The organism is Ornithinicoccus halotolerans (genome assembly GCF_009602535.1).
GTDB lineage: Bacteria > Actinomycetota > Actinomycetes > Actinomycetales > Dermatophilaceae > Ornithinicoccus > Ornithinicoccus halotolerans.
The window spans coordinates 1-40547 of the sequence record NZ_WIQI01000017.1; the positions used below are offsets into that span (position 1 = coordinate 1).

Annotated in this window: 36 protein-coding genes, 1 tRNA gene and 1 pseudogene; 22 read left to right on the forward strand and 16 right to left on the reverse strand. The window is 72.0% G+C overall.

Annotated elements, in window-relative coordinates; all coding sequences use genetic code 11:
- Positions 1-231: pseudogene (locus tag GFJ45_RS16280) on the forward strand (type II secretion system F family protein); the annotation flags it as partial.
- A 1-nt stretch (position 232) separates the two neighbouring features.
- On the opposite strand, the gene GFJ45_RS05405 reads toward GFJ45_RS16280, so the two are convergent.
- Positions 233-670, reverse strand: a complete 438-nt coding sequence (locus GFJ45_RS05405) for a MarR family winged helix-turn-helix transcriptional regulator (protein ID WP_228386545.1) — start codon at positions 668-670, stop codon at positions 233-235.
- A gap of 50 nt (positions 671-720) precedes the next feature.
- Here GFJ45_RS05405 and GFJ45_RS05410 point away from each other — a divergent pair, with 50 nt between their 5' ends.
- The 4 genes from GFJ45_RS05410 to GFJ45_RS16290 all read left to right on the forward strand — a co-directional run bounded on the left by GFJ45_RS05410 (position 721) and on the right by GFJ45_RS16290 (position 2122).
- A complete protein-coding gene (locus GFJ45_RS05410) occupies positions 721-1044 on the forward strand; it encodes an antibiotic biosynthesis monooxygenase (RefSeq protein ID WP_153394967.1) in 324 nt (107 codons plus the stop codon).
- A gap of 135 nt (positions 1045-1179) precedes the next feature.
- Positions 1180-1380, forward strand: coding sequence for a DUF4244 domain-containing protein (locus GFJ45_RS05415; RefSeq protein WP_153394969.1), 201 nt, complete (start codon positions 1180-1182; stop codon positions 1378-1380).
- The gene (locus tag GFJ45_RS16285; protein WP_323368712.1) at positions 1377-1745 is read left to right on the forward strand and encodes a TadE family type IV pilus minor pilin; all 369 of its coding nucleotides are present in this window, start codon (positions 1377-1379) and stop codon (positions 1743-1745) included. The genes GFJ45_RS05415 and GFJ45_RS16285 overlap by 4 nt, the downstream gene beginning before the upstream one ends.
- Entirely contained in the window at positions 1742-2122 is a 381-nt protein-coding gene (locus GFJ45_RS16290; RefSeq protein WP_194288527.1) for an Rv3654c family TadE-like protein, read from the forward strand. The genes GFJ45_RS16285 and GFJ45_RS16290 overlap by 4 nt, the downstream gene beginning before the upstream one ends.
- A gap of 84 nt (positions 2123-2206) precedes the next feature.
- Here the strand turns inward: GFJ45_RS16290 and GFJ45_RS05425 are convergent, their stop codons facing one another.
- The 9 genes from GFJ45_RS05425 to GFJ45_RS05465 form a co-directional block, all read right to left on the reverse strand.
- On the reverse strand, positions 2207-2560 hold the full coding sequence (locus GFJ45_RS05425) for a histone-like nucleoid-structuring protein Lsr2 (protein ID WP_456093922.1): 354 nt from the start codon (positions 2558-2560) through the stop codon (positions 2207-2209).
- 304 nt (positions 2561-2864) lie between these two features.
- Positions 2865-4100: an NAD(P)/FAD-dependent oxidoreductase gene (locus tag GFJ45_RS05430; protein WP_153394973.1), complete on the reverse strand. Its 1236-nt coding sequence runs from the start codon at positions 4098-4100 to the stop codon at positions 2865-2867.
- Entirely contained in the window at positions 4100-4657 is a 558-nt protein-coding gene (gene folE, locus GFJ45_RS05435; RefSeq protein ID WP_228386547.1) for a GTP cyclohydrolase I, read from the reverse strand. Before folE ends, GFJ45_RS05430 begins: the two co-directional genes overlap by 1 nt.
- A gap of 226 nt (positions 4658-4883) precedes the next feature.
- Positions 4884-6542 (reverse strand): FAD-dependent oxidoreductase, encoded by a 1659-nt coding sequence (locus GFJ45_RS05440; RefSeq protein ID WP_153394978.1) that lies wholly within the window; start codon positions 6540-6542, stop codon positions 4884-4886.
- Entirely contained in the window at positions 6539-7972 is a 1434-nt protein-coding gene (locus GFJ45_RS05445) for a sensor histidine kinase (RefSeq protein ID WP_153394980.1), read from the reverse strand. Before GFJ45_RS05445 ends, GFJ45_RS05440 begins: the two co-directional genes overlap by 4 nt.
- On the reverse strand, positions 7969-10482 hold the full coding sequence (locus GFJ45_RS05450; protein WP_153394982.1) for a response regulator: 2514 nt from the start codon (positions 10480-10482) through the stop codon (positions 7969-7971). The genes GFJ45_RS05445 and GFJ45_RS05450 overlap by 4 nt, the downstream gene beginning before the upstream one ends.
- Positions 10475-11191, reverse strand: coding sequence for a response regulator (locus tag GFJ45_RS16295; protein ID WP_194288528.1), 717 nt, complete (start codon positions 11189-11191; stop codon positions 10475-10477). Before GFJ45_RS16295 ends, GFJ45_RS05450 begins: the two co-directional genes overlap by 8 nt.
- A complete protein-coding gene (locus GFJ45_RS05460) occupies positions 11188-13368 on the reverse strand; it encodes an aromatic amino acid transport family protein (RefSeq protein ID WP_153394986.1) in 2181 nt (726 codons plus the stop codon). Before GFJ45_RS05460 ends, GFJ45_RS16295 begins: the two co-directional genes overlap by 4 nt.
- Positions 13365-14123: a MinD/ParA family ATP-binding protein gene (locus GFJ45_RS05465; RefSeq protein WP_153394988.1), complete on the reverse strand. Its 759-nt coding sequence runs from the start codon at positions 14121-14123 to the stop codon at positions 13365-13367. Before GFJ45_RS05465 ends, GFJ45_RS05460 begins: the two co-directional genes overlap by 4 nt.
- 399 nt (positions 14124-14522) lie before the next feature.
- Between GFJ45_RS05465 and GFJ45_RS16905 the strand changes: the two genes are divergently transcribed.
- From GFJ45_RS16905 to GFJ45_RS05475, 3 genes are all read left to right on the forward strand, one after another.
- Entirely contained in the window at positions 14523-14651 is a 129-nt protein-coding gene (locus tag GFJ45_RS16905; RefSeq protein ID WP_267128846.1) for a hypothetical protein, read from the forward strand.
- Between the two features lie 121 nt (positions 14652-14772).
- Entirely contained in the window at positions 14773-15651 is an 879-nt protein-coding gene (locus GFJ45_RS05470; protein WP_153394990.1) for an amidohydrolase family protein, read from the forward strand.
- Position 15652: 1 nt separating this feature from the next.
- Positions 15653-17191, forward strand: coding sequence for an AMP-binding protein (locus tag GFJ45_RS05475; protein ID WP_153394992.1), 1539 nt, complete (start codon positions 15653-15655; stop codon positions 17189-17191).
- Between the two features lie 54 nt (positions 17192-17245).
- Here GFJ45_RS05475 and GFJ45_RS05480 read toward each other — a convergent pair whose 3' ends face one another.
- Entirely contained in the window at positions 17246-18385 is a 1140-nt protein-coding gene (locus GFJ45_RS05480; RefSeq protein ID WP_153394994.1) for a mandelate racemase/muconate lactonizing enzyme family protein, read from the reverse strand.
- 619 nt (positions 18386-19004) lie between these two features.
- Here GFJ45_RS05480 and GFJ45_RS17050 point away from each other — a divergent pair.
- The 3 genes from GFJ45_RS17050 (at position 19005) to GFJ45_RS05495 (ending at position 20641) form a co-directional block, all read left to right on the forward strand.
- Positions 19005-19298, forward strand: a complete 294-nt coding sequence (locus GFJ45_RS17050) for a phosphotriesterase family protein (RefSeq protein ID WP_153394996.1) — start codon at positions 19005-19007, stop codon at positions 19296-19298.
- A gap of 129 nt (positions 19299-19427) precedes the next feature.
- Entirely contained in the window at positions 19428-19868 is a 441-nt protein-coding gene (locus GFJ45_RS17055) for an NAD(P)-dependent oxidoreductase (RefSeq protein WP_407670379.1), read from the forward strand.
- Positions 19869-19879: 11 nt separating this feature from the next.
- Positions 19880-20641, forward strand: coding sequence for a GntR family transcriptional regulator (locus GFJ45_RS05495; protein ID WP_153395000.1), 762 nt, complete (start codon positions 19880-19882; stop codon positions 20639-20641).
- A 27-nt stretch (positions 20642-20668) separates the two neighbouring features.
- Here the strand turns inward: GFJ45_RS05495 and GFJ45_RS05500 are convergent, their stop codons facing one another.
- The 3 genes from GFJ45_RS05500 to GFJ45_RS05510 are packed head-to-tail and all read right to left on the reverse strand — an operon-like array spanning position 20669 to position 24079.
- Positions 20669-21361 carry an HAD hydrolase-like protein gene (locus GFJ45_RS05500; RefSeq protein ID WP_153395002.1) on the reverse strand — a complete coding sequence of 231 codons (693 nt, stop codon included), beginning with the start codon at positions 21359-21361 and terminating at the stop codon, positions 20669-20671.
- Positions 21358-21810 (reverse strand): hypothetical protein, encoded by a 453-nt coding sequence (locus GFJ45_RS05505; RefSeq protein ID WP_153395004.1) that lies wholly within the window; start codon positions 21808-21810, stop codon positions 21358-21360. The genes GFJ45_RS05500 and GFJ45_RS05505 overlap by 4 nt, the downstream gene beginning before the upstream one ends.
- A 10-nt stretch (positions 21811-21820) precedes the next feature.
- Positions 21821-24079: a DEAD/DEAH box helicase gene (locus GFJ45_RS05510; protein WP_153395006.1), complete on the reverse strand. Its 2259-nt coding sequence runs from the start codon at positions 24077-24079 to the stop codon at positions 21821-21823.
- Positions 24080-24191: 112 nt separating this feature from the next.
- Here GFJ45_RS05510 and GFJ45_RS05515 point away from each other — a divergent pair, with 112 nt between their 5' ends.
- The 3 genes from GFJ45_RS05515 (at position 24192) to topA (ending at position 30738) form a co-directional block, all read left to right on the forward strand.
- Complete coding sequence (locus GFJ45_RS05515; RefSeq protein ID WP_153395008.1) at positions 24192-26507, forward strand: sodium-translocating pyrophosphatase; 2316 nt, start codon at positions 24192-24194, stop codon at positions 26505-26507.
- On the forward strand, positions 26504-27988 hold the full coding sequence (locus GFJ45_RS05520) for a N5-glutamine methyltransferase family protein (RefSeq protein WP_153395010.1): 1485 nt from the start codon (positions 26504-26506) through the stop codon (positions 27986-27988). Before GFJ45_RS05515 ends, GFJ45_RS05520 begins: the two co-directional genes overlap by 4 nt.
- Positions 27989-28062: 74 nt before the next feature.
- Entirely contained in the window at positions 28063-30738 is a 2676-nt protein-coding gene (gene topA, locus GFJ45_RS05525; RefSeq protein ID WP_153395012.1) for a type I DNA topoisomerase, read from the forward strand.
- Here topA and GFJ45_RS05530 read toward each other — a convergent pair.
- Entirely contained in the window at positions 30735-31937 is a 1203-nt protein-coding gene (locus tag GFJ45_RS05530; protein WP_153395014.1) for a trans-sulfuration enzyme family protein, read from the reverse strand. The genes topA and GFJ45_RS05530 overlap by 4 nt on opposite strands.
- A 162-nt stretch (positions 31938-32099) precedes the next feature.
- Here GFJ45_RS05530 and GFJ45_RS05535 point away from each other — a divergent pair, with 162 nt between their 5' ends.
- From GFJ45_RS05535 to GFJ45_RS05570, 8 genes are all read left to right on the forward strand, one after another.
- Entirely contained in the window at positions 32100-32588 is a 489-nt protein-coding gene (locus GFJ45_RS05535) for an Lrp/AsnC family transcriptional regulator (RefSeq protein WP_153395016.1), read from the forward strand.
- A 4-nt stretch (positions 32589-32592) separates the two neighbouring features.
- Positions 32593-34128: a hypothetical protein gene (locus GFJ45_RS05540; protein ID WP_153395018.1), complete on the forward strand. Its 1536-nt coding sequence runs from the start codon at positions 32593-32595 to the stop codon at positions 34126-34128.
- A 9-nt stretch (positions 34129-34137) separates the two neighbouring features.
- Positions 34138-34809 carry a dTMP kinase gene (tmk, locus tag GFJ45_RS05545; protein WP_228386549.1) on the forward strand — a complete coding sequence of 224 codons (672 nt, stop codon included), beginning with the start codon at positions 34138-34140 and terminating at the stop codon, positions 34807-34809.
- Positions 34806-36005 (forward strand): DNA polymerase III subunit delta', encoded by a 1200-nt coding sequence (locus tag GFJ45_RS05550; protein ID WP_228386551.1) that lies wholly within the window; start codon positions 34806-34808, stop codon positions 36003-36005. Before tmk ends, GFJ45_RS05550 begins: the two co-directional genes overlap by 4 nt.
- Positions 36002-37582, forward strand: a complete 1581-nt coding sequence (locus tag GFJ45_RS05555) for an alpha/beta hydrolase (RefSeq protein ID WP_153395020.1) — start codon at positions 36002-36004, stop codon at positions 37580-37582. Before GFJ45_RS05550 ends, GFJ45_RS05555 begins: the two co-directional genes overlap by 4 nt.
- Before the next feature lie 56 nt (positions 37583-37638).
- Positions 37639-37714: transfer RNA gene (locus GFJ45_RS05560), tRNA-Thr, on the forward strand.
- Positions 37715-37778: 64 nt separating this feature from the next.
- Positions 37779-38213 (forward strand): hypothetical protein, encoded by a 435-nt coding sequence (locus tag GFJ45_RS05565; protein WP_228386552.1) that lies wholly within the window; start codon positions 37779-37781, stop codon positions 38211-38213.
- A 127-nt stretch (positions 38214-38340) separates the two neighbouring features.
- Positions 38341-39888 (forward strand): L-lactate MFS transporter, encoded by a 1548-nt coding sequence (locus tag GFJ45_RS05570; protein ID WP_153395022.1) that lies wholly within the window; start codon positions 38341-38343, stop codon positions 39886-39888.
- On the opposite strand, the gene GFJ45_RS05575 is transcribed toward GFJ45_RS05570, so the two are convergent.
- Positions 39889-40467, reverse strand: a complete 579-nt coding sequence (locus tag GFJ45_RS05575) for a SelB domain-containing protein (protein ID WP_153395024.1) — start codon at positions 40465-40467, stop codon at positions 39889-39891. It lies immediately after the preceding gene.
- Positions 40468-40547: the final 80 nt, after the last annotated feature.

The following is a 40547-nucleotide window of genomic DNA, read 5'->3' on the forward strand; positions in this document are numbered from 1 at the left end:
CTGGCGCTCGCGGCCCGCGCGGGCGTCCCGCCGGCTGAGCTGGTGGAGCAGGCCGCGGCCGACCGGCGGCGCGACCAGCTCGCCGATGCCGAGCGCACCGCCGAACGTCTGGGGGTGCGCCTGGTGCTGCCGACCGGCCTCATGCTGCTCCCGGCGTTCCTGCTGACCACCGTCGTGCCCGTCGTGATGGCGCTGGCCGGAGACATCCTGGGTGCAGCGCTGGGCAGCTGAGTCAGCGCCGCAGGGCACAGATGAGGGACCGCAGCGTCTCGCGCGCCGCCAGCAGGTCCTCCGCCGCGAGCCCGCTCGCGCGGAGCTCACCGGCGCGGCGGACCTCGGAGGCGGCCACGAGCGCGGCCAGGGCCTGCCGTCCCCCGGCGGTCGGCGAGACCAGCGGCGCGCGCCGGTCCCGCGGGTTCGGCGCCACCGTCACGAGCCCCTCCTCCTGCAGCTGGTCCACCACCCGCTGCACGCTCTGCCGAGCCAACCCGAGCCGGCGTGCCGCGGCGGCCGCGCTGCAGGGCTCCTCGGCCACGGCGCTGAGCACGTGCCAGCGCGCCACGGTCTGCCCGCGCTGCCGGGCGATCTCCTCGGCTGTCCGCCGGGACACGCCCGCCAGCTCGTAGACGTCCGCCACCAGCAGCCGGTAGGCCTCCATCGGGCTTGTCACGGAGTCCATGCTAGGGCACGATTGACAGCATCCTGTCGAATGGAGGAGTCATGTCGATCCTGCGGATCTGGCGGGGATGGACCCGCCCCGAGGACGCCGACGCCTACGACCGAGTGCTCGACCAGGACGTGGCACCCGGGATCGTGGCCCGGGGCCTGCCGGGACTGCAGTCGTTCGAGGTCTGGCGGCGGCTGTCCGGCGACGAGCAGGCCGAGGAGTTCCTGACCGCGATGCGGTTCCGCGACATGGCCGCGGTCGGGGAGTTCACCGGCGGGGAGCCGCATGCCTCGGTCGTCCCGCCCCAGGCCCGTGCGGTGCTGTGGCGGTTCGATGACCGTTCGCAGCACTACCAGCTGCGGCGCCGTCACGTCTGAGCGCTCGCTGTCCACACGGACAGCGGGTCCGGTCAGCTGTCCACGGATGCGACGACGACTCTCCTCTCGCGGTGCGGCGCGGCCCAGATTGGGGCCACGGGCCGACCGGCCCGTTTGCCGAGAAGGGAGAGGGACATGAGGATCCGCATCTTCGTCCGGGGGCTGCGCCGGCAGCTGGACGCTCGCCAGGAGGCGGGCATGTCGACGGCCGAGTACGCGGTCTGCACGCTCGCGGCGTGCGCGTTCGCGGCGGTGCTGCTGACCGTGGTGAAGTCGAACCCGATCATGGAGCTGATCACCTCGGTGATCCGCGCGGGTCTCGACGCGGTCCTGTGAGCCGGCGCGGGCACCGTGCTGCAGAGCGCGGCACGGTCACGGCTGAGGCGGCCATGGTCCTGCCGGCCCTGCTCGTGGTGCTCGCGCTCTGCCTGTCGGGGCTCAGCCTGGCGGTAGACCAGGTCCGCTGCGTGGACGCGGCACGCGTGGCTGCGCGTGCCGCGTCCCGCGGCGAGGAGCCCGCGCAGGTGCGCGAGGCGGCGCTGCGGCTGGCGCCACCAGAGTCGACGGTACGGCTGGAGCACGCGGGGTCAGATGTGGTGGTGCACGTGACGGCGCCGGGGCCGCGGCTGCTACCGGGGCTGGAAGGGGCGCGGGCGCGGGCGGTCACGCCGGTGGAGCCGGGCGTGAGGCAAGGCTGGTGAGCGGCCGCCGAGACCAGGGCGCTGCCACCGCCTTCGCGGCCGTGAGTGTGGCGGTGGTGCTGCTGGTCACCGGGATGTTCGTGACCGTCAGCACCGCCCACCTGGCCAGCAACCGGGCCCGAGCGGCGGCCGACCTCGCTGCGGTGGCTGCGGCTGGGCGGATAGCGCCGGGTGGGGACGGGCGCCCGTGTCAGACCGCGCGGCGGGTCGTCGAGGACAACGGGGGCCGTCTGGCCTCCTGCGTGGTCGCAGCACGGGAGGTCGTGGTGCGGGTTGAGGTGGACGTGGCGCTGCCCGGGGTGTCAGCCGCCGGGGCCACCGCGCGGGCAGGGCTGGTGCCGACGGCGGGATCCGTGGGCACCGAGCGACTTCCGTAGCTGCGTGACGGCGAGACCACAAGGACGTTCTCTGCCCCGAAACCCCTGGCGACTGTCCTCGTCGCCAGGGGCTGGGGCGTGAGATCAGTGCGCCGCGTGGTAAGCCTCGATGATCTCCTTCTTGATACGGCCGCGGTCGCTCACCTCGTAGCCGTTGTCTCGCGCCCACTGCCGGATCGCGTTGAGCTGCTCCTTGTCGGCACGGCTGCTGCGGCCACCGCTGGACTGGCGCCGACCACCGACACGTCGGCCGTGATCGGTGTAAAACTTGAGCGTCTCGCGCATCTTCTGGGCGTTCTTGTCGCTCAGGTCAATCTCGTAGGACACGCCGTCAACCGCGAACTGCACCGTCTCGCCGCCGTTTTTGATCTCAGTGCCCTCGATGTCATCCACCAGGATGGTTTGCACACGCTGCGCCACTTCGTACTCCTTCGTCATGAGATGAGGCTGTCGTGCTGCACGATACGCCCTGTCATTAAGTTTCGAGCAAATGCCACCCTCACTGACGCCGGGGTGGCTCGGCTGACGCCTTCCTGGGTGCCGACTCACAGCGGGAAGGACGTTCATTCATCCACGAAGATTGAACCTGGCCGTGGTGACGCCATCGTGCCGCGGAAACCTCCGGACAGTGTCACCAACAACGCCGAGACCTACCAAGCTGTGCCTGAGTGACAAGGTGCGACTATTCGGGGACGCCACCGACGTGGAGTCGCGGCAGGACGGCGAAGTGTTGTTACCAGATTCAACCGCCAGGCGGCGAAGTGGTGTCGACGAGCGTGTCCAGTGGTGTGTCGGCATCGCGCAGCCGGGACAGGTCGACCCGGCCCGTCGCCACAATGCGGCGGATCGGTTCGATCTCGGCCCAGTCGTTGGCATGCATCGCGGCGAGGACTATTCCGTCCTTGAGCCAGAACGAGGTGAAGCGCCGCGCGGGCACGTCCCCGCGGAGGATGACGTCGTCGTATCCGGCAGGCTCGACGTGTCCGACGTACTCGACGCCGAGGTCGTACTGGTCGGTGAAGAAGTACGGCAGCCGGTCGTAGGTCTCTCCGGCGTCCAGCATGTTCCGGGCGGCGGTCAGTCCCTGCTCGACCGCGTTGTCCCAGTGCTCGACACGAAGGTGGCGTCGCAGCACGGGGTGGAAGGCGTTGGCGACGTCGCCCGCGGCGAACACGTCCGGGTGGGATGCGCGCAGGTGCTCGTCCACGAGGATCCCGTTGTCCGTCGCCAGCCCGGCACGCTCCGCGAGCCCGGTGCTGGGCAGGGCGCCCACGCCGACGACGAGCAGGTCCGCCGACACCGCGCGTCCATCGGCGAGCGCGATGACCGCCCGCCCTTCCTGCGCCGTCACTGAGGTGATGTCAACGTTGGTGCGGACAGTCACGCCGTGCTCCTCGTGCAGGGAACGGAAGACCTGGGCGACCTCGCTGCCGAGCACCCGCAGCAGGGGCAGGTCGAGCGCTTCGAGCACGACAACGTCACACCCCGCGCCGCGTGCCGCGGCCGCCACCTCCAGCCCGATCCAGCCCCCGCCGATGATAGCGACGCGACGGCCCGGCCGCAGGTCCGCCTTGAGGCGCTGGCTGTCCTCGATCGTGCGCAGGTATGCCACCGGTGCTCCGCTGTCGTCCGCCATCCCGAGCCGGCGTGGCTCGGAGCCGGTGGCGATCAACAGTCGGTCGTAGGTGATGCGATCCGTGGCGGTGGTGACGGTGTGGGTGTCCAGGTCCATCTCGGTGGCGACCGTGCCGAGCCGCAGGTCGATCTCGTGCTCGCCGTACCACTTCCGTGAATGTGGGAAGGCCGTCTCGAGCTCGTCGGTGCCCAGCAGGAGCCCCTTGGACAGCGGCGGTCGCTCGTAGGGCAGGTGATGCTCGGCGGCGACGAGCAGGACATGCCCCTGGAAGCCATGGGCGCGCAGGCCCTCGGCCGCCTTGGCGGCGGCCAGGCCTCCGCCGACGATCACGAGCCTGTCCATCAGGACTCCTGGCGTGCGCGAGCGAGGGTGAGGAACTCAGCTCGGGAGGAAGGGCTCTCCCGCAGTGCACCGAACAACGCCGAGGTGACGGTGCGCGCGCCGGTCGCGCGGGCGCCGCGCAGGCTCATGCAGCTGTGTGAGGCCTCGACCAGGACCCCGATGCCGCGTGGCGACAGCTGCTGCTGAAGGTGCTCGGCGATCTGCGTGGTCAGCCGCTCCTGGGTCTGCGGCCGGTGACTGAAGAAGGACACCACCCGGGCGAACTTGGACAGGCCCAGGATCCGGTCACCTGGCAGGTAGCCGATGTGCGCGACGCCGACGAAGGGCAGCATGTGGTGCTCGCACACCGAGTGGACCGGTAGGTCCTCGACGAGCACGAGCTCGTCGTAGCGCTCGGTGTTGGGGAAGGTCGTGAAGTCGAAGGAGCCGACGCTCAGCATCTCCGCGTAGGCCTGCGCCATGCGCCGGGGGGTACCGGCCAGCTGGGTGCTGGCGACGGGCACGCCCAGGGCGCTGAGCATGTCGGCCGCGCCCTGCTCGGCAGCGGCCAGATCCACCGGTGCCGCCTCATGGACCACCCGAGGTCGCCGCTCGAACGGGGTCGGTGTTGTCCCGACACTGGCCTCCATGCGCATGGCCCGCCTCCGATTCTAACGAAGTAGATATTGTACGTTAGAGGTCTACCCTCGCTGCGTCAAGGCCGTTCTCCTGGTCGACCCCACGGGGACGCGACGGGCTGCAGTGCGCAGACGCCCATGCGGAGGGGCCGGCCCCGGCGGCGGGCTAGAGGCCGGCGAGCACCTGGTGCACGAACTGCACAGCGACCGACCCTTCGCCGACCGCCGAGGCGACTCGCTTGACCGAGGCAGCGCGGACGTCACCGACGGCGAACACCCCGGGCAGGCTGGTCTCCAGCAGGAACGGGTCCCGTTCCAGGCCCCACCGGTCCGGCCGCAGCCGAGCTCCGGTGAGGACGAAGCCGTCCCGGTCGGTGGCGACCGACTGGCCGAGCCAGGAGGTCAGCGGCCGGCCGCCGATGAAGATGAACATGCCGTGGGCGGACAGTGGTTCCGTCCGGTCCGGCCCCTCGACGAGGACGGTCTCCAGCCGGTGAGTCCCGGTCACCTCCGCCACCCGCGCGCCGGTGCGCACCGTGATGTTGTCGCTGGCCTCGATCCGGTCACACAGGTAGCTCGACATCCGCTCGCGCAGACCAGCGCCCCGGATCACCACCACCACCTCCTCGGCAAACCGCGCGAGGTTCAGCGCCGCCTGCCCGGCAGAGTTGGCCCCGCCCACGATGACCACCCGGCCGCCGGCCATGGCGGCGGCCTCCGTGGAGGCGGCACCGTAGTAGACCCCCCGGCCGGTCAGGTCGGCGACGCCGGGGGCCTCCAGCTGCCGGTACTGCACTCCGGTGGCGATGATGGCACTGGTGCAGTGCAGCTCGTTGCCGTCGTCGAGCCGTACCACCCGGTAGGGGTCCTCGGCTCGCAGCGTGACCACGCGGTGCGGGCTAATGACGCCGGCCCCGAAGCGTCGGGCCTGCGCCAGCGCGCGGCGGGACAGCTCGGAGCCGGACACTCCCGCGGGAAAACCGAGGTAGTTCTCGATCCGGCTGCTGGCACCGGCCTGGCCGCCCGGCGCCTCTGCCTCGACGACCACCGTGCTCAGCCCCTCGGAGGCCGCGTAGACCGCCGCTGCCAGGCCGGCGGGGCCGGCGCCGATGACCACCAGGTCGCAGAAGTCGACCTCCGGCCGGGACGACAGCCCCAGGACCTCGCTCACCTGGGCGGGCTCCGGGTCGGTGAGCACGCGGCCGTCCTCGAGCAGCAGCAGGGGCAGCCGGGCGCCCTTCCCGGCGGCAGTCACCAACGGGGCCGCATCGGGGTGGTCGACGTCGATCCACCGGAACGGCACCTGGTTGCGGGCGAGGAAGTCCCGCATCCGGTGCGAGGAGGCCGACCACCGCTCACCCACCGCTCGTAGTCCAGCCTCCCGCCGTGGTCGGGTCGCGGTCCACTCCTCCAGCAGTTCGTCGAGCACCGGGAACAGGTGCTCCTCGGGTGGGTCCCACGGCTTCATGACGTACTGGTCCAGCGACACGTCGTTGATCGCAGCGATGGCCGCGTCGGTGTCCGCGTAGGCGGTGAGCAGCACGGACTTCAGGTGTGGCTGGAGGCTCTTCAGCTGGACGAGCAGCTCGGTCCCGGTCATCCCGGGCATCCGCTGATCGGTGACCACCAGCGCCACCGGGGCTCCCCGCCGGGTGAGCCGCTCGGCCTGGGCCAGGGCATGGGCAGCGGAGGAGGACGCGAGGACGCGGTAGGTCGCGCCGTACCGGCGGCGCACGTCGCTCACCACGGCATCCAGCACCTGCTCGTCGTCATCGACGACGAGGATCGCGGCGGGCTGGGCGCGCTCGGCGGTGTGGTGGCTCATGGTGTTCCTCCCCGGGGGTCGGGGTCGTCGGCGGTGCCGGAGGGGGCGGCCACGGGCGGCAGCTCCACCCGGAAGACCGTCCGGCCCGGAGCTGACTCGACGGAGATCCGGCCGCCGTGGGCGGTGGTCACGATCTGGTGGGCAATGTTGAGCCCCAAGCCGGTGCCCTCGCCGGGCGGCTTGGTGGTCACGAACGCGTCGAAGACCTCCCCGGCCAGATCCTCCGGAACCCCCGGGCCGTCGTCCTCCACCTCGACGACCACCCCACCGTCCGCCCCGGGCCGGGCGCGAAGAACCACCCGCCCCTGCTTGCCGACCGCGTCGACCGCGTTGTCGACCAGGTTCGTCCAGACCTGGTTGAGCTCGGCGCCGAACGCCTGGATTGGGGGTACCTGGGCGAAGTCCCGCACCACCTCCACTCCGTCGGGGATCTTGTGGCCCAGGATGGTCAGCGTCTCGTCCAGTCCCTGACGGACGTCGACGCCCAACCGCGGGGCACGATCGAGGTTGCTGTACCCCCGCAGTGCCCCGATGAGCTCGGACATCCGCATGGTGCTGCGGGTGATGTGCTCGACCAGGCGCCGCACCCGGATCCGGGCGTGCAGCCACCCCACCGCGGGCGCCGTGGCATCGCCCAGGGCGGTGAGCCGGGGCTCCAGCTCGGTGGAGGTGATGCCGTATGCCGCCAGCTCGGGGGCGATGTTCCACGCGCCCTCGACGCCCGCCGCCTCGAGCAGCCGTTCGATCGCCTCGGCGGGGTCGGGGTCGGGGTCGACCGGGTCGGTGCCGGAGGCGCTGACGGCGATCAGGTCGTCCACCGCCGCCACGGCGGCTGGCCCCTCTGGCATCCGGACGAGCCGGGGCAACAGTCCTTCCACTTCGGCCAGCTGCTCGCGCAGCTGACGCGCGGCGCTGAGGGCCGCACCGGCCGGGTTGTTCAGTTCGTGGCCCAAGCCGGCGCTGAGCCGCCCGAGCGTGGCCAGCCGCTCCTGCTGGCGCAGCGCCAGCTCCTGGCGCAGGTACTCCTGCTCCATCCGGCGGAGTCGGGCCTGCTCGAGGGCGACCCGCAGCCGGACCCGCAACAGCACGGGGTCGAACGGCTTGGGCAGCACGTCGATCGCGCCCAGCTCGATGGCCCGGGCGATGTCCTCGGTCTCCTCGATCGCCGAGATCACCAGTACCGGGGTCCCGCGCAGCTCGGGGTCGGCCCCCACCTGCCGCAGGACTTCGAAGCCGTCGACGCCTGGCATGAGCAGGTCGAGGAGCACCATGTCGACGCGCTCGGCGCCCAACGTCTCCAGCGCCTCCGCGCCGTCCGCGGCTTGCAGCACGTGGTGCCCGAGGTGCTCCACGCCTTTCACCAGGGCGACCCTGTTGAGCAGGGTGTCGTCCACGACGAGCACCGTCGCCCCTTCCTGCGGCCTGGTCACCCGGTTCCCTCCCGGGTCAGCTCCGCCACGCCGCGCCGGGTCGCCTCGGCCAGCCGGTCCAGCTCGGTGAGCTCCACCTCCAGGCTGGCGGTGCGTCGCGCTCGGGCGAGCTGCTCGAGGCGGGCCGCCGCGGCCGACAGGTCGACCGCGCCTACGGTCGCCGCACTGGACTTGAGGCTGTGCGCGTGACGACGCAGGGCGTCGTCGTCGGTGCCGGCGGTCTGCCGGATGGCCGCCAGCAGCCGGGACATCTCCGCGCTGAACTCAGCCAGCAGACTGGCAGTGAAGGACTCGTCCCCGGTGAGCTCGCTGAGGCGGCGAAGCGCCGCACGGTCGATCGCGCCGGCGGGGGGGTCGGCGGCGACGTGGTCACTGGCACTGGGTGCCGTCGCGGCCCGCCCTACCTGGGCAGGCCCGTCATGCAACCACGCCCACGCCTGGTCCAGCGCCGCGGTCAGCTCCTCGACCCGGATCGGCTTGGTGACGTAGCCCTGCATTCCCGCCTCGGCCGCCGCCTGCTGGTCCTCCGTCGTGGCGTTGGCGGTGACGGCGGCGATCCAGGGCTGGTGGCCGACGCGGGACCGGATCATCCGGGCCGCCTCCAGCCCATGCATCCGAGGCATCTGCACGTCCATCAGGATGACGTCGAACTCCGTCCGGGCGACCACCTCCATCACTGCGACGCCGTCGCTCGCGAGCTCGGCGGCATACCCGAGACGCTCCAGTAGGCGCAGCATGAGCCGCTGGTTGGTGGCGTTGTCCTCGGCGACGAGGATCCGTAGCGGCTGCCGCTGGCCCATCGTGGTGTCCAGCTGGCCCGCGGTGTGCCGGGAGACGTGCCGGCTGCGGTGTGTCAGCCGGCTCATCAGCACGTCATGGACCGAGGACTGCTTGAGGGGCCGGGTGAGCAGGTCGCCGAACGGTGTGCCCTCGATCAACGTGCGGCTCGCCACCGACGAGATCAGCACCAGGGGCGTGTCCTTGGTGCGACGGCCGGAGGACAGCCGCTGCGCCAGCCCCGTGGCGTCACCGCGCATGCGCTGGTGGTCGATGAGCACGATGTCGATCCGATGGTGTTCGACCGCTTCCAGCGCCTCCCGCATCGACTCGACGCAGACGACGTCCATCGACCAGCCTCGCCCGAAGTTCTCGAGCAGGTGCTGGTCGGTGGGGTTGTCCAGCACGACGAGCATGACGCGTCCCGCCAGGTGCGCGCCCGGGTCGAGCTCGGCGGACGCGGGCGCCACCGCGTCGCGGGACGGGATGCACACCGTGAAGCACGAACCCTCTCCTGGGGTGCTCGTCACCGAGATGGAGCCGCCGAGGAGCTCAGTGAGGTTCCGGCTGATCGCCAGACCCAGCCCGGTGCCGCCGTACCGCCGGCTGGTCGAGGGGTCGACCTGCTGAAAGGACTCGAACAGGCTGTCCAGCGCGCGGGCCGGGATCCCGATGCCGGTGTCACGTACCTGGAAGGCGATCGCGCCGGTGCCGTCGTCCAGAGTGTCGCACCTCACCGTGAGCGCCACCTCTCCGGTCTCGGTGAACTTGACGGCGTTGGTGAGCAGATTGACCAGGACCTGGCGGAGCCGGTGCCCGTCGGTGGTGATCGAGCGCGGGACGTCCTGGGCGACGTCGTAGACGAGATCGATCCGCTTCTGGGAGGCAAGCGGGGTGATGACGTCCAGGGTCGACTCGACCAGTGCGCGGAGGTCAGTGGTCCTCGGGTCGATCTCGAACCGCCCGGCCTCCATCTTGGAGAAGTCCAGGACGTCGTTGATCGTCGTCAACAGGACCTCCGCGCTGGTGCGGATCGCGGTGACGTACTCCTCCTGCTCGGGGTCGAGCTCGGTGGACGCAAGCAGCCCGTTCATCCCGATGACGGCGTTCATCGGCGTGCGCAGCTCGTGGCTCATGTTGGCCAGGAACTCGCTCTTGGCGCGGGTAGCGTCCTCGGCGAGCAGCCGAGCCTGTCGCTCGGTCTCCACCAGGCGTGCGCGCTGGACGGTGTCCCGCGCGATGACCAGCCACGCCGCCAGGGTCACCCCGAGCAGGTTGCCGAACCAGAAGCCCGTTACCCAGCCCGCCGACAGCGGCTCGCCCCACGGCTCGAGCCTGTTCTCGGCGAGGACACCGACGAGGAGCAGCCCGGCATACCCGGCGAACCACCACCGGGCCGCCCGAACTCCGTAGGTGAGCAGCGCGGCGATCGAGGGCATCAGCGCCCACAGGACCACGCCGCCCGAGCTCTGCAGACCGCCAAGGTGCAGCATGACCAGGAAGGGGGCCACCACGCTGATCACCAGCTGCGCGTCCAAGGCCCTGGTGAGGCCGCGCCGGTGGTGCAGCCACCAGTTGACCAACGACAGCGTCGAGAACGCCCAGGGGTAGATCGCGGTGACGGGAGTGCCGGCCAGGACGTACAGCCCGCCCCACAGCACGCCGGCGACGGCCATCAGCGCCAGCAGGTCGGAGCGCACCGTGACGCCCCAGGAGTCCTCTCGCTCAGTCATCGTCACCGCCCTCGGTGATGATGCGGCGCAGGCCGTCAGCCCGTGCCGCCAGGGTGCGGTAGTGCTCGGTGTCGGTGACTTCGGCCACCCGGCTGCTCAGCTGGCCCCGGTCGATCTCGATCCGCAGCTCCGCCAGCTGTCGGCGAAGGCCCTCCTCGCGGGCGCGGACCTGGGTGACCATGTCGCGGAAGACGCGGGCCAGGGTGCCCAGGCTGTCGTGCCGGGAGGCGACCGGATCCAGCCCGGAGGTGTCATAGGCGCCCTCCTGCAGCGCGACCGCGGCGGCGATCACCCGGTCGACCTGGCGAAGGTGGTCCAGCTCGACGTCCCGCAGCCGCTTCTGAGCCAGCGACGCCCGCAGCCGGGCGGCGAGCAGCGGAGCCTGCAGCGGCTTGGTCAGGTGGTCGGTGGCGCCCAGCCCGATCGAGTGGACCACGTCGTCCAGCTCGTCGGCGGCCGAGACGACGATGACCGGCAGGTGGGTCAGGCCAGGGTCGGCCTTCATCGCCTCGAGCACGCCGAACCCGTCGGTGCCCGGCATCAGCAGGTCGAGCAGCACGACGTCGTAGTGAGGGTCACGAGCCAGCCGCCCCAGTGCCTCAGTACCGTTCGCTGCCGGCTCCGGGTGGTGGCCGAGCGCCGCGACCGCCCGGCAGGCCACCGCCCGGTCGAGCGGGTTGTCGTCGACGACCAGGACACGCGCGCTCACCGCTGGCTCCCCGACGGAGCACCCGGCTCGACGTTGACGGTGAGCGGAGACCCGTCGACGAGTCGGATGCTCGTCGTGCCCTCGCGCAGCTCGACCGGTCGGCCCTGCACCGACACGCGGGGGTCGGCAGGCCTTGAGACACCCCACGGGTCGACCTCGTGGGCCCACACCCGCAGGGCCGCCGTGCCGGCCGGGATGTCGCGCAGCTGCGCCACCCGCGTGCGCTCGGGCAGGTCGAGGACACCGTCCAGGGTGCGCTGGACCAGGCCGGAAGGCGTTGCCGCCTTCACCTCGGCGCGCCCCGGGCGGCCGGCGACGGTGAGCTGCACGGTGTCGAGGGCCAGCTCCTGGTCGCGTCGCAGCTCCAGGGTGGCGAGGGGGCGGAACGCGCCAGAGCGGAACACCACCACGGTGAGGCCGAGGACGATGGTGACGGTCGCAGCCGCGAGCATCCGCTCGGCGGGCCCGGTCCAGATCACGGCGCCGTGGGCGGCCACCGCCGCGACGAACAGCAGGTAGACGGCGGCCAGCACGGGAACCGCGGCTGCCCAGCCGAGGCCGGCTCGCGGGACGTAGTCACCGCGGCGCCGTGTCGCGGCCAGCAGCAGGACCGGCACGACCCCGCCCACCACCGGGATCGCCACCGTGCCGACCAGGCCGAGCACTGCCGTGAAGTCGGCCCGTCCGGTGACGACCAGCAGCTCGACCAGGAGGAACACCATCAGCAGCGGCAACAGCGCGAGTGCCCGCCCGCCACGACCCCGCAGCAGCTCGCGGGCCTGCGCGTGCAGCCCCACCGAGGAGTGGACCGCGGCCATCCCCATGGCGGTGACCACGAAGACGGACCCCAGCCCGAGCACCACCGGCCCGACGGCCTCGGCGAGTGGCGTCAGGGCCGTGCCCGTCTCACGGTGCAGCCGGTCCCCGTCCACGGCGCCGGCCACTGCCACCGACCAGACGGCATACACCGCGATGACGACGAGCATGGCGACGGCCGTGCCGCGGACGAGGGACCGCCCGCTCGGGTCCCGGCGCAGGATGTCAGGGGCGCCGGCGGCGACCGCCGTGTGCCCGAAGTACGCCATCAGGACGACGCCGAAGATCAGTCCGAGGACCGAGCTGTCGAACCCGCTGTCCCACGGCAGCGGCCAGGTCGCGCTGGTGAGCCGACCGGGCCGGAGTGCGGTCAGCGCGGCGACGGTGAGCAGCGTGATGATGAGCAGATTGAGCGCCCCCACGAGGAGGGCGGAGGTGATGGTGGCACCCATCCGGCCCCGCCAGACGAACGCCACAGTGATCGTGAAGAGGACGGCCACCCATACGGCGGGCGGCAGGCCGAGCGAACGCTGCAGCGTGTCCGCCAGGCCGATGTAGTACGCGGTGAGGCTGGCCACTGCGAAGGCCACGAGGGCGAGTGCGGTGACGCCCGACGCGAACCGACCGAGGTGCTGGCGCACGGCGCCGCCCAGGTACGCGCCGGTCCAGCGCACCGTGCCGGTGCGGGCTACCGACTCGGCGATCGCTGTCACGGTCAGGACGTTGACGAGCCCCAGCGCGACGAGCAGGACAAGCCCGGGGAGCGGGCCGACACCCGCCATGGCGATCGGCAGCGCGAGGATACCGGCGCCGACGGTCTGGGTAAGGGTCAGTGCGAACGCCGACCAGAACGGCGGGAGGTCCGTCAGCCGGTCGGCGAGCTGAGCGGTCCGCCAGCGGAGCCGCTCCCGCGAGGAGAGGTCCGTGGCCCACAGTGCGTCGGGCTCGGTGCCGAAGCGGCGGGCGTGCTCCGCCACGACGGACGGCTCGGCGAACCCGATGGCAGCCCGCAGCCGGGGCACGTCGCTCGCCCTGGCCCGGTATCTCGTGGCGAGCGCGTGCGCCAACCCGGCCCGGACTGACGGGGAGCGGGGCACCAAGCGCGCCCACGCAGGGGCGGAGCGCTCGAGGTGCTGAATCCGCGGCGGCTCGGGAAGGTGGTTCCCGGCCCGCAGTGCGGCGAGGTAGTCGCGCTCGGCGGTGGCCACCATGCCCTCGCAGACGGGAGGGGCCGCCACGTGCCGGTCGGCGAGTGCGAGCAGACCGGCTCGACTCTGGACGGCGTACAGAGCCGAGCTGACCCGGCGGCCGGTCAGGCCGCCGAGGACCTCTTCCGGTCGCAGCGGGTCGGTCGCAGTCACCGACCCACCCCCGACAGGAGCCAGTCGGTAGGTTCGGCCAGTGACCCGGTGAACTGGTGCTCGGGGTGTCGTAGGGCGAACACCGCACCGCTGGCCAGCGCCATCACGTCGTCGTCGTGACGGAGCACCCCCACCACCGGTGAGCCGTACGCGGTCCGGACCCGGTCGCGCACCTGGTCGGCGTCAAGGATCGGGGGGACCTTGTTGACCACGAGTCCCTGGCGGCGCACGCCGAGGCCAGCGGCGACCTCCTGGAGCACGGCTGTGCCCTCGTAGTCCTGTCGGTCGGGCCGTAACACGGTGAGCACGGTGTCGCTGATCGCCAGGCTGAGCAGGGTCTCCTCGCCGAGCCCGGGGTGGGTGTCGATCAGCAGCAGGTGCAGGCCCAGGGCCGCGATGACGTCCCGAAGGCCACGCACGAGGAGTTGAGCGTCATACCCCTCGCGGAGGATGCGGGTGATCTCCCCGGCACGGACACTGGCCGGGATGAGGTACAGCCGGCCCGGCCCGTCGCCAGCGGTGACTCGCCGGGCGACGTCGGTGATGGCGCACTGCCCGAACAGGTAGTCGTTGAGGGCGGCGTCGACGTGCTCGCCGTCGAGGCCGAAGAGGACGTGGATGCCGGGGGAGGCGAGGTCGGTGTCGACGACGCCGACGGCATACCCGCGCCGGGCGAGGAGGACGGCAAGGTTCGCCGTCAGGTTGGACTTGCCGGTGCCGCCCCGGAAGGAGTGGACCGACACCACCTGGATCATCGGACCCGCGAGCGAGCCGCCGCGCAGCCAACGGCAGGGTGACAGCGAAGACAGCGCAACGGCGCCCGGCAGCCGCTGCTCGTCCCCGTGGCGAACACACGAGTGCGGGGTTCCCTGTGCCCGGTCCTCATGATGGGTGGCCCTCTCCGAAACTGACCGTAGCAGCGTGTGAGCGGTCAGGAACAGACGTGGCAGGCCGAGATGGGCGCCACAACCGCCGCATATGTCTAGGCAACGGCGACGGCCGTAGAGACCGCGGGTGAATCTTCGCCTCAGGTCTCGGCGGGACGTCGTGAATGCCCTGGCCTCGGTCTGCGCTCAGGCGCGTTCAGGTCACCCCGCTTGGCTGCCCGCAGCGCGAGGTGGTTGCCCGTCACGCCCGTGTTGTCTTTCGCGGTGGTGACCGATGAAGAGCGAGGAATCCGCACCGCGCTCCTCCCGCAGGACATCGATGCCGCCGAAGCAGGCGTGAACGACTGCAACGACGACCTCGCGGACTTCGCCGCGTCCTCAGTCAGCAGTCGATGAGTGGAGTCGTTGTGAGCGCTCCCGAAGTTACCGGCGGGATGAGTCGACGACTGCGGGGCCGCGGTGCATCGTGGGGCACGACAGGGCCGTGCGCACCATATCGAGCACCCGAGGAGACAGTGTGACCATCATCGACGCCCGCGTCCGGTTGCCCCAGGACCAGCGACCTCGCGGGAGTTATGAGGCGCCGAAGCGGCAGACCGAGCAGTACGACAAGGTTCTGGACCTCACCGAGAAGATGAACTCGGGCACACTTCGCGGTCTCCTCGCAGCCCTGGACGACCAGGGGATCGGGCGCGCGGTGATGCATGCGGAGTCCGAGGGCGGCGAAGACGCGGACGTCCTGAACCAGGCACTGGCCGCGGTGGTCGGGCGTCATCCTGACCGGTTCATCGGCATCGGGTGTGTGGATGTCGGCACGCCGTATCCGACAGAGATGGCACGGCAGGTCGTCCGTGCCGCAGAGCTCGGGCACGTGGGGGTCTCCTTCCAGCCGGCCTTCTTCGGCCTGGACATCGACGACCGACGGCTCTACCCGCTGTACGCGCGGGCGGAGGAGATGGGGCTGGTCGTCGCCGTGCACACCGGCATCACCTATAGCCGGATGCACCCGTTGCGCCACGAGAAGCCGGAGCTCCTCGACCAGGTGGCCTGCGACTTCCCTGACCTGAAGCTGATCGCGTGTCACGCGGGCTGGCCGTGGGCCACCGAGTACGCCGCTGTAGCCAGGCGTCATCCCACCGTCTACCTCGAGTTCGGCGCGCTGGCCCCGAAGTACGTCGCCAGGGCGGGCACCGGCTGGGACGCCATGTTCGCCATGATGCCCACCCTGCTGCGCGAGCAGGTCCTCTACGGCAGTGACTGGCCGATGATGGAGCCTGCCCGGGCGATCGCCGAGTGGCGGGCCTCGGGCCTGCCTGCCGACGCGCTGGAGGCCCTCTTCTGCAGCAACGCCCAGCGCCTCTTCGGCCCGGCCCTCGAGGCCTCGCAGGACGGGTGAGATGACGCTCGCGTCCTGCCTCCAGGCGGCCGCCGCCGAAAGTCCGCAGCGGGTCTTCGTCCGGACCGAGCGCGAGGCCATGACCTATGCCGAGTGCTGGCAGCGAGCGGTCGGCTATGCCCGACGGCTGCGCCAGCGGGGGATTGGCCGTGGGGACACGGTGGCACTGATGATGACCAACAGCGCAGAGCAGGTCGCGTTGTGGATGGGAATCAGCGTGACCGGTGCCGTTCACGCCCCGCTGAACACAAGTCTGGTCGGCGACCACCTCGCCCACGCCCTCACGGTCGCCCGCCCACGCGTGGTCGTCGTCGATGACCGGTTTCTCCTCACCGCGGCGGAGGCGCTCGAAAGGGCCGGCTTCGCGACCTCGCTGGTCCCTGGGGCGGAGATGGCGGCCGAGATCGACGCACAACCCGGGAGCGCGACGATGCCGACTGCCTCCGTGCTCACCTCGGTGGCGGAGATGGCGACCGGCACGTTGCTGTTCACCTCGGGAACCACCGGTCCCAGCAAGGCCTGTGAGCTGTCCCATCGCTACCTGCGGCGGCAGGGTGAGCTGCACGCGAAGTACCTGAGGATCACGGCAGACGATGTCCTGTACTGCCCGTTCCCGCTCTTCCACATCGACGCGGCGACCCTGACCGTCTCGGCTGCGCTGTCCCGGCGTGCTACCGCAGCCCTGAGCACCCGTTTCAGCGCCTCCCGGTTCTGGGACGAGGTGCGCGCCTTCGACGCCACCGTGTTCAACTTCATGGGCGCCACACTCAGCATCCTGTGGAAGCAGCCACCGACCGAGCGAGACCGGGACCACCGGGTACGGCTGGCTTGGGGGGTCCCCCTGCCGGAGTGGGCTCCGGAATTCCAGGAGCGCTTCGGTATACCGCTGCGGCAGGTCTACGGGCTGACCGATGGCGGTGTCCCGGTCTACGAGCCGGTCGCGGGACCGCGACGACCCGGTGCCGCCGGGCGCGTGATCGAGGAGTTCGAGGTCCGCATCGACGTGACCCGCAACCGTCCAGGGGACCCGGCAGGAGTGGGAGAGATTCTGGTCCGTGGGCGTGAGCCCGGCCTGGTGATGAACGGCTACTTCGGCATGCCGGAGGCGACGCAGGGGACGGTCGAGGACGGCTGGGTGCGCACCGGGGACGTCGGGGAGCTAGACCAGGACGGCTACCTCACCTTCCGGGGCCGGCTCAGCGACTCCATCCGCCGACGCGGCGAGAACATCTCCGCCTTCGAGGTCGAGCAGCTCGTGGAGTCCCACCCCGGGGTGCTGGAGGCAGCTGCGGTAGGCGTTCCCAGTGAGCTCACCGAGGAGGAGGTGATGGTGTTCGTCGTCCGCAGACCGGGGGCCCAGGTGAACGCCGAGGAACTGCACCGGCACAGCCTTGCCCACGGCCCGGCCTCCATGGCGCCTCGCTACATCGACTTCGTCGACGCCTTGCCCAAGACCCCGACCGAAAAGGTCGAGAAGTTCCGGCTCCAGGAACGGGGAACCCACCGCCGAAGCCGCGCCTGGGATGCTGAGCGAGCCTGACCCAGCACCGCTGACCCCCGAGAGCCGTGGTACGCGCGGCTGGAGCCGGCGCGGTTAGCTCCTGGTCAGGAGCGCGGGGTTGTCCGCTAGCGCAGCCAGGGCGTCGCTGTCGAGCTCGATGCCCAGCCCGGGCGCGTCCGGTATCTCCAGGGTTCCCTCGTCGTCGAGGTGCCACCGGTCGCCGGCGAGGTCATCGACATAGGGCGAGCCAGTGACGTACTCCACCCGGTCCGTGTCGGGCAACGCGGCGGCGAGCTGCAGGTCCGCAGCCAGCCCGACGGCGGTGTTCCAGCCGTGCGGGATCAGCCGTATCCCTCGGTCATGGGCCTGCCATGCGATCTTGTGGATCTCGGAGATGCCTCCGCACTTCGTGACGTCCGGCTGGATGACGTCCACGGCACCGTGACTGATCCACGGGCCGAAGGACTGCCGCCGGGTCAGGACCTCGCCGCCGCTGATGGGCACGGCCGAGTGCTGACGCAGCAGGACGTAGTCCTCGATGCAGTCGGGCCGCAGGGGTTCTTCGAACCAGGCGACGTCGTACTCGGCCAGCATCCGAGCCGTGGACAGTGCCCACTTGTAGCCGTGGGGCCAGTGGCTGTCGCTGGCTCCTGCGTCGACCATCAGCTCGCACTCGGCACCGACCGTCTCGCGGGCCGCGGCGACGATAGCCCGGTCGAGTCCTGCAGAGCGCCGACCGAAGGGCCCCCAACCGATCTTGAAGGAGCGGAAGCCCTTGGCCAGCAGCTCTCGGAGCTGGTCGCACATCGGCTCGGGCTCGTCCATCAGCAGTGAGGCGTAGGGGCGTACCCGTTCCCGGCGTCGGCCGCCCAGCAGGCAGGACACCGGTAGCCCAGCGATCTTGCCCATCAGGTCCCACAGCGCTTGGTCGACTCCGGAGATGGTGTGCGTGATGGCTCCGCCCCGCCCCATCCAGAAGGTCGCGCGATGCAGGTCCTCGCAGACACGCTCCGGTTGCACGGCGCTGGCGCCGAGGAGGAGCGGCCTGAGGACTTCCAGTGATCCGCGCACGAGCGCCGAGCTGGTGAACACACTCCCGAGTCCCACCTGGCCCTCGTCGGTGTGCACCGCTATCAGCGTGTGGACGTCGTCCTCGGGGTTGAGCTCGTTCTCCCAGCCACCGGGCGGGGTGGCACCGCTGAGCCCAGCGGCGGAGACTCCGGTGATCTTCATAGCACCTTCCTTGCAACGAATGTAGGGGAATCGGCAGGCGATCTCCACGGCGTTGGGCCGCCACGGAGCCAGGACAGGATCCGCACCACCCGCGCCAGATCGTTAATGATCTGCATCGCCATGTCAATTGGCAAGGAGTATGGAGAACGTTTGTTGCTCGTGGCACCCCCGACGACGCCCCGAAATCGGCGTAGCCGGTCGCCACGCGCGGGGCTTGAGCGCGGCTGGTGGCCTTGTCGGGACCGGAGTGAGCCACATTCTTGACAATTGATAATCTCCTCGTAGGAGACGTGCAGTCCGCTTCGTGGCCCTTCGAGCGCTCATCGGCGTCTTCGGAGGAAGGCACCAGGGCCTCCTGGCGATGGACATCCTGATGGACATCCTGACCGCCTTCTTCCGATATTTTCGCCTCCTGCTGGGCGTTCCGGTGGCCTTCGCCATCCTGGTACCGATCCGGGCCTCCTTCATGCTGGGCCCGGGTCAGGGCGTTGGTACATCTTTGCCCTCAAAGAGCGGTCCATGCGCGCTGCGGTGGCCGCACAGGTGTCGACCGGTGTGCCGATCACCACGCATGCTGCACGCTGGCCGGTAGGCCTGGTCCAGCTGCACTTCTCCACGAGTGCCGTGTGCAGCCCCGGAGCGGGACCATCGGCGACTGCGGCACAGTCAATTCCCGGACTACCACGAGGCCATTGCCAGGGCGGGAGCCTTCGTGCAGGTTGGTGCGTTCAGGCACCCGACAGGCCCGAGCTTTGAGCGGCGAGTGCGCTTCATCTGCGAACTCGAGGACAACGGATTCGCTGACCGCATCCTGGCCTCACACGATATGTGCGAGACAACTCGGCTACGGTTTAAATCACGGGGCGGACTTGCCGTGGTCCCTATCGCGTTTCGGGCAAGGTTAGAGCAATAAGGAAGAAGTGATCTCTACGAGGGTGATCACCGTGGGGAACCCTCGCCCGGTGTTCGGGGAGTAGCGGCCACGTACATGATCTGGGGCGTCCACGCTCAGTACGAGGACTGGCGCACCCTCATACGCGGCATGCCGAACCCGCGTGTACCACGAGTCACTTCGGCGCGCCGGGATTGTGGTGCTGTGTCGCCCGCTGACCCCGCAAATCCATGGGCTCATCGGGCCCGCGAACTCGCCATCAAGGGGCGAGGCGCATTTCTGGTCAATGTCGCACGGGGGCCGATTCTGCAACCCTCTGCGCTGGTGCATGCGCTGCGGAATGAAGCCTTGCCGGGTGCGGCACTGGACGTCACGAATCCGACGCGGCTACCACCGCGTCATCCGGTGTGGGCGCTACCGAACTGCCTCATCACACCACGCATCGCAGGCATCCCCGACATGATCTTTCCGCTCGTCGTGGCGCGCGTCGTCGAGAATGCACGCCGCCTCCAGCGGGGCGCTGCTGTCGTCGGCGAGATTGCTCTGAAAAGGGGGTACCAGCACCGACCTGCTGTCACCCGTGCGTGCTAGAATGTTGAACGATGCTCCGCGGAGCTTTTTCAGAGGAAGGGCTGTTTGTCTTGATCGGTGCTGATGTCAGCCGCAACCTCATATCAAGACGTCTTGGCGGTAGCGCCGGATCCGTGGGTTCTTCGAGTGCGCGAGTGGCCACACGGCTACGAGAGGCTATTGTCTCCGGTCTCTTTGATCCCGGAGACCGGCTGAAGCAAGAGGAGCTGATGCAGCACTTCGATGTGAGCGTCGGTCCGGTGCGAGAGGCTCTGCGAACGCTGGAGAGCGAGGGAATAGTCGTCTATGCGCCGCGTCGGGGATACAGCGTGGCCGCGGTGTCGCTGTCTGAGGCAGAGATTGTCCTGCCGGTTCGGCTGATCGTCGAGCAAGCCGCATTCGCGCAGCTTCGCGACGCCGCTGACGAGAAGCTCTTGACACTTCTTGATGACCTTGTCGCGGAAATGCGAAGCGGGGCCCGTGCGGGCAGTGCCCAACGGGTCAACGACGCTGACATGTCGTTCCACGAAGCAGTGGTTACGTCCTGTTCCGCCTCGCCACAGGCGGTTCGGCTGTGGCAGCTCGTGATGTCCCGCGTGCGCATGCTGTTCAATGTGCTGACGCCCTTGCACAGCGACCTGAGCTCAGTGGCTGACGAGCATCTCCTTCTCCTCGCGACCATCAGGGGCGGCTCGGGCGAGGAGCTGCGGTCACTGGTCGAGGAGCACGTGTACACCCAGCCGTTCGCCCTTCTGGAGAGGGCCTGGAAGGCTGAGGATCACCCAGCTGACTGAGGGACCGCCAGGACGCCCGCAGTGTGGTCAGTGCAGACCCAGCGCGGTCCGTAGCTCCGCGACGGCCGAGACCGCCAGCGCGGCCCCTTCTTCGTCGTCGGTGGTGCCGTACCCCCACCGGCACAGGATCGTCGGTACCTGGTGGAGGGCGGCGCCCTCCACGTCGTGGAAGCGGTCACCCACCATGACCGGGGCAGACAGGTTGTGCCCGCCGCGGGCCAGCTCGGCGAGTGCCGAGGCGACCACGGTGGCCTTGTCGCTGCCGGACTCGTCCTCACCGGCGCCGCACACGGCGTCGAACTGGTCCGTCAGGTCCTGCTGGGCAAGCACGGTGAGAGCCACCGAGGTGCGCTTGGAGGTGGCCAGCGCCAGCGGCAGCCCGCTGCGGTGGACCTCGCGGATCAGCTCGGCCATCCCGGGGTAGACCGCGCCCAGGTCGCCGTGCTCGGCGTAGACCGCGCGGTAGTGGGCGATCATCCGCGACAGCTCGGCAGGGTCGGCGACCCCGGTCAGGTGCCGCAGCGTGTCCGGCAGCGGTGGGCCGACATAGCGCTCGAGCCCGGCGTGGTCAGGCACGGGATACCCGAACGCGCGCAGCGTGGCGGCGAGAGAGGCGGTGATCACCGGACCGGAGGCGATGATCGTGCCGTCCATGTCCAGCAGCACGGCCGACGGCCGCGCCGGCAGCGACGGCGACGGGCGGGAGGAGGCGGGCCTCACTCGTGCGTGTCGTCGCGCGCTGGGCGGCGGTGCGGGTCCCGGCGCTCTCCGTAGGAGTCGTCACGGGTCGCCTCGGGGACCGTGGGATCGCGGTGGTAGGTGTGCTCGCGGGTGGGGTCGGTCGAGGCCGTCGCGTCGCGGTCGTGGTGCTCCTGCCCCGCTGCCTCCCGCTCGGCGCGCAACTGGTCCCGCTCAGCGGCACGGGTGCGCAGGTCCTTCAGCTCCCGGCGACGGCGACGCCTCCCGCGCAGCCCGGAGGCGAACAGCGCCGCTCCCAGGGCAAGCACCAGCACCGTGGCGCCACCGGCGAGGAACAGGTGCAGCGGCGTCATCAGCACCGAGAAGGCGCCCAGGTCGACGGTGATGGCGGACAGGTCCACCGTGGCGAACCAGACATAGGCGACGACCGCCAGCGACAGAACAATGAGGATCAGTCCGATGACCAGCACGGTTCCGACGCTACCGCAGCAGCAGGTCCAGCACCTGCTGGGCGCCGACCTTGTCCAGTGGCTGGTTGCCGTTGCCGCACTTGGGTGACTGCACGCACGCGGGGCAGCCTGACCGGCAGGGGCAGTCCCGGACGGTGTCCAGGGTGGCGGTGAGCCACTGCCGCGCTCGCCGGTGCCCGGTCTCGGCGAAGCCGGCGCCCCCGGGATGCCCGTCGTAGACCATGACCGTGGCCAGCCCGGTGTCGGGGTGGACGGCGGTCGACACCCCGCCGATGTCCCACCGGTCACAGGTGGCGATGAGCGGCAGCAGCCCGATGGCGGCGTGCTCGGCGGCGTGCAGCGCGCCCGGCAGGTCGGCCTCGGCGATCCCCTCGGCGCCGCCCTGCTCGTCGGGCAGGGTGTACCAGACCGCGCGGGTGCGCAGCGTCCGGGCCGGGAGGTCCAGTGGGTGCTCGCCGAGGACCTCCCCGGAGGGCAGTCGGCGCAGGAACGAGGTGACCTGAGTGGTGACGGCGACCCGGCCCAGGCACCAGCGCCCGCCACCGAGCGGCTCCTCCTGCTCGGTGGCCTCGATCGCGAACTCGCTGCGCGATCGGGCCTGCGTGCTCCAGCCAGGGTCGCCCGGCACCACCAGTGCGACCTTGTCCGCCAGGTCCAGCTCGGTCACCACGTGCGGCTCGCCCTGGTGCAGGTACACCGCGCCCTGGTGGACGACCGCGTGCGAGCGCGGCTCATCGACTGTCCCCAGCACCCGCCCGGTGCGCGACTCCACGATCCGCACCTGCTCCCCGGCCCCGCGCAGCGCCACGTGGTCCACCGGCCGGTCCTGCCGCGCCCAGAACCAGCCTCGCGGCCGGCGCCGCAGCAGCCCGGCCTGCACCATCGACTCGGCCAGCACCGGCACCGAGGGGCCGAACCAGGCGGTGTCGTCCTCGGTCAGCGGCAGTTCGGCGGCCGCGGCCGCCAGGTGCGGGGCGAGCACGTGCGGGTTCTCCGGGTCCACGACGCTGGCCTCGACGGGCGCGTCCAGCACCGCCTCCGGGTGCCGCACCAGGTAGGTGTCCAGCGGGTCGTCGTCGGCGACCAGCACCGCCAGCGAGTCGGTGCCGGCACGCCCGGCCCTGCCCGCCTGCTGCCGCCACGAGGCGCGGGTGCCCGGCCAGCCGGCCGTCAGCACCGCGTCCAGCCCGGCCACGTCCACCCCGAGCTCCAGGGCGCTGGTCGCGGCCAGTCCGAGCAGCTCGCGGGAGCGCAGTCGCCGCTCCAGCTCGCGGCGCTCCTCCGGCAGGTAGCCGCCGCGGTAGGCGGCCACGCGGGCGGCAAGGTCCGCGGGGAGGCGGCTGCGGGCGGCCGTGGCCAGCACCTCCGTGCCGGCGCGGGAGCGGGCGAACGCGACCGTCTGCACGTCCTGGCCCACCAGTCCGGCGAGCAGCTCGGCGCTCTCGGCGACCGCGCTGCGGCGCTGGCCGTCCTCGTCGGTGAGCGGCTCCCACAGCGCCACCGTCGCCGCCGGGCGTGGTGAGCCGTCCTCGGTGACCGCCGTGACCGGCCGGCCGAGCAGGGCGGCGGCGTGCCGGGCCGGGTCGGCCACCGTCGCCGAGGCCATCACGACGGTCGGGGCGGCACCGTAGCGGGCCGCGACCCGCAGCAGCCGCCGCAGCACGGCGGCCAGGTGGGCCCCGAAGACGCCCCGGTAGACGTGGACCTCGTCGACCACCACGTAGCACAGCCGCCGCAGGAACGGTGCCCACCGGTCGTGTCCGGGCAGCAGCGAATGGTGCACCAGGTCCGGGTTGCTCAGCACGTAGCCGGCGTGGTCGCGGATCCAGCGGCGCTCGTCGGTGGGGGTGTCGCCGTCATAGGTGGCCACCCGCAGCCCCGGGACCCCGAGCGCCTCCAGTCGGGCCAGCTGGTCGGCCGCGAGGGCCTTGGTGGGGGACAGGTAGAGCGCCGTCGCGCCCCGCCCGGTGGGTGCGCGGGTACCGGCCACGACCTCGGTGAGCACCGGCAGCAGGTAGCCCAGCGACTTGCCGGAAGCGGTGCCGGTGGCGACCACCACGTGCTGGCCGGCGTGGGCGAGCTCAGCGGTGCGCCGCTGGTGGGACCACAGCCGCACCAGCCCCTGCCCGGCCAGGGCGGCCTGCACGACCGGTTCCACCCAGTCCGGCCACTCGACGGTGTCGGCGGGTCGGGCAGGCACCTCGCGCACGTGTCGCAGCCGACCCTCGCGGCCGCGGCACAGTGCCGACAGCGCCTCCTGTGGACCCATGGTCGCCACGGTATGCGGCGAGGCCTGCTGGACAGCACCGGCTCAGCCAATACAGTGGCCGCCACACGTCTCGTAATGGTCTCGTGGGCGAGGCCCCCGGCAGGAGGATCGGATGACACCTGTTATGGCGCGCGATATCGGTCTGGGGGCGGGGGGCACCTCCGTCGTGGTCGTCGTCGCGCTCATCGCGCTGGCCGCCCTGGTGATGGGGTGGAAGTTCCGCTCGGAGGTGCTCGCCACCCCGGCCGGGACCGCCGGCATGCAGGAGATCGGGGCGGCGGTGCAGGAGGGCGCGCAGGCCTACCTGCGCCGGCAGTTCAAGACGCTGGGGATCTTCGCCGTCATCGCCTTCTTCCTGCTCATGGCGCTGCCGGCCGAGGGCTGGGGGATCCGTGCGGGCCGCTCGGTGTTCTTCCTCCTCGGCGCTGGGTTCTCCGCCGCCATCGGCTACCTGGGCATGAGCCTGGCCACCGCGGCCAACATGCGGGTGGCCGAGGCCGCTCGCACCTCCGGGCGCGACCTGGGCATGCGGATCGCATTCCGCACCGGCGGCACCGTCGGGATGGCCACCGTCGGTCTCGGCCTGCTGGGGGCCTCCCTCGTGGTGCTGATCTACCAGGGTGAGGCGCCCAAGGTGCTGGAGGGCTTCGGCTTCGGGGCGGCGCTGCTGGCGATGTTCATGCGCGTCGGGGGCGGCATCTTCACCAAGGCCGCCGACGTGGGCGCGGACCTGGTGGGCAAGGTGGAGGCCGGGATCCCCGAGGACGACCCGCGCAACGCCGCGACCATCGCCGACAACGTCGGCGACAACGTCGGCGACTGCGCCGGCATGGCCGCGGACCTGTTCGAGTCCTACGCGGTGACCCTGGTCGCTGCGCTCATCCTGGGGACCGCTGCGCTGGGCGCCGACGGCCTCACCTTCCCGCTGATCATCCCGGCGATCGGCGCGCTGACGGCGATCCTGGGTGTCTACATCACCAAGGCCCGGCCCGGCGAGAGCGGGCTGACCGCCATCAACCGCGGCTTCTACCTCTCCGCCGGTGTCGCCGCCATCGCCTCGGTCATCGCGGCCATGGTGGCGCTGCCCTGGAGCCTGGAGGGCGTCGAGGTCGCGGCCATCGACCTGTTCGGCGTCGGCACCCCCGACATCAACCCGGCGCTGCGCGCCGCGGTGGCGGTCATCATCGGCATCGTGCTGGCGGCCTTCATCCTGTGGCTGACCGGCTACTTCACCGGCACCGACGCCAAGCCCACCAAGGACGTGGCCCGCACGGCTCTCACCGGCCCGGCCACCGTGGTGCTCTCCGGCATCGGCGTGGGGCTGGAGTCGGCCGTCTACACCTCGGCCACCATCGCGGCGGCGATCTACCTGCTGTTCACCCTCGGTGGCGGGTCGCTCATCATCTCGCTGTTCTTCGTGGCGCTGGCCGGCTGCGGCCTGCTGACCACGGTCGGCGTGATCGTGGCGATGGACACCTTCGGCCCGGTCTCGGACAACGCCCAGGGGATCGCAGAGATGTCCGGCGACGTCGACGACGAGGCCGGCCAGGTGCTCACCGAGCTGGACGCGGTCGGCAACACCACCAAGGCGATCACCAAGGGCATCGCCATCGCCACCGCCGTGCTGGCGGCGACAGCGCTCTTCGGCTCCTACTGGGACGCCGTCAGCACCGCGCTGACCGACGTGGTCGGCGGCACCGAGGCCGACGCCGCCTCGCTGCAGCAGTCCTTCCTGGTCTTCGACCCGCGAGCCCTGGTGGGTGTCCTCATCGGCGGCGCGGTCGTCTTCCTGTTCTCCGGCCTGGCGATCAACGCCGTCACCCGGGCCGCCGGGGCGATCGTGTTCGAGGTGCGTCGGCAGTTCCGCGACCACCCCGGGATCATGGACTACACCGAGAAGCCCGACTACGCGCGCGTCGTCGACATCTGCACCAAGGACTCGCTTCGCGAGCTGGCCACCCCCGGCCTGCTGGCGGTGTTCGCCCCGATCGGGGTGGGCTTCGCCCTCGGGGTGGGCGCGCTGGCCGGCTACCTCGCCGGTGCGATCGGCACCGGGGTGCTGATGGCGGTCTTCCTCGCCAACTCCGGCGGCGCGTGGGACAACGCCAAGAAGATCGTCGAGGACGGCCACCACGGCGGGAAGGGGTCCGCCGCCCACGAGGCCACCGTCATCGGCGACACCGTCGGCGACCCGTTCAAGGACACCGCGGGCCCGGCCATCAACCCGCTGCTGAAGGTGATGAACCTGGTGGCGCTGCTCATCGCCCCCGCGATCGTGGCGGTGTCGGTCGGTGACGGCGCCAACCCGGTGCTGCGCTGGGCGATCGCGCTGGTGTCGCTGGCGGTCATCGTCGGGGCGGTGTGGGTGAGCAAGCGGCGCGACATCGCGATCGCCGACGACGTGAGCGAGCCGGCCACGACGAGGTGACCGGCTCTGCGCTGTCGGCACTGCGCGCCGACCTGGCCCGGGCGCCCTACACCGTGGAGGCGGTGGAGGAGCTGCTCGGGCCGGTCGCCGCCGCGGCGCTGCACCGGGAGCAGCCGCTGCCGGCGCGCCGGGTGCTGACCGGGCGCGAGGAGCCCGCCGCGGTGCTGGTCCGCTGCTTCGTGCTCGGCGAGGCGGTGCCGGAGCAGGCGCTGGTCGCGGCGCTGCCGTCGGTGCCGCTGCCGGACCTGGTCGGCCTGGGGCTGGTGCGGGCCGCGGCCGGCGAGGTCCGCGCCCGGGTGGACCTGCGCCCCTACGGCGACGAAGCCCGCACCTGGTGGGTGGTCTCGGACCTGTCCGAGCTGGCGCTCGGCGGTCCGCTGCCCACCGACCACGTGCTCGGCATCGGTGGTGCCTCCACCACGCTGGCGTCCTGGGCACCCCGGCCGCGCGTCGGCCGTGCGCTCGACCTCGGCACCGGTTGCGGGGTGCAGGCGCTGCACCTGTCCGGCCACGCCGACCACGTGGTGGCCACCGACGTCTCGGCCCGGGCGCTGCGCACCGCTCGGCTCAACGCCGAGCTGAACGGCCTGGACTGGGAGCTGCGGCGCGGCTCGCTGCTGGAGCCGGTCGCAGGCGAACGGTTCGACCTGGTCGTGTCCAACCCGCCCTTCGTCATCACCCCCCGCGTGGCGGGGGTGCCGCGGTACGAGTACCGCGACGGCGGTGCCGCCGGCGACACCGTGGTCGCCGACCTGGTCCGCGGCGTCGGTGCCCACCTGGCGCCCGGTGGCCTCGCCCAGCTGCTCGGCAACTGGGAGGTGCCGCGCGATGGGGACTGGCGCGAGGTGGTCTCCGGCTGGCTGGACGGCACCGGCCTGGACGCCTGGGTGGTGCAGCGGGAGGTCCAGGACCCGGCCGGCTACGCCGAGACCTGGGCGCGCGACGGCGGGCACCGGCCCGGGACGCCGGGGTTCGAGGAGCTGTACGAGGCCTGGCTGGCCGACTTCGAGGCCCGCGGCGTCGCCGAGGTCGGGTTCGGCATCATCACGCTGCAGCGGCCGGCCACCGGGAGGCGGCCCTGGCGGGAGCTGGCGGAGGTGACCGGCCCCGTTGCTGCTCCGGTCGGGCCCGCCGTGCTGCGGGGGGTGCGCGCCCGCACCCTGCTGGCCGAGGCCGACGAGGACACCCTGCTGGACACCGCCTGGCGGGTGGCCGAGGACGTCACCGAGGAGCGCATCGGCCGGCCCGGGGCGCCGGACCCGGCGGTCATCCAGGCCCGGCAGGGCGGGGGCCTCGGCACGACGGTGCAGCTGGACACCGTCGGGGCGGCGCTGCTGTCCGTCAGCGACGGCGAGATCACGCCACGGCAGGTGCTCGCGGGGCTGGCGGCGCTGCAGGCGACCGGCGCCGAGGAGGGACGGGCACCGGCTCTCGCGGCCCTGCGCACGCTGGTGGCGGAGGGGATGCTGCTGCCGCCGTGACCGCATCGACCAGCCGCGTGGGCTACCGTGTCGCCGGGTCCGCACCCGTCTGACCGGACCAAGAGGGAGTAGACGTGGCAGGTAGTGGTCGCAAGCTGGTGATCGTGGAGTCGCCCGCCAAGGCGAGGAAGATCGGGGAGTACCTGGGCAAGGAGTACCAGGTCGACGCCAGCGTGGGGCACATCCGCGACCTGCCCAACCCCAGCGAGCTGCCGGCCGACATGAAGAAGGGCCCGTACGGGCGGTTCGCCATCGACGTCGAGCACGACTTCGAGCCGTACTACGTCGTCGACCCGGACAAGAAGAAGAAGGTGCGCGAGCTCAAGGCCGCCCTCAAGGAGTCCGACGAGCTGCTGCTCGCCACCGACGAGGACCGCGAGGGCGAGGCCATCGCCTGGCACCTGCTGGAGGTGCTGCAGCCGAAGGTGCCGGTCAGGCGGATGGTGTTCCACGAGATCACCCGGGAGGCGATCCAGCGGGCGGCCAACGACACCCGGGAGCTGGACACCCGGCTGGTGGACGCGCAGGAGACCCGCCGGGTCCTGGACCGGCTGTACGGCTACGAGGTGTCCCCGGTGCTGTGGCGCAAGGTCCGGCAGGGGCTCTCCGCCGGCCGGGTGCAGTCGGTCGCCACCCGCATGGTGGTCGAGCGGGAGCGGGAGCGGATGGCCTTCCGGGCCGCCGACTACTGGGACGTCGAGGGCGAGTTCGCCCCGGAGGGTAGCGGCGGGCAGGCCTTCACCGCCCGGCTCAGCACCGTCGACGGGGACAAGGTCGCCACCGGGCGGGACTTCGACGACCGGGGCGTGCTGCGCACCAGGGGCGCGCGGCACCTGGACGCGGCGGCCGCGACCGCGATCGCGGAGGGCACCCGCTCGGCCGCGGTGGCGGTCCGCTCGGTCACCGAGAAGCCCTACACCCGGCGGCCGTCGGCGCCGTTCACCACCTCCACGCTGCAGCAGGAGGCCTCCCGCAAGCTGCGGATGAACAGCCAGACCACGATGCGCACCGCGCAGCGGCTGTACGAGAACGGCTACATCACCTACATGCGGACCGACTCCACCACGCTGTCGCAGTCGGCGATCAGCGCGGCCCGGGGGCAGGCGCGGGACCTGTACGGTGCCGACTTCATCCCGGACAGCCCCCGCAGCTACGGGTCCAAGTCCAAGAACGCCCAGGAGGCGCACGAGGCGGTCCGCCCGGCCGGTGACTCCTTCCGCACCCCCGCGCAGGTGGCCGGGGAGCTGCAGGGGCAGGAGTACGCCCTCTACGAGCTGATCTGGAAGCGCACCGTCGCCTCGCAGATGGCCGACGCCAAGGGCTCCACCGCCACCGTCCGGCTGGTGGCCTCGCTGCCGGAGGGCCACGGTGCCGGCGAGGCCGAGTACAGCGCCTCCGGGACCGTCATCACCTTCCGCGGGTTCCTCGCCGCCTACGAAGAGGGACGCGACGAGGACCGGTACGGCAGCCGGGAGGACAGCGAGCGGCGGCTGCCGAAGCTGTCCGAGGGCGTGGTCCTGGACGTGCTCGCGGCCGACGCGCAGGGCCACCAGACCTCCCCGCCGGCGCGCTACACGGAGGCCACCCTGGTCAAGGCGCTGGAGGAGAAGGGCATCGGCCGGCCCTCGACCTACGCCGCGACGGTCGGCACCATCCAGGACCGCGGCTACGTGCACAGCCGTGGCACCGCCCTCGTGCCCACCTGGCTGGCGTTCGCGGTGACCCGGCTGCTGGAGGAGCACTTCTCCCGGCTGGTCGACTATGACTTCACGGCCTCCATGGAGGAGGACCTGGACCGGATCGCCCGGGGCGACGAGCAACGGGTGGCCTGGCTGCACCGGTTCTACTTCGGCTCCGAGGCCACCGACGCCGAGGGGCTGCGCCACCTGGTCGAGGACCTGGGCGACATCGACGCCAAGGGGGTCTCCACGGTCGACATCGGTGACGGGATCGTCGTCCGGGTCGGCCGCTACGGCCCCTACGTCGAGGACACCACGCAGGGCCAGGAGGAGGGCTCGCCCCGCCGCCGCGCCACCGTCCCGGACGAGATCGCCCCCGACGAGATGACGCCGGAGAAGGGCCGGGAGCTGCTGGCCCAGGCCGCCGAGGACGGCCGGGTGCTCGGGCAGGACCCGGACACCGGACGCGACATCATCGCCCGGAGCGGTCGGTTCGGCCCCTACGTCACCGAGGTGATCGAGGACGAGGAAGGCACCAAGAAGAAGCCCAAGCCGCGCACCGCCAGCCTGTTCGCCGACATGGACCTGGCCACGATCGACCTGGAGACCGCGCTGCGGCTGCTGAGCCTGCCACGCGTCGTCGGCACCGACCCCGAGACGGGGGAGGAGATCACCGCCCAGAACGGCCGTTACGGGCCGTACCTGAAGAAGGGCAGCGACTCCCGGTCGCTCAGCTCCGAGCAGCAGCTCTTCGACATCAGCCTCGAGGAGGCGCTGGCCATCTACGCCCAGCCCAAGCAGCGGGGCCGCCGGGCGGCCGCGCCCCCGCTGAAGGAGCTGGGGGAGGACCCGATCTCAGGCAAGCCGGTCGTGGTCAAGGACGGCCGGTTCGGTCCCTACGTCACCGACGGCGAGACCAACGCCACGCTGCGCAAGGGCGACGACCCGGAGGCGATCGCCCCGGAGCGGGGCTATGAGCTGCTGGCCGAGAAGCGCGCCAAGGGGCCGACCACCCGCAAGCGGTCCAGCACCCGCAAGAGCGGGGCGAAGGGCACCAAGGCCCGGCGCTAGTCGAGCGCCGCGAGCGCGGTGGCCAGGTCGTCGACCACGTCGGCCGGGTCCTCCAGGCCGACCGACAGCCGCAGCACCGACGCCGCGGGGCGGGCCTCCGGGGCGACCGGACGGTGGGTCAGCGACGCCGGGTGCTGGATCAGGGTGTCCACGCCGCCGAGCGAGACCGCGTGGGTGACCAGCCGGGTGGAGCGGGCCACGGTCGCGGCCGCGGCATAGCTGCCCACGTCGAAGGCGAGCACGGCGCCGGTCCCCGCCAGCTGGGTGCCGACCAGGCCGCGCGGGTCGGTGCCCGGCAGCCCGGGGTAGTGGACGGCGCTGACCCGTGGGTGCCGCTGCAGCCAGTGGGCGACCACCTGCGCGTGGTCGGACTGGGCGCGGACCCGGACCGGGAGGGTCTGCAGGCCGCGGTGAGTCTGGTAGGCCGCCAGCGGGTGCAGCAGCCCGCCGGTCAGCGCGCGGACGCCGCGCACCCGGGTCGCCCACTCGCCGTCGGTGGCGACCAGGCCGGCCATCACGTCGCCGTGCCCGCCGAGGAACTTGGTGGCCGAGTGCAGCACCAGCCGGGCGCCGTGCTCGGCCGGCCGCTGCAGCACCGGGGTCGCGAAGGTGTTGTCGACCAGCACCGGCACGCTCCCGGCCTGCTCGGCCACGGCGGCGATGTCGACCAGCTGCAGGGTCGGGTTGGCCGGGGTCTCCAGCACGACCAGGCCGGTGTCCGGCTGCAGCGCGCCCGCGACCTCATCGGGCTCCGCCCAGCTGACACGGGTGCCGAGCAGGCCGGTGGCCAGCACGTGGTCGGTGCCGCCGTAGAGCGGGCGGACGGCCACGACGTGGGGCCGGCCGGCGGCGACGGCGGCGAGCAGGGTCGCCGACAGCGCCGCCATGCCCGAGCCGAACGCGACCGCCTCGTCGGTGCCCTCCAGCCCGGCGACGGCGCGCTCCAGCCGGGCGACGGTGGGGTTCCACAGCCGCTGGTAGACCGGGCTGTCCCCCTCCACGAGCGTCCCGCCGGTAGCGAGGCGCTCGTAGGCGTCGCCGCCGGCCTCGACGTCGGGCAGCGGGTAGGTCGTCGACAGGTCGATGGGCGGCACGTGGACGCCACTGGCGGCCAGGTCCTCCCGGGCTGCGTGGACCGCGACGGTGTCGGGTCGCGCCGCCATCCGCCGGTCGGTGCTCAGGCGGGTCTCGGTGCTCATCTGCTGCTCCCACGCTCGCGGCGGGGGACCACGCCGTCCCCCGGCTCGTGCTGGCCACTCTATGAAGAAGATGCGTACAGCGGTCAAGCCAAGCGCATGATCAGCGGTGTATGACGCCGACACGCGGCGGATCGCCGTTGGCACGGGCGGTAGGGTGAGGTCATGGCGAAGGTCGTGCCGGGGGAGCCCGCCCCGCTGGACGAGACCGACCGCAGGCTGGTGCGACTGCTGGTCGATGACGGGCGGATGTCCAACGCCGCCCTGGCCAGGGCCGTGGGCATCGCCGAGTCCACCTGCCTGGTCCGGGTGCGCTCGCTGCGCGAGCGCGGCGTGGTCCGGGGCATCCACGCCGACCTGGACCCGGCGGCTGTGGGACGGCCGGTGCAGGCGATGATCGCCGTGCGGTTCGGCGGCCACCGCCGCAGCCACTTCGAGGCGTTCCGTGAGGAGGTGCCGCACCTTCCCGGCGTGCTGGCGGCCTACCACGTCAGCGGCGCCACCGACTACCTGGTCCACGTCGCAGCCGACTCCGCGGACGCGTTGCGCGACTTCGTGCTGGACCACCTGACCAACCGACCGGGCGTCCTGCACGCCGAGACCTCGCTGATCTTCGACGCGCTGCGCGGGGACGGGCTGCTCCCCAGGGAGTGAGCACATGGCAGGGGGACAGCGGAACCCGACGAGAGCCCGGATCCGGGTGCACCCGCCGGTCGTGCGGGAAAGCCGGGTGGACTTCTCGTGGGAGCAGGACATCGAGAACCACTACCAGCGGCGCAACCGATGGTACGTCGACTACCACGGGGTGCCGCTGGCGACGATGGACCGGCGGGTGCTCTACGAGGTGCTGCTGAGCCTGCAGCTGCCGATGTGGGCCGTCCAGGCGCGGCAGGTGGTCGTGGAGCTGCCAGAGCCGGTGCCGGCGCTCACCCGGGAGTTCTGGCCGGCCTACCACGGACTGCAGCGGCTGCGGGTGGAGTCGCCCGAGGGGGCGCCGGCACGGGTCACGCTGCGGCGCACCGGGCGCCGGGACCGGACCGTGGCCGTGAGCTTCGGTGGAGGCAAGGACAGCACGCTCGCCCACCGCGCGCTGCTGGAGCGGCGGCCGTCGCGGGAGGTGCTGCTGCTGCACCTGGTGCAGCTGTTCGCCGGCGACCGCACTACCCGGGAGCGCGCCACCCGGCGCAGCAGGCGCACCGTCCTCCGACCGGTCCGGCTGCAGACTCGCAGCCCGATCCAGCTGGTGACCACCGACTACATGGCCGCCCTGCGGCGGGACCGGTATGGGCCTCGACCGCACGTGAACCTGTACGTCCCGGCCATGCTGCCCGCGCTGGTCCACCACGGCGTGCACCAGGTGGTGTTCTCCCGCACCGCCATGGGCTACCAGGTGCGCTACCGCGACGACGGGACGGCCTCATACCGGAACTGGCTGGGCCGACCGGAGCAGCTGCGGTACCTGGACGCCTACCTGGCCCATGTCCTCGGCTGGCCGCTGCACGCCGAGAGCACCCACCGCGGGATCAACGAGTACGTCTCGTTCGGCACGGTGCTCCGGCAGTACCCGCGGGCCTCCCGCCGGATGGTGATGTGCACCCGCACCCTGGACACCCGCCGGTTCTGCCTCGAGTGCTCCAAGTGCCTGGAGTTCGCGCTCATGGGCCTCTCGCTCGGGCACGTGGCGCCCGACCTGGACTACGACGCCCTGCTGACCCACCCCCGGGTCACGGCGCTGGCCGAGCAGGCGCGCGCGCTGGGGGGCCGCACCGCCTGGCACGGCGCCGGCCCGTACCAGGAGCAGACCGGCACCGGCACCCACTTCGCGACCTGGTGCCACGCGCTGCACCTGCTGGAGCCGGCGCGGCTGGACGGCCGGGTGGGCGCGGGCGCGGCGGCGAACCTGCGGGCGCTCAAGGACGCCTGGGGGCAGGTACCGTTCCCGGCGGTCGAGCGGCTGGACTCCCGTGCGGTCGCGGCCGCCGGCCCGCTCGGTCGTGAGGTTGCCGGGGTCGCCGGGCGGCACTTCCCGGTCGTCGACATGGCGGGCGACGCCCGGGAGCACCTGCAGCTCGACGGCGACGAGGCGGTGCCGCTGGACCACGAGGCGGTGATGCCGACGCCCTGGCTGGACGCCTGGGCGCGCCGGTGGGGGGTGGCCGTGGACGGCACGGAGCCCGTCAGCGGCGTGACCTAGGCTCGGGGCGTGCTCCCGCCGCTGACCGCCCACGCCCCGCCCGCGCGGGGGCTGTTCGTCGCCTTCGAGGGCGGCGACGGCGCGGGCAAGTCCACCCAGGCGCGGCTGGTGGCCCAGGCCCTGCAGGGCCGCGGCCTGCGCGTCGTGACCACCCGCGAGCCCGGTGGGACCACGGTCGGGGCGGCGATCCGAGAAGTGCTGCTGCACGGGGAGCACGTCGCCCCCCGCGCCGAGGCGCTGCTGTTCGCCGCCGACCGCGCCCACCACGCTGCCACGGTGGTGCGGCCGGCGCTCGCGGCGGGCGCCGTCGTGCTCTGTGACCGGTTCATGGACTCCTCGGTGGCCTACCAGGGCGCGGCGCGCGGGCTCGCTCACGCGGAGGTCCGGCAGTTGTCGCTGTGGGCCACCGAAGGGCTGGTGCCGCACCTGACCGTCGTGCTCGACGTCGACGCCGCCAGCGCGGTCGCCCGCCGCGGGAAGGAGCCGGACCGGCTGGAGCGGGAGAGCCTGGACTTCCACGAGCGGGTCCGCGCCGGTTTCCTCGCCCTCGCCGAGGCCGACCCCGGCCGCTACCTGGTGCTGGAGGCGACCCGTCCGCCGCGACAGCTGGCCGAGGCGGTCCTGGCCGCGCTCGAGCCGCAGCTGGCACAGGTCGCGGCCGACCAGGGAGCAGCCTCGTGAGCGGACCCGGAGTGTTCGCCCGGCTCGTCGGGCAGGAGCCGGTCGCGGCCGAGCTGGCGCGCGCTGCGAGCCGCCCGCGGTCGATGACCCACGCCTGGCTGTTCACCGGGCCGCCGGGGTCGGGCCGGTCGGTCGCGGCCCGGGCGTTCGCGGCCGCGCTGCAGTGCGAGCGGGAGGACCGGCGCGGCTGCGGCGAGTGCCCGCGCTGCCGGCAGGTGCTCGGCGGCAGCCACCCGGACCTCACCCTGGTCGCGACGGAGACGACGTTCCTGCAGGTCAGAGAGGCCCGCGAGCTGGCGCTGGCCTCCCAGGCCCGCCCCACCGTGGGGCCGTGGCGGGTCATCCTGGTCGAGGACGCCGACCGGCTCACCGAGAAGGCGGCCGACGCGCTGCTGAAGGCGCTGGAGGAGCCACCGCCGCGGACGGTGTGGCTGCTGTGCGCACCCTCCTGGGAGGACCTCATCGTCACCATCCGCTCGCGGTGCCGGCACGTGCAGCTGCGCACGCCACCGGTGGACGCGGTCGTGCGGCTGCTCCAGAGTGACGGGGTGGACCCCCCGCTGGCGCACTACGCCGCCCGGGCGGCGCAGAGCCACATCGGCATCGCCCGGCGGCTGGCCACCGACGAGTCCGAGCGGGCCCGCCGCCGAGAGCTGACCTCGATGCCGCTGCGGCTGACCGGGCTGGGGGAGGCGTTGGCGGCCGCGGCCGAGGTCGAGGAGACCAGCAAGGAGTCCTCCGGCACGCAGTCGGAGGAGGACGCGACCCGGCGCCGCCGGGAGCTGCTGGTGCAGCTGGGCGCCGACCCCGATGCCCGGACCCAGCCACCGTCGGTGCGGGCACACCTGCGGCAGCTGGAGGAGGACGGCAAGCGACGGGCCCGGCGGCGCCAGCACGACGCGCTCGACGCGGCGCTGGGGACGCTGGCCTCGGTCTACCGCGACGCGCTGGTGCTGAGCACCGGCGCCGAGGTGGAGCCGGTCAACGCCACCGAGCTGGAGCAGGTGCGCCAGTTGACGCGGACGCTCCCGCCGGAGTGGTTGCTGCAGGCGCTGGACACCATCGGGCTCGCCCGGCAGCGGCTGGAGGCCAACGGCACGCCGTTGCTGGTGCTGGAGGCGATGATGATTGGCTTGGTGCTGCCGGGTGCAGGGCCCGGGCAGCAGGTGCGTCGACGCGAGAGGACAGCACGGTGACACAGGCACGAGCCGGCGCGGCCGGCGGCCCCTGGCGGCGGGTGGCCGCCGTGCTCGCTCTCACCGGCCTGGTCGCCGCCGGATGCTCGGGTGCCCCCGAGACCGAGCCCGCGGGGGATGCCGGGGATACCGCAGGCGGCCAGGCCACCGGCGAGCAGGACACGGCGGACCCGACCGAGGCCGCGCCCGAGGGCCTGGACCGCTACTACAGCCAGCAGGTGCAGTGGAGCGGCTGCGAGGACTTCGAGTGCGCCCAGGTCGAGGTGCCGCTGGACTACGGCGAGCCCGACGGCAAGACCATCCAGCTGCAGCTGCTCCGGGTGCCGGCCACGGGCGACCGGATCGGCTCGCTGCTCATCAACCCCGGTGGTCCGGGCGTCTCCGGGGTCGACTACGCGCGCAGTGCCGACATGGCCTTCGGTGAGCCGGTGCGGCGGTCCTACGACATCGTCGGGTTCGACCCGAGGGGCGTGGGTGACTCGGCGCCCATCAGCTGCGTTGACGGCCCTCAGCTGGACGAGCTGCTCGGCGCCGACCCCACCCCCGAGACCACCGAGGAGAGGGCGGAGGCCGAGCAGGTGGCGCGGCAGTTCGCGCAGGCCTGCCAGCAGAACGTCGGCGCGCTGCTGGCGAACGTCTCCACCGTCGAGGCCGCCCGCGACCTGGACATCGTCCGCGCGGCGCTCGGGGAGGAGAAGCTCGACTACCTCGGGTCCTCCTACGGCACCTACCTGGGCACCACCTATGCCGAGCTGTTCCCGGACCGGGTGGGCCGGATGGTGCTGGACGGGGCGATCGACCCGACGCTGGACGCCGTCGAGCTCAGCCTGGGCCAGGCCGAGGGGTTCGAGCGCGCCACCCGCGCCTACCTGGAGGACTGCGTGGAGTCCGGCGACTGCCCGCTGGGGGAGGACGTGGAGAGCGCCCGCCAGCGGATCGTCCAGTTCCTGGAGGGGCTGGACCGGCAGCCGCTGCCAGTCGAGGGCGACGTCGTCACCGAGCTCACCGAGGGCTGGGGCATGCTCGGCATCATCGTCGCGATGTACGACCAAGCCGGCTGGCCGCTGCTCAGCCGGGCGCTGGAGCAGGCCTTCGACGGCGACGGCACCATGCTGATGTACCTGGCCAACGTCTACGCCAGCCGGGAGAGCGACGGCACCTACACCAGCAACACCATGCAGGCCATCTACGCGGTCAACTGCCTGGACCGGCCGCGGCAGCCGGAGCTGAACGACCCCGAGGTGCTGGAGCGCTTCGAGGAGGTCAGCCCCACGTGGGGCCGGTACCTGGGCGGCGAGGGCGGGGTGTGCTCGCACTGGCCGGTCGAGCCGCAGGAGCGGCTGGAGGAGTTCAACGCCGAGGGCGCCGCCCCGATCCTCGTCGTCGGCACCACCGGCGACCCCGCGACCCCGCACGAGTGGGCGGTCAGCCTCGCCGACATCCTCGACTCGGGGGTGCTCCTCTCCTACGAGGGCGAAGGCCACACCGCCTACGGCCGCTCCAACGACTGCGTCGACGACATCGTGCACGGCTACCTGCTGGAGGGCGCCGTCCCTGACGACGGCACCACCTGCTGAGCCCCGTGACCGATTCGGTCCCGCGACACCAGGTCGGCTATCCTCGTCCGCGGCGCGCCGCCTTAGCTCAGTCGGCAGAGCGATTCACTCGTAATGAATAGGTCGTCGGTTCGATTCCGACAGGCGGCTCCACCGCAGGACGCCCCCAGCCACCGGCCGGGGGTGTCCTGCCGTTTTCCGGAGTACCGTGGAAGGCGTGACGACCACGCCGCGGACCCGCGGCCACCACGTCATGCTGGTGCGGCAGTGGGACCAGCAGGTCGGTGGCTCGGGCTGCTGCGGCCGGCTCACCAGCACCGCTGCCGAGACGCTGTGCCGCACCGGGGAGGACCCCTACGCCGCAGCCCGCGCCGACATGGTGGTGATGGGGGAGGTCTACCGGGCCCTGCGGGAGCGGTTCGATGACGACGTGCTCGAGATCACCGTCGTCGACCCCCGCAACACCACCTGGCTGCTGCCCTCGGTCTGGCGGCAGGCCCGCGCCGGTGGGCTGAGCGTGCGGGAGGCGCTGCGCCAGGTCAACCGGGCCACCAGCCCGTGTGCAGTCGTGGTCGACGGGCGCGTGGTCGCGACCGACCCCGCCAGCCCGCAGCAGGCGGTCGCGGCGGTGCTGGCCGAGCTCGCCCGCTGAGGCGGACCCCGCCCGCGGCCCCCGCGCCCACGACCACCCGAACCGCGTCTCGGCAGGCGTGTCCGGCGCGTGGCCACTACGGTCCTCCTGAATTGAACGTTGCACGAAGCACCCAGGAGGAGCCTTCATGACGGCAGTGGCAGTCCTCGACCGGGAGCGCACGGTCGCCCCCCACAACTACAACCGATGGCTGATCCCACCCGCCGCCCTGGCGATCCACCTGTGCATCGGCCAGGTGTACGCCACCAGCGTGTACAAGGACCCGCTGGTCAACCACTTCGGTACCGGCCTCACCGCGATCGGCGTGGTGTTCTCCATCGCCATCGTCATGCTGGGGTTGTCCGCGGCCGCGCTGGGCACCTGGGTCGACACCGGTGGCCCGCGCCGGGCGATGGTCGCCGCCGCGTTGTGCTGGTCCACCGGCTTCCTCGTCGGTGCCCTCGGGATCGCGACGGAGCAGCTGTGGTTGCTCTACCTGGGCTACGGCGTCATCGGCGGCATCGGCCTGGGCATCGGCTACATCTCACCGGTCTCCACCCTGATCAAGTGGTTCCCCGACCGGCCCGGACTGGCGACCGGGATGGCGATCATGGGCTTCGGCGGTGGGGCGCTCATCGCCAGCCCGCTCTCCTCGCGGCTGCTGGCCTTCTACGACTCCGGCGCCGACAACGCGGCGGGTGCCGAGCAGGTCGCCAGCGGTGGTGCCGTCGCCTCGCTGTTCGTCACCCTCGGCCTGGTCTACCTCGTCGTGATGCTCTTCGGTGCCTGGCTGGTGAAGGTCCCACCGCAGGGGTGGAAGCCGCAGGGCTGGGAACCGCCCCAGGAGACCGAGCAGAAGAGCATGATCACGACCGCGAGCGTCTCGGCCAACAACGCCCTGAAGACCCCGCAGTTCTGGCTGCTGTGGACGGTGCTGTTCTGCAACGTGACCGCGGGCATCGGCATCCTGGAGCACGCGGCGCCGATGATCCAGGACTTCTTCCGCAACGGTGGCTCCTCCACGGTCGCGGCCGGGGCGGCGGCCGGCTTCGTCGGCCTGCTGTCCATCTGCAACATGGCCGGTCGCATCGGCTGGTCCTCCACCTCCGACTACGTCGGCCGCAAGCCCACCTACATGGGCTATCTGGGGATCGGGATCGTCTGCTACTCGCTGCTCGCCATGGTGGGCAACAGCACCACCTGGGTCTTCGTCCTGCTGGCCGGCATCATCATCTCCTTCTACGGTGGCGGGTTCGCGACGGTGCCGGCCTACCTCAAGGACCTGTTCGGCACCTTCCAGGTGGGGGCCATCCACGGCCGGCTGCTGACCGCCTGGTCGGCCGCGGGAATCGCCGGGCCGCTGATCATCAACGGGTTCCTGGACCTGCAGCCGGGGGAGCCCGGAGAGCTCACCGCCGCTGCCTACCGGCCCGCCCTGTTCACCATGGTGGGGATCCTGGTCGTCGGCTTCCTCGCCAACCTCGCCATCAAGCAGGTATCTGCGAAGTACCACGAGCCGGAAGATGAGCAGGCGGCCGGTGACGAGGAGGCCGCGGAGGCCGAGGAAGCCGGGGTGCCCGAGGACGACCGGTCCCAGCATCCGGCGCTGCTCGCCGTGGCCTGGCTCGTCGTCGGCGTCCCGCTGCTCTACGGCATCGTCTCGACGCTGGTCAGGACGGCAAGTCTGTTCGGCTGATCAGCGCAGTTGCCGGCGGTCGTCCGGCAGCCGCCGGGTGCGGCCGGTGCGGTCCAGGTGGTCCAGCAGCGGCAGCACCACCCGGCGGGACGTGCCCAGTGCCTGGCGGGCCTGACTGGCGGTGAACATCGCCGGCAGGCCGGCCAGGACCCGCAGCGCCTCTTCGTCGGCGCCTGCGGGCAGCACCACCCCCGGTGCTAGCCGCAGCAGCCGACCCGCCCGGGCGGCAGCGGCCAGGTCCCGGTCAGCCAGCCCCAGCTCGCGCAGCCGGTCGGCCGGGGGCGCGACGAACCGGTTGTCCCCGTACTCGGCGACCAGGTCGCCCAGCGCCCGCTCCAGGTGCGGGGGCAGCCCGTCGCCGGAGCCGGTGGTCAGCCGGCCGTCCCGGATCCGCACCCCTTCCGGCAGCAGCGCGTGCACCAGCGCAGGGTCGGGAAGGCCCAGCTCGGTCGCCGCCTGCGCCAGCGGCAGCCCGCCCTCGACCGCGCGTGCCCGCTCGAACCCGGCCACCAGCTCGGCCAGCCGCGCGCGCAGCCGGTCGGCGTGGCCGCCGTCGACCCACCACTCCCCGACCACCACCTCGCGGCTTCAGCGCCGTCTTCAGGTAGGTCAGGAAGATGACCAGGTCGCCGGGGGTCATCGCCCCGGCCATCACCCGG

Excerpts from the sequence above, each read along its gene's own strand:
- GFJ45_RS05535 (WP_153395016.1), top strand. The coding sequence starts at position 32,100 with ATGGCGAAGGTCGTGCCGGGGGAGCCCGCCCCGCTGGACGAGACCGAC.
- GFJ45_RS05475 (WP_153394992.1), top strand. The coding sequence starts at position 15,653 with ATGACGCTCGCGTCCTGCCTCCAGGCGGCCGCCGCCGAAAGTCCGCAG.
- GFJ45_RS05540 (WP_153395018.1), top strand. The coding sequence starts at position 32,593 with ATGGCAGGGGGACAGCGGAACCCGACGAGAGCCCGGATCCGGGTGCAC.
- GFJ45_RS05430 (WP_153394973.1), bottom strand. The coding sequence starts at position 4,100 with ATGGACAGGCTCGTGATCGTCGGCGGAGGCCTGGCCGCCGCCAAGGCG.
- GFJ45_RS05450 (WP_153394982.1), bottom strand. The coding sequence starts at position 10,482 with ATGACTGAGCGAGAGGACTCCTGGGGCGTCACGGTGCGCTCCGACCTG.
- GFJ45_RS05515 (WP_153395008.1), top strand. The coding sequence starts at position 24,192 with ATGACACCTGTTATGGCGCGCGATATCGGTCTGGGGGCGGGGGGCACC.
- GFJ45_RS05530 (WP_153395014.1), bottom strand. The coding sequence starts at position 31,937 with ATGAGCACCGAGACCCGCCTGAGCACCGACCGGCGGATGGCGGCGCGA.
- GFJ45_RS05465 (WP_153394988.1), bottom strand. The coding sequence starts at position 14,123 with ATGATCCAGGTGGTGTCGGTCCACTCCTTCCGGGGCGGCACCGGCAAG.
- GFJ45_RS05440 (WP_153394978.1), bottom strand. The coding sequence starts at position 6,542 with ATGAGCCACCACACCGCCGAGCGCGCCCAGCCCGCCGCGATCCTCGTC.
- GFJ45_RS05570 (WP_153395022.1), top strand. The coding sequence starts at position 38,341 with ATGACGGCAGTGGCAGTCCTCGACCGGGAGCGCACGGTCGCCCCCCAC.
- GFJ45_RS05480 (WP_153394994.1), bottom strand. The coding sequence starts at position 18,385 with ATGAAGATCACCGGAGTCTCCGCCGCTGGGCTCAGCGGTGCCACCCCG.
- GFJ45_RS05510 (WP_153395006.1), bottom strand. The coding sequence starts at position 24,079 with ATGGGTCCACAGGAGGCGCTGTCGGCACTGTGCCGCGGCCGCGAGGGT.
- GFJ45_RS05415 (WP_153394969.1), top strand. The coding sequence starts at position 1,180 with ATGAGGATCCGCATCTTCGTCCGGGGGCTGCGCCGGCAGCTGGACGCT.
- GFJ45_RS17055 (WP_407670379.1), top strand. The coding sequence starts at position 19,428 with ATGCCGAACCCGCGTGTACCACGAGTCACTTCGGCGCGCCGGGATTGT.
- GFJ45_RS05425 (WP_456093922.1), bottom strand. The coding sequence starts at position 2,560 with ATGACGAAGGAGTACGAAGTGGCGCAGCGTGTGCAAACCATCCTGGTG.
- GFJ45_RS05410 (WP_153394967.1), top strand. The coding sequence starts at position 721 with ATGTCGATCCTGCGGATCTGGCGGGGATGGACCCGCCCCGAGGACGCC.
- GFJ45_RS05495 (WP_153395000.1), top strand. The coding sequence starts at position 19,880 with ATGCTCCGCGGAGCTTTTTCAGAGGAAGGGCTGTTTGTCTTGATCGGT.